Source organism: Kitasatospora sp. NPDC028961 (assembly GCF_055564815.1).
This window is the reverse complement of record NZ_JBVHVO010000034.1, coordinates 1-57,671: the sequence shown is the minus strand read 5'-3', so window position 1 is coordinate 57,671 and position 57,671 is coordinate 1. Positions and strand designations below refer to the sequence as shown.

At 75.6% G+C, this 57,671-nt stretch carries 45 protein-coding genes, 2 pseudogenes and 1 riboswitch (1 of these 48 running past the window's edge); of the genes and pseudogenes, 30 read left to right on the top strand and 17 right to left on the bottom strand.

Going from position 1 to position 57,671, the window contains the following annotated elements; genetic code table 11:
- On the top strand, positions 1 to 497 hold the 3' portion of the coding sequence (locus ACZ4UX_RS33610) for a C39 family peptidase (protein ID WP_465709402.1). The gene continues 229 nt to the left of window position 1, outside the view; 497 of the gene's 726 nt are visible here — the last part of the coding sequence; its start codon lies off the left edge, out of view; the stop codon is at positions 495 to 497.
- A gap of 114 nt (positions 498 to 611) precedes the next feature.
- On the opposite strand, the gene ACZ4UX_RS33605 is transcribed toward ACZ4UX_RS33610, so the two are convergent.
- Complete coding sequence (locus ACZ4UX_RS33605; RefSeq protein ID WP_465709401.1) at positions 612 to 1,469, bottom strand: SCO6745 family protein; 858 nt, start codon at positions 1,467 to 1,469, stop codon at positions 612 to 614.
- 335 nt (positions 1,470 to 1,804) lie between these two features.
- Between ACZ4UX_RS33605 and rpe the strand changes: the two genes are divergently transcribed.
- The 11 genes from rpe (at position 1,805) to ACZ4UX_RS33550 (ending at position 20,870) form a co-directional block, all read left to right on the top strand.
- Entirely contained in the window at positions 1,805 to 2,488 is a 684-nt protein-coding gene (gene rpe, locus ACZ4UX_RS33600) for a ribulose-phosphate 3-epimerase (RefSeq protein WP_329486720.1), read from the top strand.
- 121 nt (positions 2,489 to 2,609) lie between these two features.
- Complete coding sequence (locus ACZ4UX_RS33595; RefSeq protein WP_465709400.1) at positions 2,610 to 3,740, top strand: alpha/beta hydrolase; 1,131 nt, start codon at positions 2,610 to 2,612, stop codon at positions 3,738 to 3,740.
- Positions 3,741 to 3,897: 157 nt separating this feature from the next.
- Positions 3,898 to 4,857, top strand: a complete 960-nt coding sequence (locus ACZ4UX_RS33590) for a pirin family protein (protein WP_465709399.1) — start codon at positions 3,898 to 3,900, stop codon at positions 4,855 to 4,857.
- A gap of 432 nt (positions 4,858 to 5,289) precedes the next feature.
- The gene (locus ACZ4UX_RS33585) at positions 5,290 to 6,390 is read left to right on the top strand and encodes a PP2C family protein-serine/threonine phosphatase (protein ID WP_465709398.1); all 1,101 of its coding nucleotides are present in this window, start codon (positions 5,290 to 5,292) and stop codon (positions 6,388 to 6,390) included.
- Between the two features lie 395 nt (positions 6,391 to 6,785).
- The gene (locus ACZ4UX_RS33580; RefSeq protein ID WP_465709397.1) at positions 6,786 to 8,153 is read left to right on the top strand and encodes an MFS transporter; all 1,368 of its coding nucleotides are present in this window, start codon (positions 6,786 to 6,788) and stop codon (positions 8,151 to 8,153) included.
- A gap of 51 nt (positions 8,154 to 8,204) precedes the next feature.
- Positions 8,205 to 9,491 carry a non-ribosomal peptide synthetase gene (locus ACZ4UX_RS33575; protein WP_465709396.1) on the top strand — a complete coding sequence of 429 codons (1,287 nt, stop codon included), beginning with the start codon at positions 8,205 to 8,207 and terminating at the stop codon, positions 9,489 to 9,491.
- A 529-nt stretch (positions 9,492 to 10,020) separates the two neighbouring features.
- Positions 10,021 to 13,137 (top strand): non-ribosomal peptide synthetase, encoded by a 3,117-nt coding sequence (locus ACZ4UX_RS33570; protein ID WP_465709395.1) that lies wholly within the window; start codon positions 10,021 to 10,023, stop codon positions 13,135 to 13,137.
- A 14-nt stretch (positions 13,138 to 13,151) separates the two neighbouring features.
- Positions 13,152 to 14,327, top strand: a complete 1,176-nt coding sequence (locus ACZ4UX_RS33565; protein ID WP_465709394.1) for an acyl-CoA dehydrogenase family protein — start codon at positions 13,152 to 13,154, stop codon at positions 14,325 to 14,327.
- A gap of 24 nt (positions 14,328 to 14,351) precedes the next feature.
- Positions 14,352 to 16,166 carry an amino acid adenylation domain-containing protein gene (locus ACZ4UX_RS33560; protein ID WP_465709393.1) on the top strand — a complete coding sequence of 605 codons (1,815 nt, stop codon included), beginning with the start codon at positions 14,352 to 14,354 and terminating at the stop codon, positions 16,164 to 16,166.
- 64 nt (positions 16,167 to 16,230) lie between these two features.
- Entirely contained in the window at positions 16,231 to 18,051 is a 1,821-nt protein-coding gene (locus ACZ4UX_RS33555) for an amino acid adenylation domain-containing protein (RefSeq protein WP_465709392.1), read from the top strand.
- Positions 18,048 to 20,870: a condensation domain-containing protein gene (locus tag ACZ4UX_RS33550; protein ID WP_465709391.1), complete on the top strand. Its 2,823-nt coding sequence runs from the start codon at positions 18,048 to 18,050 to the stop codon at positions 20,868 to 20,870. Before ACZ4UX_RS33555 ends, ACZ4UX_RS33550 begins: the two co-directional genes overlap by 4 nt.
- 134 nt (positions 20,871 to 21,004) lie before the next feature.
- Here the strand turns inward: ACZ4UX_RS33550 and ACZ4UX_RS33545 are convergent, their stop codons facing one another.
- Positions 21,005 to 21,565 carry an RNA polymerase sigma factor gene (locus ACZ4UX_RS33545; RefSeq protein ID WP_465709390.1) on the bottom strand — a complete coding sequence of 187 codons (561 nt, stop codon included), beginning with the start codon at positions 21,563 to 21,565 and terminating at the stop codon, positions 21,005 to 21,007.
- 328 nt (positions 21,566 to 21,893) lie between these two features.
- Here ACZ4UX_RS33545 and ACZ4UX_RS33540 point away from each other — a divergent pair, with 328 nt between their 5' ends.
- The 6 genes and pseudogenes from ACZ4UX_RS33540 (at position 21,894) to ACZ4UX_RS33515 (ending at position 27,535) form a co-directional block, all read left to right on the top strand.
- Positions 21,894 to 23,072, top strand: coding sequence for a GDSL-type esterase/lipase family protein (locus ACZ4UX_RS33540; protein ID WP_465709389.1), 1,179 nt, complete (start codon positions 21,894 to 21,896; stop codon positions 23,070 to 23,072).
- Between the two features lie 180 nt (positions 23,073 to 23,252).
- Positions 23,253 to 24,011 (top strand): phytanoyl-CoA dioxygenase family protein, encoded by a 759-nt coding sequence (locus tag ACZ4UX_RS33535; protein ID WP_465709388.1) that lies wholly within the window; start codon positions 23,253 to 23,255, stop codon positions 24,009 to 24,011.
- Complete coding sequence (locus tag ACZ4UX_RS33530; protein WP_465709387.1) at positions 24,008 to 24,913, top strand: helix-turn-helix domain-containing protein; 906 nt, start codon at positions 24,008 to 24,010, stop codon at positions 24,911 to 24,913. Before ACZ4UX_RS33535 ends, ACZ4UX_RS33530 begins: the two co-directional genes overlap by 4 nt.
- Positions 24,914 to 25,169: 256 nt before the next feature.
- Positions 25,170 to 25,403, top strand: a pseudogene (locus ACZ4UX_RS33525) (DUF4097 family beta strand repeat-containing protein); the annotation flags it as partial.
- A gap of 179 nt (positions 25,404 to 25,582) precedes the next feature.
- Entirely contained in the window at positions 25,583 to 26,059 is a 477-nt protein-coding gene (locus tag ACZ4UX_RS33520) for a hypothetical protein (protein WP_465709386.1), read from the top strand.
- Positions 26,060 to 26,509: 450 nt separating this feature from the next.
- Positions 26,510 to 27,535, top strand: coding sequence for a chitinase (locus ACZ4UX_RS33515; protein WP_465709385.1), 1,026 nt, complete (start codon positions 26,510 to 26,512; stop codon positions 27,533 to 27,535).
- Between the two features lie 22 nt (positions 27,536 to 27,557).
- Here the strand turns inward: ACZ4UX_RS33515 and ACZ4UX_RS33510 are convergent.
- A pseudogene (locus ACZ4UX_RS33510) lies at positions 27,558 to 28,135 on the bottom strand (flavoprotein).
- 187 nt (positions 28,136 to 28,322) lie between these two features.
- Between ACZ4UX_RS33510 and ACZ4UX_RS33505 the strand changes: the two are divergent.
- From ACZ4UX_RS33505 to ACZ4UX_RS33490, 4 genes are all read left to right on the top strand, one after another.
- Complete coding sequence (locus tag ACZ4UX_RS33505) at positions 28,323 to 28,712, top strand: BlaI/MecI/CopY family transcriptional regulator (RefSeq protein ID WP_329486609.1); 390 nt, start codon at positions 28,323 to 28,325, stop codon at positions 28,710 to 28,712.
- On the top strand, positions 28,709 to 29,653 hold the full coding sequence (locus ACZ4UX_RS33500; protein ID WP_465709384.1) for a M56 family metallopeptidase: 945 nt from the start codon (positions 28,709 to 28,711) through the stop codon (positions 29,651 to 29,653). The genes ACZ4UX_RS33505 and ACZ4UX_RS33500 overlap by 4 nt, the downstream gene beginning before the upstream one ends.
- Before the next feature lie 259 nt (positions 29,654 to 29,912).
- Entirely contained in the window at positions 29,913 to 30,530 is a 618-nt protein-coding gene (locus ACZ4UX_RS33495; protein WP_465709383.1) for a hypothetical protein, read from the top strand.
- A gap of 116 nt (positions 30,531 to 30,646) precedes the next feature.
- The gene (locus tag ACZ4UX_RS33490; protein WP_465709421.1) at positions 30,647 to 30,982 is read left to right on the top strand and encodes a CopD family protein; all 336 of its coding nucleotides are present in this window, start codon (positions 30,647 to 30,649) and stop codon (positions 30,980 to 30,982) included.
- Here the strand turns inward: ACZ4UX_RS33490 and cobF are convergent.
- Both cobF and ACZ4UX_RS33480 read right to left on the bottom strand, forming a co-directional pair.
- Positions 30,945 to 31,703, bottom strand: a complete 759-nt coding sequence (gene cobF / locus ACZ4UX_RS33485; protein ID WP_465709382.1) for a precorrin-6A synthase (deacetylating) — start codon at positions 31,701 to 31,703, stop codon at positions 30,945 to 30,947. The genes ACZ4UX_RS33490 and cobF overlap by 38 nt on opposite strands.
- Before the next feature lie 101 nt (positions 31,704 to 31,804).
- Entirely contained in the window at positions 31,805 to 31,975 is a 171-nt protein-coding gene (locus ACZ4UX_RS33480) for a hypothetical protein (protein WP_465709381.1), read from the bottom strand.
- 88 nt (positions 31,976 to 32,063) lie between these two features.
- A riboswitch (cobalamin riboswitch) is annotated at positions 32,064 to 32,287 on the top strand.
- Between the two features lie 138 nt (positions 32,288 to 32,425).
- Here ACZ4UX_RS33480 and metE point away from each other — a divergent pair.
- Positions 32,426 to 34,735, top strand: coding sequence for a 5-methyltetrahydropteroyltriglutamate--homocysteine S-methyltransferase (gene metE / locus ACZ4UX_RS33475; protein WP_465709380.1), 2,310 nt, complete (start codon positions 32,426 to 32,428; stop codon positions 34,733 to 34,735).
- A gap of 457 nt (positions 34,736 to 35,192) precedes the next feature.
- Here the strand turns inward: metE and ACZ4UX_RS33470 are convergent, their stop codons facing one another.
- From ACZ4UX_RS33470 to ACZ4UX_RS33440, 7 genes are all read right to left on the bottom strand, one after another.
- Positions 35,193 to 35,750, bottom strand: coding sequence for a GNAT family N-acetyltransferase (locus tag ACZ4UX_RS33470; protein ID WP_465709379.1), 558 nt, complete (start codon positions 35,748 to 35,750; stop codon positions 35,193 to 35,195).
- Positions 35,751 to 35,930: 180 nt separating this feature from the next.
- Positions 35,931 to 37,631 carry a peptide-N4-asparagine amidase gene (locus ACZ4UX_RS33465; protein WP_465709378.1) on the bottom strand — a complete coding sequence of 567 codons (1,701 nt, stop codon included), beginning with the start codon at positions 37,629 to 37,631 and terminating at the stop codon, positions 35,931 to 35,933.
- Between the two features lie 164 nt (positions 37,632 to 37,795).
- Positions 37,796 to 41,671, bottom strand: coding sequence for an amino acid adenylation domain-containing protein (locus tag ACZ4UX_RS33460; protein ID WP_465709377.1), 3,876 nt, complete (start codon positions 41,669 to 41,671; stop codon positions 37,796 to 37,798).
- A gap of 199 nt (positions 41,672 to 41,870) precedes the next feature.
- A complete protein-coding gene (locus tag ACZ4UX_RS33455; protein WP_465709376.1) occupies positions 41,871 to 42,629 on the bottom strand; it encodes an SOS response-associated peptidase in 759 nt (252 codons plus the stop codon).
- A 156-nt stretch (positions 42,630 to 42,785) separates the two neighbouring features.
- Positions 42,786 to 43,400 carry a GNAT family N-acetyltransferase gene (locus ACZ4UX_RS33450; protein WP_359810928.1) on the bottom strand — a complete coding sequence of 205 codons (615 nt, stop codon included), beginning with the start codon at positions 43,398 to 43,400 and terminating at the stop codon, positions 42,786 to 42,788.
- A 141-nt stretch (positions 43,401 to 43,541) separates the two neighbouring features.
- On the bottom strand, positions 43,542 to 46,283 hold the full coding sequence (locus ACZ4UX_RS33445) for an FtsX-like permease family protein (protein ID WP_465709375.1): 2,742 nt from the start codon (positions 46,281 to 46,283) through the stop codon (positions 43,542 to 43,544).
- Positions 46,280 to 47,056: an ABC transporter ATP-binding protein gene (locus ACZ4UX_RS33440; RefSeq protein WP_465709374.1), complete on the bottom strand. Its 777-nt coding sequence runs from the start codon at positions 47,054 to 47,056 to the stop codon at positions 46,280 to 46,282. Before ACZ4UX_RS33440 ends, ACZ4UX_RS33445 begins: the two co-directional genes overlap by 4 nt.
- 440 nt (positions 47,057 to 47,496) lie before the next feature.
- Here ACZ4UX_RS33440 and ACZ4UX_RS33435 point away from each other — a divergent pair, with 440 nt between their 5' ends.
- Together ACZ4UX_RS33435 and lysA are read left to right on the top strand one after the other, a co-directional pair.
- The gene (locus ACZ4UX_RS33435; protein WP_465709373.1) at positions 47,497 to 47,733 is read left to right on the top strand and encodes a hypothetical protein; all 237 of its coding nucleotides are present in this window, start codon (positions 47,497 to 47,499) and stop codon (positions 47,731 to 47,733) included.
- Positions 47,734 to 47,803: 70 nt separating this feature from the next.
- Positions 47,804 to 49,219 carry a diaminopimelate decarboxylase gene (gene lysA / locus ACZ4UX_RS33430; RefSeq protein ID WP_465709372.1) on the top strand — a complete coding sequence of 472 codons (1,416 nt, stop codon included), beginning with the start codon at positions 47,804 to 47,806 and terminating at the stop codon, positions 49,217 to 49,219.
- 32 nt (positions 49,220 to 49,251) lie between these two features.
- On the opposite strand, the gene ACZ4UX_RS33425 is transcribed toward lysA, so the two are convergent.
- The 3 genes from ACZ4UX_RS33425 to ACZ4UX_RS33415 form a co-directional block, all read right to left on the bottom strand.
- Positions 49,252 to 50,895, bottom strand: a complete 1,644-nt coding sequence (locus tag ACZ4UX_RS33425) for an amidohydrolase (RefSeq protein WP_396489816.1) — start codon at positions 50,893 to 50,895, stop codon at positions 49,252 to 49,254.
- On the bottom strand, positions 50,892 to 52,418 hold the full coding sequence (locus ACZ4UX_RS33420; protein ID WP_465709371.1) for an APC family permease: 1,527 nt from the start codon (positions 52,416 to 52,418) through the stop codon (positions 50,892 to 50,894). Before ACZ4UX_RS33420 ends, ACZ4UX_RS33425 begins: the two co-directional genes overlap by 4 nt.
- 130 nt (positions 52,419 to 52,548) lie before the next feature.
- The gene (locus ACZ4UX_RS33415; protein WP_465709370.1) at positions 52,549 to 53,478 is read right to left on the bottom strand and encodes an Lrp/AsnC family transcriptional regulator; all 930 of its coding nucleotides are present in this window, start codon (positions 53,476 to 53,478) and stop codon (positions 52,549 to 52,551) included.
- Positions 53,479 to 53,611: 133 nt separating this feature from the next.
- On the opposite strand from ACZ4UX_RS33415, the gene ACZ4UX_RS33410 reads away from it, so the two are divergent.
- Both ACZ4UX_RS33410 and ACZ4UX_RS33405 read left to right on the top strand, forming a co-directional pair.
- Positions 53,612 to 53,824: a hypothetical protein gene (locus ACZ4UX_RS33410; RefSeq protein ID WP_465709369.1), complete on the top strand. Its 213-nt coding sequence runs from the start codon at positions 53,612 to 53,614 to the stop codon at positions 53,822 to 53,824.
- On the top strand, positions 53,821 to 54,288 hold the full coding sequence (locus ACZ4UX_RS33405; RefSeq protein WP_352290854.1) for an SsgA family sporulation/cell division regulator: 468 nt from the start codon (positions 53,821 to 53,823) through the stop codon (positions 54,286 to 54,288). Before ACZ4UX_RS33410 ends, ACZ4UX_RS33405 begins: the two co-directional genes overlap by 4 nt.
- Positions 54,289 to 54,460: 172 nt before the next feature.
- On the opposite strand, the gene ACZ4UX_RS33400 is transcribed toward ACZ4UX_RS33405, so the two are convergent.
- Positions 54,461 to 54,874 carry a DUF5997 family protein gene (locus tag ACZ4UX_RS33400; RefSeq protein ID WP_359810952.1) on the bottom strand — a complete coding sequence of 138 codons (414 nt, stop codon included), beginning with the start codon at positions 54,872 to 54,874 and terminating at the stop codon, positions 54,461 to 54,463.
- A gap of 57 nt (positions 54,875 to 54,931) precedes the next feature.
- On the opposite strand from ACZ4UX_RS33400, the gene ACZ4UX_RS33395 reads away from it, so the two are divergent.
- On the top strand, positions 54,932 to 55,738 hold the full coding sequence (locus tag ACZ4UX_RS33395) for a LysR substrate-binding domain-containing protein (RefSeq protein ID WP_465709368.1): 807 nt from the start codon (positions 54,932 to 54,934) through the stop codon (positions 55,736 to 55,738).
- 116 nt (positions 55,739 to 55,854) lie between these two features.
- Here the strand turns inward: ACZ4UX_RS33395 and ACZ4UX_RS33390 are convergent, their stop codons facing one another.
- Complete coding sequence (locus ACZ4UX_RS33390) at positions 55,855 to 56,208, bottom strand: VOC family protein (protein ID WP_352290856.1); 354 nt, start codon at positions 56,206 to 56,208, stop codon at positions 55,855 to 55,857.
- A 179-nt stretch (positions 56,209 to 56,387) separates the two neighbouring features.
- Between ACZ4UX_RS33390 and ACZ4UX_RS33385 the strand changes: the two genes are divergently transcribed.
- Both ACZ4UX_RS33385 and ACZ4UX_RS33380 read left to right on the top strand, forming a co-directional pair.
- Positions 56,388 to 56,663 (top strand): heavy-metal-associated domain-containing protein, encoded by a 276-nt coding sequence (locus tag ACZ4UX_RS33385; RefSeq protein ID WP_465709367.1) that lies wholly within the window; start codon positions 56,388 to 56,390, stop codon positions 56,661 to 56,663.
- Between the two features lie 117 nt (positions 56,664 to 56,780).
- Positions 56,781 to 57,671: cation transporter (locus ACZ4UX_RS33380; RefSeq protein ID WP_465709366.1), on the top strand; the 891-nt coding region annotated here is incomplete at its 3' end.

The window sequence follows — 57,671 nt, the reverse complement described above, 5'->3', positions numbered from 1 at the left end:
CGCCGCCACAGGTCCCGCTGGCCGCGGAATGCCTGGCGGCCGGTGCGTACGAGCGGGACGGCGAGCGGCTGCACGGGCTGATCCACACGCCGTTCGCCGCGTATGTCCGGGAGCGGTGGGGACTGGCCGCGCAGGCGCGGGAGCTGACGGCCGACGAGGTCGCGGCGGAGGTGACCGCCGGGCGCCTGGTGATGCTGTCCGTGCACCCCGCGATCCGCGAACCCGAGGGGCCCGAGCCGCACCGGCGCGGCGGGCACCTGGTGCTGGCGGTGGGCGTCACCGGCACGGCGCTGGTGATCCACAACCCGTCCGGGTTCGCGGGGGAGTCGCAGGCCTACGCGCACGTGCCCTGGCGGCTGTTCGACCGGTTCTACGCGGGGCGCGGGATCGTGCTCGGCCCGCCCGCGCACGGCCGGTCGGCCGAGGCGGGAGAGCCGGAGGCGGCGGAGAGGGCGGACGCGGCGGAGGCGGCGGACGCGGCGGACGCGGGGAGTTGAGCGGCGGCCGGATCGGGAGGCCGGGGCGAACCGGTCATCGGCCCGGCCGTCCGGCACCGGCCGTCGAAGCGGCCGGTGCCGGGCGTCCGGTGTCGATGGATCAGGTCCTCGGTGTCAGGCCGTGGTGGCCGGCAGGCCGATCGGGTTGATCGGGGGCAGCGCACTGCGACAGAGCGCCGAGATCGGCGTGAGCGCGGCGGCGAGCCGGTCGAGTTCGGTGCGCGGATGGCTCTCCCACACCCGGGCGGCGGCCAGGTCGGTGGCGGCCTCCAGGGACTGGTGACGGATCCGGCCGCACTCGGTGATCGTGCCGCGCTCCGTCAGCCAACCGCGTTCCACCAGCCGGGCGGTGGCGGCCGCCCACTCCTCGTCGGTCCAGCCGCGCATCGGCTGCAGCACCTCGCGGCGGACGTCCAGCGCGCAGCGCACCACCAGCGCCTCGCAACCGTCCAGCCCGGCGGAGACCAGCGCCGCGACATGGCCGTCGCCGCGGTGCTCGCGCATCACGGTGGCGGCCTGCCAGAGCCGTCCGTACAGGCTGGCCGGGCGGGGGACGGCGGCGTTGGCGGCGGCCAGCACCCGGCCCGCGCAGTCCAGCCGGTCGACGGCCCGCTCCAGCAGGTCGGCCACCCGTTCGACCTGTTCCGGCTCCACGTGCTCCAGCAGCCGGGCGAGCGCCGCCGAGGCGCCCGCGACCCGGGCCGCCAGGGCGCTCTCCGGGTCCGCCCGCTTCCAGACGTCCGGCAGGGCGCGTTCCACCATCGAGGGCGCGAAGTTGAAGAACGCGGCGACCACCGGCGGCGCGTCGACCGCGCCCAGCGGCGCCGCCCGCCCGGCGAAGTAGCCGCGCCAGCCGCCGCGCAGTCCGGCCTCCTCGAACGCCGCGCGGCCCTCGGGGGAGAAGTAGGTGACGGCGTGCACGGGCTCGAAGAGCCACCACAGGGCCCGGGCGGGATGGACCAGATCGGCCAACGGAGGACCTTCCTCGGAGTGAGCACGAAGAGTGCGTGAGGGGGTGGGAGGGGGTGCTTCCGCGGAGCGGGCCGGGCCCCGCAGGGGGAGTTCCGGTGCGGGCTCCGCGGAGGGTGTGTGGTGGAAAAGGGGCGGGAACGAGGGCGGCCGGAGGTGCGAACGACGGGTTTCACAGGGCTGATGACCACGGCGGCGCTCGCGTTAACCCCCGAGCGGGTGTGATGCGGGTCACGGGGCGGGTTCGCCGTTCAGTTCCCGCCCGCTCCCCGCGAGATGATGGGGCGAGGTGGCCGTTTCGGGCGCCGGGAACCCTCGTAGGAAGCGAAGCATCGGAAATGGCGCAGATCAACCCCAGCATCCTGTCCGCGGACTTCGCCAGGCTCGCCGACGAGGCCGAGGCGGTCAGGGGTTCGGACTGGCTGCACGTCGACGTGATGGACAACCACTTCGTGCCCAACCTGACCCTGGGCGTCCCGGTGGTCGAGGCCCTCGCCCGGGCCACCGGCACGCCGCTCGACTGCCACCTGATGATCGAGGAGCCGGACCGCTGGGCCCCGCAGTACGTCGAGGCCGGCGCCGGCTCCGTCACCTTCCACGTCGAGGCCGCGGCCGCGCCCGTCCGGCTCGCCCGGGAGATCCGGGCCAAGGGCGCCCGCGCGTCCATGGCGCTGAGGCCCGCCACGCCGATCGAGCCGTACGAGGACCTGCTGCCCGAGCTGGACATGCTGCTGATCATGACGGTCGAGCCGGGCTTCGGCGGCCAGGCGTTCCTGGACATCATGCTGCCGAAGATCCGCCGCACCCGGCAGCTGATCGACAAGCACGGCCTGGAGCTGTGGCTGCAGGTGGACGGCGGGGTCTCCGCGAGCACCATCGAGCGCTGCGCCGAGGCCGGCGCGGACGTCTTCGTGGCCGGCTCGGCGGTGTACGGCGCGGAGGACCCGGCCGAGGCCGTCGCCAAGCTGCGCGCGCTCGCGGACGCGGCGACCGCGGACTCCTGGTGGGCCTGCAAGCACTGAGCCGTCGGGGACACCGCCCCCGGGCCGCGGTGACGAGTTGTTGATCAGCTGTGACGGACACGGTGCGGCCCGCGGGCCGGGCCCGACGTACAGTGCCGGCTGACTGTCGGAGGGGAGAACCGTGGACCTGGACCAGCAGGGGAGTGGACACGCCGGAGCGGTGGGTGTCGGGGTGGCGGGCGGCGTTCCGGTGCCGCCGCCCCCCGTCGCCCCGCCGCCGCCCGTGATGGCGCCGCCGCCCGCCGTGCCGCCCGTGATCGGCGTGACCGGCCGGGCCCGCACGGGCTTGTTCGGTCCGGGGGCGTTCGGCCCCGGCACGCTCGGGCGGCGCCGGCTGCTCAGGGCGGGCCTCGGCCTCGGCGGCCTCGCCGTCGTCGGCACCGGTACCGCGGTGGCCCTGTCCGGCGGTTCGGACGGCTCGGGCAGCGGGTCCGGCGGCTCCGGTGGCCCGGGCGTGCCCTCCGCCGCCGGTACGACCCCCGCCACGGCGCCCACCGGTACGGCGGCACCGTCCGCCGCCACGGCCGTCGTCCCCTCGCTCCGCAGCGAGGAGCAGCACTCGGCGGCCCGGAACGGCGCCGCGGTGAAGATGATCACGATCGTCCCGGAGGGCATCGCCCGCCCGGCCGACCTGCCGGTCTGCGTCGCCCTGCACGGGCGCGGCGCCACCGCCCAGGCGTGGACCGACCTCGGACTCCCGCAGATCCTGGTCGCCGCCATCGCGGCCGGCGTCCCCCCGTTCGCGGTGGTCGCCGTCGACGGCGGTGACGCCACCTACTGGCGGCGCACGCCGTCCGGCGACGACCCGCAGAAGATGCTGCTGGAGGAGCTGCCGGGCTGGCTCGCCAAGCAGGGGCTGCGCGCGCCCGACGCGGCGATGGGCATATCCATGGGCGGCTTCGGCTCGCTCCGCTACGCCCGAAACCGGGGCGCCGGTTTCGGCCCGGTCGCGGTGCTCAGTCCGGCGCTGTTCCGCAGCTGGGGCGACGCCAAGGCGGTGGGCGTCTTCAAGGACGAGGCCGACTGGCGCGAGAACGAGCCGCTGCTCCACCAGGACCAGCCGCACGGCCGCCCGATCGGCGTCTGGTGCGGCACCGAGGACCCGTTCTGCGACGCGGCCCGCAAACTGGCCGGCGACACCGTCCAGGCCCGCTTCACCCCCGGGGTCCACGACGCGGCGTACTGGCGCAAGGTCCTGCCGGACGCGGTCGCCTTCCTCGGCCGCGCGCTGGCGGGCCGCGGCGCCGGCTGACGGGGCGGGTGACCGGCTGATCGGCTCACCGGGTGGCCGGCCGTCCGGAGTGGGTGGAGCGCCGTCCCCGCATGGTGGATGATCATTGTCGACGCCCCTCCGGCCCGGACCGCACGGCCCCGGCCGGCCCCGACCCGTACGGTGGTGGATCCGCGACATGAGCAACCTCGACCAGAAGCCCGCTCCGACCCCCTGCGGCGGCGAGTCCGGCGCCGGACCGGTCCGCGAACTGCTGACCGGACGCCAGGTCCCGCTGGGCGAGAGCACCGTCGTGCGCCGCCTGCTGCCCAACCTCGGCCGCCGGATGGTCGGCGCCTGGTGCTTCGTCGACCACTACGGCCCGGACGACATCGCCGACGAGCCCGGCATGCAGGTCCCGCCGCACCCGCACATGGGCCTGCAGACGGTCAGCTGGCTCCACCAGGGCGAGGTCCTGCACCGCGACAGCCTCGGCAGCCTGCAGACCGTCCGCCCCTACGAGCTGGGCCTGATGACCTCCGGCCGTGCGATCTCCCACTCCGAGGAGTCCCCGCGCGCGCACGCCCGCTTCCTGGAGGGCGCCCAGCTCTGGGTCGCCCTCCCGGACGCCCACCGGCACACCGCCCCCGCCTTCGAGCACCACGCCGACCTGCCCGTCGTCACCGCCCCCGGCCTGCGCGGCACCGTCATCCTGGGCAGCCTCGACACCGCGACCTCCCCCGGCACCGCCTACACCCCGCTGGTCGGCGCCGACCTCGCCCTGACCGAGGGCGCCGACCTCAAGCTCCCCCTGGAGCCCGGCTTCGAGTACGCCGTGCTCGCCATGTCCGGCAGCGTCGACGTCGACGGCGTCCGCGTCGAACCGGGCTCCATGCTCTACCTCGGCACCGACCGCCGCGAACTCCCCCTCCTGGCCCGCACCGACGCCGCCGTCCTCCTCCTCGGCGGCGAGCCGTTCGAGGAGAAGCTGGTCATGTGGTGGAACTTCATCGGCCGCTCCGGTGAGGAGATCAACCAGGCCCGCGAGGACTGGATGACCACCGCCCGCTTCGGCGAGGTCCACGGCTACGACGGCGCCCGGCTCCGCGCCCCGGAACTCCCCGCGCTGCCCCTCAAGCCACGCGGACGGGTGCGCTGACCCGCTGCCACGGGTATCGCCGGAAGCATCGGTTCGCCGCTCGGACGACCCCACCACCGGGTCAGTGCCTGCGGTCGGGCAGGGCGGCGCGCACGCGGAAGCCGCCGCCGGTGGTGGGGCCGCTGGTCAGGGTGCCGCCGAGGCTCTCGGCGCGTCTTGCAGGCCGATGAGTCCGTGGTGGGAGCTGGGCAGTTGGAGGCCAGGTCGGGTGGGTGAGGACCGGCGGCAGGTAGGAGAGCAGGGAGGGCGGGGTGACGCCGGCCGGCGGGGTGCGCCGCCCGCCGGCCGGGTGGGGCGTCGGCGCTTCACGAGGCGTCCGTCCTTCGGCGCTCACCGCCCGGCGACGTCACCCGTCGTGCGAGTTCCGACGGCACGTGGCTACGATCGGAGGGAGCCCTTCCGGATGGTGGTGAGACGGAAGCCAGGTCGCCGATGCCCCCGAAGTCCGTGCAGTGGCCGCCGTATGTGCGGGTCGCGCCGTGGTTGCTGATCGTCGGCGGGCTGGTGTGGAATTCGCTGGATCCGGCCGACTACTGGGGTGACCCGTTGCTGGCCGCCGCCGCCGTGTTGTCCGGGGCGCTGCTGACCCTGCGGGACACCTGCGCGGTCGGACTGGCCAATGTGACCGGGATCCTGGTGCTGTCCACCCAGGACGGGTCGATCGGGACCGCCGACGGGTTCCTGGAGCTGGCCAACACGGCCTTCGCCGCCCTGCTCGGGGTCGGGGTGAACCGTGTGGTGGCCCGGCACGGGCGGCGGCTGGCGCGGGTGCGGTCGGTGGCGGAGGCGGCGCAGCAGGCGGTGCTGCCGGAGCCGCCGGGGCGGGTGGGGGAGCTGTCGGTCGCGGCCTCCTACCACGCGGCCCAGGACGAGGCGCTGATCGGCGGGGACGCCTACGCGCTGCAGACCACCCGCTTCGGCGTCCGGGTGCTGATCGCGGACGTGCGGGGCAAGGGGCTGCAGGCGGTGGGGGCGGTCTCGGTGCTGCTGGGGGCCTTCCGGGAGGCCTCGCACCGGGTGGCGGACCTGGCGGCGCTCGCGGACGCGCTGGAGGACTCGCTGCTCCGGGAGGCCGACCAGATGAGCGAGGAGCTGCGGATGGAGGGCTTCATCACGGCGCTGCTGGTGGAGCTCCCGCTGGGGGAGGGGGTGGTGCGCACGCTCGACTGCGGGCACCCCGGTCCGTACCTGCTGAGCGCCGACGCCCGTCTCGCGCCGCCCGTGCTGCGGTTGGACGCGGCCGACCCGGGGCTGCCGCTGGGGATGGGCGGTCTGGGGGTCGCGCGGCCCGCGCCGGAGAGCCGGCCGTTCCCGCCCGGGTGCACGCTGCTGCTGGTGACCGATGGGGTGACCGAGGCCCGGGACGCGGCGGGGGAGTTCTACGACCCGGTGCTCGGGCTGGCCGGGCTGGGGCCGGTCGCCGGGCCGGGCGAGGTGCTGGACGCGCTGGTGGCCGATGTCGAGCGGTGGACCGGCGGTCCGCGGGACGACGACATGGCGGTGCTGGCGATCACCCGTCGGTCGGCGGGCTGAGGGCTGAGGGCGCGGCAGGTCGGGTGGAGGACGGGGCGCGCCAGTCGGGCGGAAGGCGGCCACCGTCGGTCACGCCCATATCACGGTGGGGTGACGTCCTCGCGGTACTCCACGGAATCCGGCCAAGTTGAGTGGTGGCGTCCGATGGCCGGAAAGTAGGGGTCCGAATATCGGACGGAGAAATGGACGGCCGACCGCCGACGGGCCCCGAGTGCTCCTCGGCCGGTGCCGCCTAGGCAGACCGGCCGCGGGGGCCCCGGGCCCGGGCCATAAGGGCGCGTAAGAGGCCTGCAAGGGGTGGTCGGGGGAGTGGCGGGATCCGGCCGACCGGCGGTTCGTCCGGAAACGGACCCGGTGGTTGCCCGGTGTCGAAGGGGTGACGGAAAGTCGAACCAATGAACGAGAAGCCTCCACCCCGTCGGGCCCGTCTGTTCGGCCACCGCGACTTCCGGCTCCTGCTGACCGGCGCCGCGGCGGCCCAGACGGGCAGTCAGGTCACACTGGTCGCGCTGCCGTTGGTGGCGGTGGTGGTGCTGGACGCCACCCCGTTCGAGGTCGGCCTGCTGACCGCCGCCGAGACCGCCGCCTTCCTGCTGGTCGGACTGCCGGCCGGAGCCTGGCTGGACCGGATGCGCAAGCTTCCGGTGCTGATCCGCGCCGACCTCGTGCGCTGCCTGGCGGTCGGGACCATCCCGCCGGCGGCGGCGCTCGGGGTGCTGACCATGCCGCAGCTCTACCTGGTGGCGCTGGTCACGGGGGTGGCGACGGTGTTCTTCGACGTCGCCCACCAGTCCTTCCTGCCCGCCGTCCTGCCGCGCGAGCAACTGGTCGACGGGAACGGGGCGTTGGAGACGGTCCGGTCGTCGGCGCAGATCGCCGGACCGGGCCTCGGCGGCGGACTGGTCCAACTGCTCGGCGCGCCGCTCGCCATCGTGGCCGACGCCTTCGGCTACCTGCTCTCCGCACTGCTGCTCGCCCGGATCCGGGTCGAGGAGCCGCTCGCGGAGCCGGAGCCCGGGCGCTCGCTGCGCGCCGAGGTGGGGGAGGGCGTCCGGTTCGTGCTCGGGCACCCGCTGCTGCGGGCGATCGCGGCCGCCACCGCGGTGTCCAACCTGTTCGCGGCCGTGCTGATGGCCGTGCAGACCGTCTTCTGGGTGCGGGTGCTCGACCTGGCACCGGGGGCCATCGGCGTGCTGCTGTCGGTCTCCGCCGTCGGCGGGCTGGCGGGCGCGCTGTGCGCCGGCCGGCTGGCGCGGTGGGTCGGACAAGCCCGGCTGATCTGGCTGTCCACACTGGTGACGGCGCCGTTCGCGGTGCTGTGGCCGCTGTCCGACGGCGGCCTGGGCGTGGTGCTGTTCGGCCTCGCCTCCGGGGTGGTGCTGTTCGGGGCGGTCGCCTACAACGTCGCCCAGGTCAGCTTCCGGCAGAGCATCTGCCCGCCGGTGCTGCTCGGCCGGATGAACGCCACCATGCGCTTCCTGGTGTGGGGCACGCTGCCGATCGGCGCGCTGGGCGGCGGCATCGTCGCCGACTCGGCCGGGCCGCGGGCCGCGCTCTGGCTCTGCGCGGCCGGGTTCCTGCTCGTGCCGGTGCCGCTGCTGCTGTCGCCGCTGCGGCGGATGCGCGAGCTGCCGGGCGGCCCGGACGGTATCGGGTCGACCGCCGCCGGCGGGGACGCCACCGCGACCACGACCGACAGTGCCGTCGGGGGCAGCCCCGATCGCGCCGCCGAGGAGCCCGCCGTGAGCCCCAGCACCCACTGACCGACCCCAGACCTCCTGCCGAGCCGCGACCGGAAACCGGAGACCGTTCCCGTGCACGCCAGCATCACCTCCGCCTACCTCGCCCGGTACCGCAGCGCTGCCGCGGACTCCCCGGCCGACCTGCTCCCGCTGACCGGAGCCCAGCGACGGTTCCTGATCACCCGTCGACTCGCGCCGCACGACCGCTCCGACGTCGTCCCGCTGTTCTTCGCCTACCCGCGGGGCACCCTCGACGTGGCGCGGCTGGCCCGCGCCGCGGCCGCGGTCGCCGCCCACCACCCGGCCCTGTCCGGCGGCTTCGCGACCGTGCGCGGCACACCCGTCCTGCGGGTCGGCGGCCCCTCGGCCGAGGCCGCCCGGATCACCGTCGCCCCCGGCGACACGGCCCGCGCGGCGCTGCGCCGGGCCCTGCTGGACCGCCCCGCCGGCGGCCCCGCGCTGCGCCTGCTGGTGGCCCGGGACCCGGACGGCGAGGAGGAGCTGCTCGCCCTCGCGCTCGACCACGCGGCCTGCGACGAGCAGTCGCTCGGGGTGCTCACCGCCGAGCTGAGCGAGGCCTACGAGGGCGGTGACGCTCCGGCGGCGGGCCCCGGCCCGCAGGCGCTGGCCGACTACCGCCAGGCCGTCGAACTCCAACTGGCCGCCGAGGACGCCGCCGGTGGGGCCGCCGCCCAGGCCCACTGGGGCCGTCGGCTCGGCGCCCTGACCGGGGCCGGCGGCGGCGCGGCCACGTCCACCGGGATGCTCACCGAGCGGCTGCCCGCCGCCGAGGGCGCCGCCCGCGGCGCGGTCTTCCCGGCCCTGCTGGACGCCGTCGGGGCCGCCGCGCACCGGCTGCACCCCGTGGAGGGGCCGCTCGCGCTCGGCTACCCGTGGGGCGGCCGCCCGCTCGGTGCGCCCGCCGCGCTCGGCTGCTTCCTCAACACCCTGGTGCACCCGGCCGGTCCGACCCCCACCGACGACCTGGACGCCCTCGCCGACGCCTGGTGGGACGACCTCGACCACGCCGGCACCCCGTTCGACGAGGTGGTGCGCGCCGCGCGGACCGCGGGGGCGGCCTGGTCGGGCGCGCTGGACGCCATGCTCACCCTGGAGGACCTGCACCGCCGCCCGCCGCTGGTGCTCGGCGGCACGCCCGGCCGGGAGACCCACCTGGCCGGACGACCGCTCGCCGCCCCGCTCGCCGTCTCCGCCTCGCACGGCGACGACCTGCTGGTCCGGCTCGCCTGGGACAGCGACCGCTTCGCCGAGACCGACGCCCACGCCGCCTTCGCCGACCTGCTCGCCGTCCTGCGGCAGCACCTCTACGCCCGGCCCCGCCCGGGCGCGCTCGCCTGATCCGCTCCCGGGGTAGGGCGTCTGACGTTCCGTCGGACACCGGCGCCTGACCTGCCGCCGGTATCCGGCGGCCGACCTGGCGCGGGACTCCCACAGCCGGGCCGCCTGGCCCGAACGCGCCCGCCCCGGCCCGGGCTCGCGCCCCACAACTCCCGCGCCCCACAGCTCCCGCGCCCCACAGCTCCCGCGCCCCACAGCTCCCGTGCCGCACCGCTCCCGCGCCCCACCGCGAGGGCCCGACCTCCCACGGCCCGACCTCGCACGGCCCGACAGCCCGTTGCCGGCCCCCACGGCCCGACCTCCCGCGCCCTCCCGCGCGGGCCTGAGCTCCCCCACCGGATCCGCCTCGCCGGATCCACCGCGCCTGGACGCGCGGGCCCTGACGGGCCCGACCGTGCAGATGCCCCGACCCGGGACCGCACCGTCACCTCGGTGCGCCCCGGTCGCCAGCCGGAACGGGACCACCCCACGCCCGCCGCCGGCGCCACCACCGACGTGCCGACAAGCCCACCACACAAGGGAACCGCCCATGTTCGCACTCTCTCCGTCGCAAGAGATCGTCTGGCTGCACGAACAGATGCTGCCGGGCAGCCGCGCCTACAACTTCACCGCCGTCCTCGACCTGTACGGCACCCTCGACCGGGACGCGCTGCACGCGGGTCTGGCTGCCGTCCTGGACCACCACCCGGGCCTGCGCCTGGAGTTGGTGCCCCGGCCCGAGGGCCTGCCCGGCCAGCGGGTCGCCGAGGGGTGTCGACCGGAGCTGCGCCACAGCGACTTCACCGCCGAGGACGACCCGGACGCCGCCTTCCGGCGACTGCTCGCCGCCGAGGCCGAGGAGCCGGTGGACACCGAGCGGGCACCGGTGCTGCGCTGGCACCTGGTCCGGATCGCCGAGGAGCACCACCGGCTGATCCACGTCGAGCACCACCTCGTCCACGACGGCCACTCCTTCGCGATCCTGTTGCGCGACCTGTTCACCGTCTACCGCGCCCAGGTCCTCGGCGAGCCCTACGAGCTGCCCGCCGCCCCCTCGTACGAGGAGCACGCGCGGACCGCCGCCGACGTGTCCCGCGAGCGCGCTCTCGACTTCTGGACCAAGGAGCTGGCCGACGCGCCGCGCGAGGTCACGCTGCCCGGGCTGGCCCGGCCGGGCGCCGAGCGCCGCCACCGGGGCGGCCAGCTGCGCCAGTCGATCGGCGCCGACCTGGCCGAGCGGCTGCGCGAGCGCAGCAAGGCGGACGGCCACACCCCGTTCAGCACCATGCTCGCCCTGCTCGCCGAGCTGCTGCGCCGGCACAGCGGGCACCGCGAGCTCGTGGTCGGCACCGCCGTCGGCAACCGCCCGGAGGGCTTCGAGGGCACCGTCGGCATGTTCGTGAACACCGTGCCGCTGCGCCTGCGGCTCGATCCCGCCGCGCCCGGCACCGAGGCGGTGGACGAGGTGACCGACGTCCTGATGCGCGCGCTGCCGTACCAGGACCTGCCGGTGCAGGAGCTGACCCGGCGCCTGGGCCTGCACACCAGCGGCGCCGACAACCCGCTGTGGAACGTGATGTTCAGCGCGCACGACGCGGCGCTGCCGGACGTCCAGGCGCCCGGGCTGGAGGTCTCGCTGTACGAGGGCTTCAACACCGGCACCACCCGCTTCGACCTCGACCTGGTGCTGCTGCCCGACGACCGCCGGGTGGTCGGCGAGAAGCACGGCGTCGCCGGCATGACCCTGGTCTGGGACTACGACGCGGACCTGTTCCGCGAGTCCGAGGCCGTGCTGCTGTCCGAGCGGCTGCTGGAGCTGCTGCGCTGCTACCTCGACCGCCCGCTGGCGCCGATCGCCGAGCTGGCCCCGGCGCCCGCGGCAGAGCCGCCCGCCGCCGTGCCCGCGGACGCCCCGGCCGTGCCCGCCGACGCCTCGGCGCTGCTCGACCCGGCCGCCGCTCACGATCCGAGCGCGCTCGCCCTGCTGGCCGGCAGCGAGCGGATCAGCTACGGCGAACTCGACCGCCGCGTCGCCGCGCTGGTCGAGCGGCTGCGCGCCGCCGGGGTCGCCCCCGGTCAGCCGGTGGCCACCGTCCTGCCGCGCGGCGCGGACAGCGTGGTCGCCCTGCTCGCCTGCCTGCGCCACGGAGCCGTCTACGCCCCGCTGTCCACCGAGGACCCGGCCGCCCGGCTCGGCCTGCTGCTGGAGCGGCTGAGCCCGGCCCTCGTCCTGGCCACCCGGCAGAGCGCCCTCGCGCTGCCCGCCGAGGGCGTCACCCCGGCGCTCCTGGACGGCCCGGCGTTCCCGAAGGCCGAGCCCGCCGCGGTGCTGGACGGCGCCGCCTACCTGATCCACACCTCCGGCTCCACCGGTGTGCCCAAGCCCGTCCGGGTCGGCCGTGAGGCGCTCGCCGGCTACGTCACCGCGATCGCCGCACGCTACGCACTCACCTCCGCCGACCGGGTGCTGCTGTTCGCCCGGCCGTCCTTCGACGTGGCGCTGGAGGAGGTGCTGCCCGCGCTCGCCGTCGGCGCCGCCCTGGTCGTGCCGCAGCGCGAGGTGCCCACCGGGCCCGAGCTGGTGGCCGTCCTCGCCGCCCGCGGCGTCACCGTCGCCAATCTGCCGACCAGCTACCTGCTCGCCGTCCGCGAGGACCTGTGCGAAGCGCTGCGCGACGACCGCTGGTCGCCCCGGCTGCTCGTGCTCGGCGGCGAGCGGCTGCCCGCCCGGGCGCTCGCCGACCTGATCGAGCACACCACCGTGCTGAACGGCTACGGCGTCACCGAGGCCACCGTCACCTCCACCGTGTACCAGGTGACCGCCGCCGATGTCGCCGCGGACGCCGAGGTCCCGCTCGGCACCGAGCTGGACGGCGTCCGGATGTACGTCCTGGACGACACCCTGCGCCCGCTGCCGGCCGGCTGCGTCGGCGAACTCGTCGTCGCTGGGCCGATGCTGGCCGACGGCTACCTCGGCCTGCCGGAGCCGACCGCCGCCCGCTTCGTCAGCGTCCCCGCGCTCGACGGCGCCCGCGTCTACCGCACCGGCGACCGCGGCTACCGCGACCTGGACGGCCGGCTGTGCTTCCTCGGCCGCGCCGACAACCAGGTCAAGCTCCGCGGCCACCGCATCGAGCTGGAGGAGATCGAGGCCGCCGCCTCCGCCGAACTCGGCGGCCGCTCCTGCGCGGTGGTGCTGCACACCGACCCGCAGACCGGTCCCCGGCTGCTCGGATTCCTGGAGGGCACCGACCGCCCCGACCAGGCCGGCCTGCACGAGGCGCTCGCCCGCAGGCTGCCCGGCGGACTCGTCCCGGCGAGCTGGACCGCCGTCGCGGCGATGCCGACCCTGCCCGGCGGCAAGCCCGACCGCGCCGCCCTCGCCCGGCTGGCGGACGAGGCCGAGGAGGCCGCCGACGCGGAGACCGCGCCGAGCGCCTTCGCCGACCCCGCCCAGGAGTTGATCGCCGCCGCCTGGCGCGAGGTGCTCGGCCACGACCGCTTCTCCGCGGACTCGCACTTCTTCGAGGTCGGCGGCCACTCGCTGCTCGCCGCGCAGCTCGCCGCCCACCTGGAGCCGCACCTCGGCAGCCGCCCGCCGCTGCGCACCCTGTTCCGCCACGCCGTGCTGGCCGACCAGGCCCGCGCCCTCATCGGCCAGAAGTGAAAGGCGGCACCGAAATGACCGCGCCCTCCGCCGTCCTGGAAGACGGCCACCGCGAACTCGTCGAGGCCTTCGAGAGCTTCGTCCGCCGCGAACTCGTCCCGCTGGCAGCCGAGTTGCCCGAGACCGCCGACCAGGTGCCGGGCGACCTGCGCAGCTACGTCCGCAAGCGCTCCGCCGCGCTCGGCTTCTACGCCGGCGACTACCCCGAGGAGCTCGGCGGCTCCGGCATGCCGTTCACCGCCGTCGTCCTGCTGCACCACGCCGCCGGGCGCAGCGGCTGCGTCCTGGCCCCGTACGCGCTGGCCGGCTCCGACGGTCCCAGCCCGCTGCTGCGCCACGGCACCCCCGAGCAGATCGAGCGCCACCTGATCCCGCTGGTGCGTGGCGAGCGGACCCGCTGCCTCGCGCTCACCGAGCCGCACGCCGGTTCCGACGCCTTCCGGCTCACCACCACCGCGCGGCGCGACGGCGACCGGTGGGTGCTGAACGGGCGCAAGACCTTCGTCAGCAACGCCGAGCACGCCGGGATCGCGCTGGTCGTGGCCGCCACCGACCTCGGCGACGGCGCCGGTCCCACGACCGGGTCCACCGCCTTCGTGCTGCCGATGGACCAGCCCGGGCTGCGGATCGGCCAGCGCTACGAGGGCATGTCCGGCGAGCCGCTGTTCGAGCTGCTCCTCGACGGGGTCACCGTCGGCCCGGAGGCCGTGATCGGCGGCGAGGAGGGCGTCGGCGCGGCCACCGCCCTCGCCATGGACAGCCTCTCGCGCGGCCGCCTGGTGGTCGCCGCGATGTGCAACGGCATCGCGGAGTACGCGCTGCGCATCGGCGTCGAGTACGCCAGGGACCGGCGCGCCTTCGGCCGGGTGATCGGCGAGTACCAGCACGTCCAGGAGCACCTGGTGTCGACCCGGGCCGAGGTCGAGTCCTCCAAGCTGCTCACCCTCGCCTGCGCCCGGCTGGTCGACGAGGGCACCGAGTCGCCCGAGAACGCCGCGCTCGCCAAGCTCACCGCCTCCGAGACCGCGGTGCGGGCGGTCGACCGCTCGCTCCAGGTGCACGGCGCCACCGGCTGGGTGCGGGGCCACCCGCTGGAGTTCCTGTACCGCTACGTGCGGATGACCACGATCATCGAGGGCACCTCCGAGGTGCAGAAGGTCATCATCGCCCGCTCCATGGGCCTGAACTGACGGTTCGTCAAGACTGAGGAGACCATGATGGAATCCCTGAGCGTCGCATCCGGCCGTCCGTACCGGGACGGCGCGATCCTCGACCTGTTCACCAGCTGGGCGCAGCGCACCCCGGACGCCCCCGCGCTGATCGACGGCGAGCGGACCTACAGCTACGCCGAGCTCGACCGCCTCGCCGACAGAACCGCCGAATCCCTGCGCGGCAAGGTCGGCCCGGGCGACCTGCTCGGCGTCTGCCTCGGCCACTCGGTGTCGCTGGTGGCCGTCACCCTGGCCGCCGCCAAGCTCGGCGCCGTCCACCTGCCGCTCGGTCCGCGCCCCGGCGAGCGCCGGCTGCGGGCCGTCGCCGAGCAGCTGCGACCGGCCTGCCTGGTCGGCGAGCCGGACCTGTTGCCGCCGGGCGGCGAACGCCTCGCGCTGGACCTGCCCACCGAGGGCGTGGTGGCCGCCCTGGCGTCCGGCACGCAGGTGCCCGTCCCGGCCGGCACCCACTACGCGGTGCTCACCTCCGGGTCCACCGGCACCCCGAAGGCCGTCGCCGTCACCGGGCCCGCGCTCGGCGCGATGCTGCGGTGGTACCGCGAGCTGACCGGCCTCGGCCCCGGCGAGCGGCACAGCCTGCTGATCGGCGTCGCCTTCGACCCGCACGTGATGGAGCTGTGGGCCGGCCTCACCTCCGGCGCCGCCCTGGTGGTGGCCCCCGAGGCGGTCCGCTGGGACTCCGGCGCGCTCACCGACTGGTGGGGCGAGGCCGGCATCACCGTGGCCGTCCTGCCCACCCCGCTGGCGGAGCCCGTCCTGGGCCGCCCCTGGCCCGCCGGGCTGGCGCTGCGCCACCTCACCGTCGGCGGCGACCGGCTGCGCCGCGCCCCCGGGCCGGACGTCACCGCCACCGTCCACAACGCCTACGGCCCCGCCGAGGCCACCGTCACCACCACCGTGCACACGATGGCCCCCGGCGGCGACCACGGCGACGGCGCACCGCCGATCGGGCTGCCGATCGCGGGCGCGGTCGTGCTGGTCACCGACGAGGACGGCCGGCCGGTGCCGCGCGGCGTCTCCGGTGAGCTGCGGATCGGCGGGCGCGGCCTGGCCGCCGGGTACCTCGACCCCGAGCTGACCGCCCTCCGCTTCCTCGACGCCCCCGAGGGCGTGGACGGCACCGACCGGGTCTACCGCACCGGTGACCGGGTCGTCATGCGTGCGGACGGGGTGCTGGAGTTCCAGGGCCGCCTGGACGACCAGGTCAAGGTCAGCGGTGTGCGGATCGAACCCGCCGAGGTCGAGGCCGCGTTCGAGCGCGACCCGCGGGTGCGCCGGGCGGTCGTGGCCGCCGAGCAGGCGGCCGCCGCCGGCGTCCGGCTGCTCGCCTTCGTCCAGGTGGACGACGGCGGGGAGGCCGACGGGGCCGCCTCCGAGGGCGGCATCGACCCGGCGCGGCTGCTGGACGCCGTCCGGCCCTGGCTCCCCGAGCAGGCGGTGCCCTCCGCCGTCCGGTTGGTGGACCGCTTCCCGCTGGACGCCAACGGCAAGGTGGACCGCCGGGCGCTGCTGGCCGCGGTGCCACCGGAGCCCGCGGCGGCGGAGGAGGGCGACACCCCCGCCGAGCGCACCGTACTGAAGCTCTGCCGTGAGCTGATCGGCCGTGCCGATCTCGGCCTCGCCGACAACTTCCTCGCCTCCGGCGGCAATTCGCTCGCCGCCGCCCGACTGCTGGAGGCGCTCGAAAGCGCGTACGGGATCCGGCTGCGCGCACCCCTGGTGCTGCGCCAGCCGGACCTGCGGGCCGTCGCCCGACTGGTCGAGGAGCGGGCGGCCGCCCCGGCCGCGACCGCCTGACCCTCCCGCACCGCCTCACTGGGGCGCCCCGGCCGTACCGCCGGGGCGCCCGGAAGGGAACACCATGACCATCGCGACCTTGCCCGCGCTGATCGCCCAACAGGCCGAACGGCAGCCCGACGCGCTCGCCGTGACCGACGGCTCCACCATCCTCACCTACCGCGAACTCGTGGACGCCGCGGCCAGGTTGGCCGCCGTCCTGACCGCCCGGGGAATCGGCCCCGGCAGCGCCGTCGGCCTGCTCTGCGCCCGCTCCACCCGCCTGGTCGTCGCCCAGCTCGCGATCTGGCGCACCGGCGGCCACGTCCTCCCGCTCGACCCGGCCTACCCGCGCCCGCGCATCGCCGAGATGACCGCCGACGCCGGAGTCCGGCTCGTCCTCGGCGACAAGGCGCTGCTCGCCGAGGCCGGCCTCACCGAGGACCGGACCCTCGTGCTGACCGAGCACGGCACCGACGCGACCGGGGCGGTGGCGCCCGACGCCGCCGACCCGGCCGCGCCCGCCCTGGTCTTCTACACCTCCGGCTCCACCGGGCGGCCCAAGGGCGTGCTCGTCCCGCACGCCGCCGTCACCGACCTGGTCACCGCCCCGGACGCCATCGCGGTCGGCCCGCGCGACCGGGTGCTCTTCCACTCCGCCGTCACCTTCGACGCCTCCACCTTCGAGCTGTGGGCCCCGCTGGCCCGCGGCGCCGCCGTCGCCGTCTCGCCGGCCGACCGGCCGACCGCGGAGGAACTGGGCCGCGACGTCGAGCGGTTCGGCGTCACCACCCTGCTGCTCACCAGTGCGCTCTTCCACCACCTCGCCGCCCGGCAGTCGCGGATCTTCGGGGTGCTGCGCACCCTGGCGGTCGGCGGTGAGGTGCTGTCGCCCGAGCACGCGGGCTCGGTGCTGCGCGCCTTCCCGTGGCTCGAACTGGTCAACGTCTACGGACCGACCGAGGCCACCACCTTCACCACCCTGCACCGGGTCACCCAGGCCGACTGCGCCGGCGCCGTTCCGATCGGCCGGCCCTTCGGCGGTGCCCGCGTCCTCGTCCTGGACGAGCGGCTCGCGCCGGTCCCGCCGGGCACCGTCGGCGAGCTGTGGATCGCCGGTGAACGCCTCGCCCAGGGCTATGTCAACCGGCCCGAGCTGACCGCCGAGCGCTTCCGCGAGCTGCCGGACGTCGGGCGTGCCTACCGCAGCGGCGACCTGGTGCGCGAACTGCCCGACGGCACGCTGGAGTTCCACGGCCGTACGGACGAGCAGGTCAAGGTGCGCGGCTTCCGGATCGAACCGGGCGAGGTCGAGCACGCGCTGCTGCAGCTCCCCGAGGTCGCCGAGGCGGCCGTCGTGGTCCGCAGGGCCGGGCAGGACGACGCCGCCCTCACCGCCTGCGTCGTCCTCGCCGAGGGCGCCGGCCAGGCCGTCGGGACGCTGCGCGCCCGGCTCGCCGAGCGACTGCCCGCCCATCTGCTGCCCACCGCCTGGACGGTGCTCGCCGCGCTGCCGCTGACCGGGGCCGGAAAGGTGAACCGGCGGGCACTGGCCGCCGCCGACGAGGTCGGGCAGCGCCCCGCCGAGCGCGTCGCGCTCACCCCGATCCAGCAGGTCGTCGCCGAGGCCTGGAGCCGGGCCCTGGAGCGTCCGATCACCGACCCGGCCGCCGACTTCCTCACCGAGGGCGGCCACTCGCTGCTCGCCATGTGGGTCGTCGACGACCTTCGGGAGGACCTCGGCGTCGAGCTGTCGCTCGGCGACTTCCTCGACCACCCGACCGTCGCCGGGCAGGCGGAGCTGCTCGAACGGGGCCTGCGGGCCGCCGACGGCGCGGGCGGTGCGGGAGCTCCCGCCGCAACGGTCCCCGCCGCTTCGGACGAGGCACCGGGAGCGGGCCGGTGACCGCCGTCGACCAGGCCGACCTGCTGCGCCGCGCCCGTGGCCGGCGCAGCGCCGCCGCCCCGCCGCGCCGCCCGACCGTGTCCGACGGCCCGGCCCCGCTCTCGCACGCCCAGCAGCGGATGTGGTTGATGGACCACCTCGGCCAGGGCGGCGCCCTGTACAACGTCCCGATCGCCGCCCGGCTGCGCGGTCCGCTCGACCGGGCGGCCCTCGCCGCCGCGCTCACCGGGCTGACCGAACGGCACGCCGTCCTGCGCACCCGCTACCCGAGCCGCGCCGGACAGCCGTACCAGCAGACCGACCCGGTCGCCCCGGTGCCGCTGCCGGTCGTGGACGCCACGACGGACGAGGCGGCCGCGGTGCAGCTCGCCGCCGAGGCCGCCCGCCCGTTCGACCTCGCCACTGGACCGGTGCTGCGCGCCCTCCTGCTGCGGTACGGGCCGCAGGACCACACCCTGGTCCTGACCATCCATCACATCGCCGTGGACGGCGGCTCGCTGCCGGTCCTGTCCGCCGACCTGGCCGCGCTGTACGAGGCCGCTCGCGACGGGACGCCGCCCCGACTCCCGGCGCCCGGACCGTCGTACGCCGAGTACGCCCGCCAGGAGCGCGCCCGGGACGCCGAACTCACGGCCGCCGCCGACGCGCTCGCCGCCCGGCTGGCCGGCGCCCGCCCGCCGGCGCTGCTGCGGCCCGTCCCGCCCGGCGCCCGCGAACGTCGGGCCGCGTTGCACGCCGCTCCGCTGGACCCCGCCGTCTTGGACCGCCTGCGCGGCCTCGGTGCCCGGCACGGCGCCACCCTGTTCACCGTCGTCCTGGCCGCCGCGTTCGCCACCCTGCGGACCGCCTCCGGGCAGGACGACCTCGTCCTCGGCTGCGCCAGCGGCCACCGCGCCCGGCCCGACCTGCGGCACACCGTCGGCCTCGCGGTCAACACCCTCGCCGTCCGGGTCGACCCGGCCGGAGACCCGTCGTTCGCGGAACTGCTGACCGCTGTACGGGGCGAACTGCTCGACGCCCAGCGGCACCACGACGTGCCGTTCGACCTCGTGGTCGAGCGGCTCGGCGCGGCCGCCCGCGGCACCGACGGCACCCCGCTGCTGTCGGTCACCTGCGACCTGATCCAGCCCGCCGCACCGCTGACGCTGCCGGGCCTGACCTCCGAGAACGTCGAACTCGACCTGGGGCTGGCCAAGTTCGGTCTGGCCCTGCTCGTCGAGGAGGGCCCCGCGCCGCGCTGCCTGGTGCAGCACGACCGGGACGTGCTGGACGAGGCCACCGCCGTCCACCTGCTCGACGCCTTCGCCGCCGTGCTCACGGCGGTGGCGGGGGAGGCGGACCCGCACCTGTCCGAACTGCCGGGACGCCTCCTGGCCGCCGCCGAACACCCGGTGGTGGAAGGCCTGCTGGCCGACCCCGGCGTGGTCGAGGCGGCCGTGATCGAGCGCGCCGACGGCCCGCCGCTCGCCTACGCGGTGGTCCGCGGACCGGTCGCCCCGACCGGCACCGAGCTGCGCGCCGCCCTGCGCGGACGCCTCCCGGCCGCCGAACTCCCGCACGCCGTCACCCTGGTGGACCGACTGCCGCGCCACCCCGACGGCGCCCCCGACCCCGCCCGGCTGCCGGGCGCCGCCACACCTCCCGGTGACGGACTGCCTCCGGACGGCCCGGTGGACACCGTCCGGGAGGCGTTCGGCGAACTGCTGGGCACCACCCCGCCCGCCGACGGCGACTTCTTCGCCCTCGGCGGCCACTCCCTGGTCGCCGTCCAGCTCGCCGAACGCCTGCGGATCCGCACCGGGCTGCCGCTCACCGGCCTCGACATCCTGGAGCAGCGCACCCCGCGCGCCCTCGCCGCGCTGCTCGCCACCCGCGAGGACGAGCGCCGCGCGGCCCTCGCCCGGAGCTCCGGCGCCCGCCCGCGCACCCGCTCCCGCACCGGCACCGTGCTGCTCACCGGCGCGACCGGCGGGGTCGGCGCGGCGGTCCTCCAGGAGCTGATGGCCCAGGGCAGGCCGGTCCGCGTGCTGGTCCGGCCCGAGTCCGCGCACCTGCCCGCCCTGAACGGCGCCGAGGTGGCGGAGGGCGACCTCGCCGACCCGGACAGCCTGCGGCGCGCCGTCGAGGGGGCGGACGCCGTGATCCACTCCGCCTGTACCTTCACCGACCACGCCACCGACCTCGCCGCGATGCGCGCCCTGGTCGACGGCTGGCGGGGCGGCGGCCCGTTCGTCTTCGTCAGCAGCATCGACGCGTACGGCCGCCCGACGGGCACCCACGTCCCCGAGGGCAGCCCCAGCGGCGCAGCGGTCACCCCGTACGGGCAGGCCAAGCTGGACTGCGAACGGATCCTGTTCGAAGCCGCCGCCGCCCGGAGCGGCCAGGCCACCGCCGTGCGCGCCCCGATCGTCTGGGGCCCGCACCACCGCCTGCGCGACCAGCTCCGCTGGGGCTCCACTGGCGCCCTCTACCAGGCCGCCCTGGCCGGCCGCCCGATCGCCCTCCCGGTGGCCGACCACTGGTACGGCGCCTCCTGGGTGCACGCCGCCGCCCTGGCCCGCGCCCTCGCCGCCTGCACCACGCCGGGTCACCCGGCGGCCGGCCGGGTCGTCAACGCGGTGAGCGGTCACGTCTCCTGGGCGGAGTTCACCGCCGAACTGGTCCGCCTCCTCGGCACCGACAGCCCGATCACCACCGCCCCCGACACCGACGAGGAAATCCGCCGCCCCTGGCACTACCTGACCGAGACCCTGACCGCCCCCCTCACCCCCGAACCGGGCGAGGACTGGCGCACCGTCCTGGCGACAATGGTCGGCTGAGCCGGCCCACAGCATGCAAGGAGCCCCGCCAGAATTCCTTCTGGCGGGGCTCCTTGGGTCTGTTCCCTACATCCGCGACACCGACGACACCCTCTGGGCGCCGACCGGGTCGCCCACCGGGACGAACTCGACGGTCAGTGCCCCGGCCTCGTCGGTGGCGCGTCCAGCAGGGTGAGCTCCGCGAGCCGCAGCCGACGGTTGACGTCGCGCAGCTCCGCCAGGCAGTGCCGACACTCCGCGCACGCGTCGAGGTGCTGGGCGAGCGCCTTGGGGACCCTGCGCGGAGGCCGTCGCACCAGCGCGCCGAGGCGGTCGGCGCAGGCCCGGCACTCCGGTGGCCGGGGCCGGGCCGTATGGGCCGAGAGGTAGGCCTCGCGCAGGCCTTCGCGTGCGCGGACGGCCAGCGACGAGACCCCGCTGGGCGTCAGACCCAGCAGCGGGGCCACCTCGTCGGTCGGCCGCTGCTCGACCACCGAGTACCAGAGCACCGAACGCCGGCGCTCCGGCAGGCTGTGGAACGCGGTGGCGACCAGATCGCGTTCGACGGAGTCCACGAGCAGCTGCTCGGGCGACGACGTACGGTCGGCCTCGTCCGCCCGGTGTCCCAGCCGAACGGTGCGCCGGGTGCGCTGGTCGGCGGCCGCCCAGGCGTTCGCCGTGTTGCGGACGACGGCGAGCTCGAAGCCCGGTCGCACAGGAGGAGGCGCCGAACGCCCCGGGCATCCCGCCCCGTTGCGCAACCGTTACCCCCGGCGTTCTCCCCCAGGCAGTGCGGAGCCCAGGTCGGGCGTCGAACGGAAATCAATACTGGACAAAGTTATTTATTTACGAGTAGGTTGCCGCCGTGTTTCCGGGTCACCACAAGACCGGCGGAGGGCCGTCGAGGGTCGGCCCCTCCGCCACGCCGTCGCCGCGCCCGCTCTCGCACGCCGCGCGCGGCGACGGCCCCCTCACCCGTGGCCCCCTCACCCTCATCCCCTTCGCGCTGTGTCGGACAGCGCGGGCAGAGCACAGGAGTCCACCGTGGCTGAGCAGACCGGCAGAGTCGCCTCCCGCCGCACGACCGGGCGGTTCGCCGCCCTCGCCCTCACCCTTCCGCTGGCCGCCACCGGCCTGTTGGCCGGTACCGTCGCCTCGGCGCACGCCGCGCCGGGCGGGGGCCCCGCCATCACCGTCTCCCTGGGGGACAGCTTCATATCCGGCGAAGCGGGCCGCTGGAAGGGCAACAGCGACACGTTCACCGGCAGCCGTAGCGGGACGGACCGTGCCTGGACCGGCCACGGCTATGACGCGAGCCGGGTCTACGGGTCCACGTCACAGGGCTGCGACCGGTCCGACTCCGCCGAGGCGCTCAGCGCCTTCGGCACCCACGGCGCGGTGAACATCGCCTGCTCCGGTGCCACCACCGCGAACATCTTCCGCAAGAGCGGCGGCGGCCGGTCCCGCGACGGCGAGGCCCCGCAGGCCGACCAGCTCGCCACCATCGCCGCGCGGCACCGGGTCGGCCTGGTGGTGCTCTCCATCGGCGGCAACGACCTCGGCTTCACCGGCGCGATCACCCAGTGCGTGTCGGACTACGAGCGCGGGGCCGGCGCCTGCCGGAACTCCCAGCAGGGGGCGATCGACGCGAAGGTCGACGCCGCGATGGCGGGCGTCGGAAAGGCCGTCGACGAGATCCGCGCGGTGATGTCCGCCGACGGCTACGCCGGCACCGACTACCGCATCGTGCTCCAGTCCTACCCCTCCCCGGTCCCGCGCAGCTCGGAGAACCGCTACCCGGCGAGCGGTTGGAGCCGGACGAGCGAGGGCGGCTGTCCGTTCGCCGACGCCGACCTGGACTGGGCGAGGGACGACCTGGTCCCGCAGATCGCCGACCGGCTCGGGCAGGTCGCCGCCGACCGGGGCGTCCAGTTCCTCGACCTCCGGGACCTGTTCGAGGGCCACGAGGTCTGCTCGACGTCGGTCGGCCTGGCCACCGGCTCGCACGGTCCGTCGGAGGGCGGCAGCGAGTGGGCCCGGTTCGCCACCACCGGCCTCACCCAGGGGACCAGACAGGAGTCCTTCCACCCGAACCACTACGGGCAGTTGGCCCTCGGACGCTGCCTGAGCCTGATCTCCGCCGAGCCCGCCGACCGGAACTTCAGCTGCGGCAGCAGCGGGGGCGAGGGCATCGACGGGGTGTACCTGGAACCGGTCTCCTGATCCTGGGCCCCGACACCGCGTCGGACACGCCTGCCAGGGCCGGCCCGGGCCCCGGCAGGCGTGTCCGTCCCGCGAACAGGGCCGTCCGCCCCGTGTCTGTCACGGCCGTGGGCGAGTGCCTACCGTCGATCCCGAACCGGACGGGAGGCTCCCGCCCGGGCGGGACGAAGGAGTGAGAGCGTGACGGTGACCGACCTCGCGGCCCTGGCCGAGCAGTACGCGGAGAACGGCTACGTACTGGTCAAGGGGCTGCTCGACCGCGCGGAGGCGGCGGAGCTGCGCCGCGGCGCCCACCGGCTGCTGGCCGCACTGGACACCGGCGAGGACCCGACCTGGGGTGCGGCGGCCGACCTCGCGGGCGGCCGGCCGACCCGGATCCAGCACCTGCACGACGCGCAGTTCCACTCCGCGGCCTTCTCCCGGCTGCTGGTGGACGAACGCTTCACCTCCGTCGCGGCGGCCGTGCTGGGCGGTCCGAACGTGCAACTGCACCACACCAAGCTGTTCGTGAAGCCCCCGGAGAACGGCTCGCCCTTCCCGCCGCACCAGGACCACCCGTTCTTCCCGCACACCCACCACCGGGTGGCCGCCGCGATCTTCCACCTGGACGACGCCCCGGAGGAGAGGGGCTGCGTGCGGATCGTCCCGGGCAGCCACCGGCTCGGCCCGCTGGAGCACGTGGCGGAGGGCAGTCACCACCTCCCGCAGGTGCCGTTGGCCTCGGCGCTGCCCCTGCCCGCCGAGGCCGGGGACGTGCTCTTCTTCTCCTACCTGACGATCCACGCCTCCGGGGTCAACACCAGTGAGGAGGCGCGGACCACCTGGCTGGTGCAGTTCCGCGACCCGGCGGATCCGCCGGCGGTCCGCACGCACGACCAGTCGCTGGGCCAGGGCATGATGCTGGCCGGGGTCGACCCCACGGGCAGGAGGAACGCTTGACGCTGGAACAACTGGCACACGCCGGGGCGTTCGGCGAACTCACCGGCGTCCTGCGGAGCTGCCCGGTCGACGACTTCCGAGCCGACTTCGTCCACCTGGGGTTCTACCCGACCTCGCCGTGGCGCAACTACTGGCACCGGCACTCCTTCTACGAGGTCTGCCTCGCCTACGGCGGCGCCGGCCGGTTCAGCACCGGCCAGGAGCACCACGAGATCGGAGCGGGGGACGTCTTCGTCGCCCGCCCCGGCGTGGTGCACGAGATCGAGTCGAGCCGCGCCGAGCCGCTCGGCATCGTCTACTGGGGGTTCACCCTCCGGGAGGGGCGGCCCGGGCCGCTGCCGGGCGAGCGCGGCTGGTGGTCCGGACTCACCGACCTGGCCGGGCCGGCGGTGTCGCGGAGCATCGGGTCGCTGGCCTCCCTGGTGGCCGCCCTCGCCGAACAGGCGGTCCCGCTGCGCTCCGGCTACCAGGCGGGGCTGACCGGTCTCGGCACCGCCCTGGTGGTGGAGACGGCCCGGGCCTTCGCCCCCGAGGAGGACCTGCGGGTGACGGCGAGCCCCGGTACCCGCCTCTCCCCACCGGTGGTGCTGATGCGGCGCTACCTGGCCGACAACCTGGCCCGACCCGTCACCGTCCGCGACGTGGCGGCCGCCGCGCACCTCTCCGCACGCCATGCCGAACGCCTCTTCCTGGCCGAGACCGGTTCCTCCCTGATGGCCTCGCTGCGCCGGATGCGGCTCGACCTGGCGGCGATGCTGCTCCTGGACTCCGCCACCGGCATCGCCGACATCGCCCGGTCCTGCGGCTACCTCGACACCCGCGCCTTCACCACCGCGTTCCGCCGCCACCACGGCCACCCGCCCGCGGCCCACCGCACGCTCCGGGGCACCCTGCACCTCTGAGCCACCCGGCGGACCGGCGCCCCGGCGGGCCGGCCGGTGACCCGGCGGGGCGTTCACTCTCAATCCATTGCAACGAATGGATAGCGGCTCGTTGCATTAGGCGCGAAACCATTGCAATGAAATCACCGCAAAAACCTGCGGAGATGGGGTTCTGACGCAACGAGTGTGTTGCCAGTATCGTGAATGCAACGTAGCTTTTCCCTCATCGGAAACGACGGGCCGGCCGAGCGCCCGCCGCCGCAGAAGGAGAAGAACGATGCAGAAGTTCGCCACCACCACCCCGATCGCCGCCGTCCTCGACATCCCCGCCGGCAGCGTCCGGCTGATCGCCGCCGACCGCAGCGACACCACCGTCGAGGTCCTCCCCGCCAACGCCGCCAAGGGCGCCGACGTGAAGGCCGCCGAGCGGATCACGGTCGAGTACACCGACGGCGTCCTGCGGATCGCCGCCGCCCCGGCCGCCCACCGCCTCCTCGGCCAGTCCGGCGCCGCCTCCGAACCGCCCCCAGCCTCCGAACCGCTCACAGCCCCCGGCCATTAGGTCGGTGGTCGTGACGTCCCATCAGGTGAACTTCGCCGCGGCCGACCCCCGCCGACTCTTCGCACGGGAACGAATCGACGCAATCGAGGCCGGTACCGCCCGCCTCACGCTGTCGAGGGAGCACCCCCGTGTCGCGTTTCCCGCACGCCAAGAAGTCCGCCGCCCTGCTGTGCAGCTCGCTGATGCTGGCCGGCGGGTACTTCGCCACCCCGTCGTCGGCCTCCTCGGTGGTCAACCGGTGCGGCGGCGAGTCCAGGGACTACGTCGGGCTGGAGCGGCTGGACGGGGCCTTCACGGGCTCCGTGACCGTCGGCGGGGTGGCGAACGATTTGAGCATCACCCCGATGGGCACCGACGGCCGGGTGAAGGTCGAGCTCGACAACGGCAAGGACAACCCCCGGTACGCCATCAGCCACCTGGTCATTCGGGCCGACAGCACCGGCCGGGGCGTGATCAGTTTCAGCACCTACGCCGGGGACGGCTGGAGCACCGGGGTCGTGTGCGGCAACGGGACCAGCCGGGTCGTGCAGATCAACGGGATCGTCGAGATCTTCAACGGGGTGGGGGACAAGCTCGGGGTGGAGTTCTCGGCCACCCGGGACTGACGCCCGTCGGCCCCGGCGCCCTGCGGCCGCCCGGGTGGGACCGTTCGCGGTCCCACCCCCGGGCGGCCGGCCTGCGAGGACCGGGCGCCCGCCACCGCCGCCACCCGCACGACACCCGCTCCGGCGTCCGGCCCTGAGTCGGGCGGCCTCCTCGGCAGCCTCGGGGACCACCGATCCAGGATCAGAAGAGAGAGCAGTACCTTGCCCAGCCCCTTCCGTCCGAGTTCGTTCCTCCCCCCGCTGGCCCTGGGCGCGGCTCTGCTGCTCGTCGCACCGGCCCACGCGACCGCCATGCCGGGCCTCGCCGTCGGCTCCCTGCCTCTCGGTGCCCCGGCGGTCGGCGGTCACCCTGTCGCTACCCCCGCCGTCGGAGCTGCGCCGCTCGGTTCCACGCCGCCGGGTGCCACGGCTGCCGGCCCCCCGCCCCCGGCTCCCGTGCCGCTCGGTGTCGTGCCCGCGAGCGCCGTCTCCCGCGGCTCCACGGGCCTGGTGCGGCCGCCGATCCACCACCGCCCCGGGTTCCCGGCCCACTTCACCGCCCCCTACCTGGAGACCTGGAACTCGCCCGACACGCTCGCCGAGGTCCGCAGGAACACCGGCCTCAGCTACTTCACCCTCGCCTTCGTCGTCAGCGACGGCGGGTGCAACGGCGCCTTCGACGGCACCATCCCCGTCGACGACCCGGAGTGGCTGTCGGCCCTGCGGGGTCTGCGGACGGCGGGCGGTGACGTGATCGTCTCCTTCGGCGGCGCCGGCGGGCGTGAACTCGCCCAGGCCTGCGACACGGTGAGCGGTCTGAAAGCCGCCTACCGGCGCGTGGTGAACACCCTGGGCGTCACCAGGATCGACCTCGACATCGAGGGCGCGGCGCTGGACGACCAGCAGTCCGGCGACCGCCGCAACCGGGCGCTCGCCGAACTGCAGCAGGAGTACCGCCTGCTCGGCCGCCCGCTCGACGTGGACTACACCCTGCCGGTCAACCCCTGGGGCCTGTCCGACAACGGGGTGTGGCTGCTGACCAACGCGCGGCAGCACGGACTGGACGTGGACGTGGTCAACGTCATGACGATGGACTACGGGCCCGACCTCGACATGGGCGCCGCCGCGATCGGGGCCGCGACCGGACTGCACGAGCAACTCGGGCGGCTCTGGCCGGAGAAGAGCCCCGAGCAGCTGTGGGCGATGCAGGGCAACACCCCGATGATCGGGGTCAACGACGCCGTCAACGAGGTCTTCTCCACCGAGGACGCCGCCCGCCTGGCGAGGTTCGCGGCCGAGAAGGGCATCCGGCTGCTCGCCTTCTGGTCGGTCGGGCGGGACCGGCCCTGCGCGGTGGCGGGCTCCCTCTCGGAGCGGTGCAGCGGCACCGCCCAGGATCCCGCCCACTTCTCCCGCATCCTCGACCCGTTCCCGCGCACGCACTCCCGGCCGTGGACCGCCCGCACCCCGGACGCCTTCCGGAAGACCCCCCGGTGACGGTGACGGTGGCGGCGGGCCGTTACTCCCGGCCCGCCGCAGCGATCACCGGGCGGAGCAGGTCGAGCACCCGGGTCCAGTCGTACGCGGCGCCGGCCCCCTCGGCCTTGGGCTGGTGGGGGCGGCGTCACTGATGAGGACGCCCATCGACCGGAGCCGGGTCAGGCTCTCCGCGTAGGCGGGGTGGGCGGCCTGGGCGGCGTTGAGGTAGGGCTGGACGGCCACCGGGATGCCCAGGCCGTACGCCTCGCAGAGGATGCCGAGGGCGAGGGTGTCGGAGATGCCGGCGGCCCACTTGTTGATGGTGTTGAACGTGGCGGGCGCCACCGCGATGGCGTCCGCCGGGGGCAGCGGCCGGGGGTCGCCCGGCGTGCGCCAGGCGGAGCGGATCGGGTAGCCGGTCCGGGCTTCGACGGCCTTCCGGTCGATGAACCCGAGTCCGTTCGGGGTGGCGATCACGCCGACTCCCCAGCCCTCGGCCCGGGCGGCGGTGATCAGCTCGTCCACCCCGCCGGCGATGCCCGACGCGCAGACGACGATGTAGAGGAACGGCTCGCGATGCGCGGTCACACCTGAACTCCCGACTCTCCCGGCCACCATGGTGAAGCCCAGGGCGGCGCCCCTGCGGCCAGTCTGCCCTGCCGGTGGGGCCAGTACAGTTGGGTGAGGCATACCTTACGAACATCCGACCGGATCGTCTACGACCATGTAGTCGGCCGTGGCGAGGGCGCAGGCGTCGCCGGGTTCGCTGTACGTCTGCCCGGCGGCGCGGCCGTGGACGGGAGACATGGTGGACGACAGCCGGGACACGAGGCGGCCGCACGGCGAGCTGGTCGCGGACGTACTGGCCGTGCTGTGGGCGGCCGAGCGGCCGCTGACGGCGCAGGAGGTCAACGAGGCGCTCGACCGGGGGCTGGCCCGGACGACGGTGGCGACGGTGCTGGGCCGGCTGCACGAGAACGGGACGCTGGAGCGCAGCCGCCCGGGGCGGGGCTTCGCGTACGCGCCGGTCGCCGACGCCGCCGGTCTGGTGGCCGGGCGGATGCGCCGTGAACTGGAGAGCGACCCGCACCGTGAGCTGGTGCTGAAGCGGTTCGTGTCGTCGCTGTCCGAGGGGGACGAGGAGGTGCTGCGGCGCCTCCTGCTGGAGGCCCCGGACGGAGAGGGCCGCGCATGACCCTGGCCCTCGCCCTGGTCGCGCTGACGCTGCTGGCTCCGTGGGGCGCGGCGCCCGCCGCCCGCCGGCTGGCCGCGCTCCTGCCGCCGCGCGAGGCGTGCGCGGCGCTGACGGGTGCGGCCGTGCTGCTGGCGGGCGGCACCGCGGCGGCGCTGGTCGCGCTGTTCCACGTGCCGTTCCTCGCCTCGATGGAGCGGGTGCCGCCGGCGCGCGTGCTGGAGCGGTGGCCGGCCGTCGTGCCGGTCTCCGGTGCGGCCGGGGTGGTGCTGGCGGTCCAGGCCGTGCTGCTGGCGCGCCGCTGGCTCGCCCATCGCGCGCTGCTCGCGAAGGCCTGGGAGTCCACCGGTGACGGGGTGGCCGACGGCGACGTGCTGGTGGTGCCGGGCGGCGACGCGGAGGCCTTCGCCCTGCCCGGCTTCCGCGGGCGCCCCGGGCGGGTCGTGGTGACCTCGGGCATGGTGCGCGAACTCGGTCCGGCGGAGCGCGAGGTGCTGCTCGCGCACGAGCGGGCCCACCTGGCGGGGCGCCACCACGTGCTGTCCGTCGTCACGGACCTCGCGGCGGCGGTGCACCCGGCGCTGCGGGGCCTGCGGGAGGCGCTGGGCTTCCACCTGGAACGGTGGGCCGACGAGACCGCGGCCGGGTCGGTGGGGGACCGCCGGCTGGCGGCGACGGCGATCGCGCGGGCGGCGCTGGCCGGGTCCGCCGCCACCCGGGCGGGCGGGAGCCGGAACCCGCTGCTGTCGGTGGGCGCCGGTCCGGTGCCGCGGCGGGTCGAGGCGCTGCTGGGGTCGGTGCCGGTCCTACCGCGCGGTCGCGCGAGGCGGGTGGGCGTGGCCTGGCTGGTGGCGGTGGTGGCGGTGTCGGTGCTGATCCCGGGGCTGGCGTACGGGCTGCACGAGTACGTGGAGTACGCCGCGCGGGCCGTGCCGGGCCGGTGACGGGTGCCGTTGTCGGCGCCGGCCGCCGGCGGCGGGGGAGCGGGTGTCGCGGACGACATCGATGTAGACCGATCGGCGCGGCGCGGCTATCGTTGGCCTCGGTGCGCCGTGCGGCGCGATGCGGCGCCGTGCCCGGCGCGGCGCGCGAGCGGGTTTCGCGGCCCTCCGGTGATCGGCGTTCGGCAGCGTGGCATGGCGTCGGTGGTCCCGTGACCCCCGCCGGAGGTGGTGCAGCCCTCCACCAGCGATTGGATGCGACGTGTACGACAGGGGGAAGGGATCGTCGAGTCCCTTCGAGCAGACCGTCCACCTCCTGTCGGCGGCCGGCCGGGCGGCGGACGCCCTGCTCGCGGCGCGCCTGGAGTTCCGGGGGATGAGCCCGGCGCACCTGTCCGTCCTCTCCACGCTGGCCCGGCTGGGCCCGCACGCCCGGCCCGATCTGGTCGCCGGGATCGACGGGGGTGCGGTCGACACCGCGCAGACCCTCGACGATCTCGTCGCGGCGGGCCTGGTGCAGTCCCTGTTCGTCCAGGTCGGCGGTCGGCACGAGGTGCTGACGCTCACCTCCTCGGGGCAGCTCGCGCTGGAGATCCTGCACAGCGACGCGTCGGCCGTGCAGGACGACCTGCTGGTGTCCCTGACACGCGGTGAGCGCACCCAGCTGAACTCCCTGCTGCGGCGGGTGTGCGCCGCCGCCGCCCGTAGCGGCTCGGCGGGCTCGGCTCCGCGCAAGGCCGCCGACTGGGTCCTGACCCGCGAACGCCGTACGGAGTGGGCCGTCGAGCGCGAGGGCGCCGGCGGGGCGGCCGGGGTGGCCGGCGAGCGGTCCGAGGGCGTGGCCGACCGGGACGACGGCGGGGCCCCGGCCGGTTCGTAGCCGTCCGGTGATGCCGGCGGGTAGGCGTCCTCCCCGGTCCGTCGCGGCGGCCGGCGCTTCCCGTGGCACCGGCTGCCGGTAACCGCCCCGCCAGGTGAAACGGGTGCCGCGCGCTACTGATCGGTCACCCCGGCCGCCTCGGCGACGGGGCCGGCCTGCTCCGGGCCGAGACGTGGCGCCGCTTCAGTCCGGTCGCGATGATCTGCGTCGGCGCGGTCACCGTCTCCGGCCTCTGGCTCGGCTGGAAGCACGTCGGCGCGGTCTCCCCGCTCTGGACCACCGGCTACGGCACCGCCCTGCTGGTCGAGATCCGGCTGGTCGTCGGCCTGGTCACCGCGGGCGCCTTCAACCAGTTCCCGCTGAGGCCCCGGATCGCCCGGGCCCCGGGCCGGTCGGCCCGGGGGCGGGTCTGGGTCAGCTCCCGGAGCGGCGGAGGAGGTAGGTGTCCATGATCCACCCCTTGCGTTCGCGGGCCTCGTCGCGGAGCGCGCGGATCCGGGGGGCGGTTTCGGCGAGGGGGCCGGCGACGAGGATCTCGTCCGGGGTGCCCAGGTAGGCGCCGTAGAAGATCTCCAGCCCCTCGGGGTCGATCCCGGTGAACGCGGCCCGCCCGTCCAGCATCACCACCACGTCGTCCACCTGCTCGGGGTAGCCCTCGGCGAGGCGGCGGCCGGTGGTGATCTGCAGCGGGCGGCCGACCCGGGTCAGGGTGGTGCGGTGCCGGGCGGCGAGCGCCGAGACGCTGCTGATGCCCGGGACCACCTCGTACCCGAAGGTGGCGCCGCCGCGGGCCAGGACCTCGTCGATCACGGCGATGACGCTGTCGTAGAGGCTCGGGTCGCCCCAGACCAGGAACGCGCCGGTCTCCTCCGGGCCGAGGTGGTCGGCGACCAGCCGCTCGACCAGATCGGCCCGGCGGGTGCGCCAGTCGTCCACGGCCGCGGTGTACGCCGGGGTGGCGCGGTCCCGCTCGGCGTCCGCGACCTCGATGACGCGGTGGCCCGGGCGGCCGTGCTCGGTCAGCAGCTGCCGGCGCAGCCGGATGAGGTCCTGCCGTTCCTCGTTCTTGTCGAGGATGAAGAAGACGTCGGTGCGGGCGAGGGCCTTGACCGCCTGCAGGGTGAGGTGGTCGGGATCGCCCGCCCCGATGCCGATGAGGAAGATGTGCCGCATGACAGTGATTGTGCCGCGCGGCTGCCCGTCCGCCGGGCGCGGCCGGTCCCGGGCGAACCGCCGGGTGGGCCGCGGACGACCGGTCCGGGGGCGCTGTGACGTCATGCACGCGCCCTTGACCCGGCCTTTCGGCCGTCGCCATGACGGTCCGTCATGTTCGGGCTCCGCCGGGGGGTAGCCGGCACGGCGTGCGCGGCGGCGAGCACCTCGGCCAGGGTGACCAGCACGTCCTTGTTGACGCGCTCGTCCTCGACCACCGCCTCGACCACCACCTGAACTGCCCGGGCGGCCGGGGGCCGCCGGGGCCGTTCCGGCCATCCGCGATCCGGACAATCACTGACGCGCCGCCGGTGATGGGCCTAGGGTGGGCGGTGCAGTCGGTTCGCCGTGTCCTCCAGCCACGGCGTCGCAAGAGGGAACCCGGTGGGAATCCGGGACTGCCCCGCAGCGGTGAGTGGGAACGACCGCCGTCACATGCACTGGGCCCAGCCGGGCCCGGGAAGCGACGGCCAGTAGGTGTCCGGCCTGGAAGCCAGGCGGACGTGCCCGCGAGTCCGAAGACCTGCCACTGCCCGCGTGCACCCCGCACGCGGTGATCTCGGTGACCTCGAGGGCGGGTCGGCGGAGCGGGCGGGCCCACCCCGGTGCCGTGCCCCCACTGCCGTACCTCCACGCCGTCGTGCTCTCCCGGGATCGCAGCGCGACTCGCGAAGGAGAGTTCCGTGTCACCGAGTTCCACCACCCCGCAGGCCACCGTGTACGGCTACCCGAGGCAGGGTGCCGACCGGGAGCTGAAGAAGGCCGTCGAGGGGTACTGGGCGGGCCGCGTCGACGCCGCCGCCCTGCACGCCACCGCCGCCGTCCTGCGCCGCGCCAACTGGCGGCAGCTGGCGGACGCGGGCATCACCGAAGTCCCCACCGGCGACTTCTCGCTCTACGACCACGTCCTGGACACCACGGTCGCGGTCGGCGCGATCCCGGCCCGCCACCGCGCCGCCGTCGACACCGACCCGCTGGACGGCTACTTCGCCATGGCGCGCGGCACCCAGGACGTCGCACCGCTGGAGATGACCAAGTGGTTCGACACCAACTACCACTATCTCGTACCGGAGTTGGGTCCGGACACGGTCTTCGCCGCGAACTCCGCCAAGCCGGTATCCGAGCTCCGTGAGGCGCTCGGCCTCGGCCACCGCCCCCGGCCCGTGCTGGTCGGACCGCTGACCTACCTGCTGCTCGCCAAGCCCGCCCCCGGCGTGGCCGCCGACTTCCGGCCGGTCACCCTGCTGGACCGGCTGCTGCCCGTCTACGCCGAACTCCTCGCCGACCTGCGGGCGGCCGGCGCCGACTGGGTCCAGCTGGACGAGCCCGCGCTCGTCCAGGACCGCACCCCGGCCGAACTGAACGCCGCCACCCGCGTCTACCGCGAACTCGGTGCGCTCACCGACCGCCCGCAACTGCTGGTCACCAGCTACTTCGACCGGCTCGGGGAGGCCCTGCCCGTCCTGGCCAAGGCCCCGATCGAGGGCATCGGCCTGGACTTCACCGGCCCCGGCGCCGCCAACCTCGACGACCTCGCCGCCGTCGGCGGAGTGCCCGGCAAGCGCCTGGTCGCGGGCGTGGTGGACGGCCGCAACATCTGGATCAACAACCTGGAGAAGTCCCTCGCCACCCTCGGCACGCTGCTCGGCCTGGCGGACCGGGTCGACGTCGCACCGTCCTGCTCGCTGCTGCACGTCCCGCTCGACGCCGACCTGGAGCGCGACCTCGACCCGCAGGTCGCCCGCTGGCTCGCCTTCGCCCGTCAGAAGACCACCGAGGTCGCCATCCTGGCCCGCGGCCTGGCCCACGGCACCGACACCATCGCGGCCCAACTGGCCGCCAACCGGGCCGACCTGGCCTCCCGTGCCGGCTCCGCGCTGACCCGCGACCCGGCCGTCCGGGCCCGGGTCGCCGCCACCGCCCCCGAGGACGCCCGCCGCGCCCCGGCCTACCCCGAGCGCGCCGAGGCGCAGCGGGCCCGGCTCGGTCTGCCGCTGCTGCCGACCACCACCATCGGCTCCTTCCCGCAGACCACCGAACTGCGCACCGCCCGCGCCGACCTGCGCGCCGGCCGCATCGACGACGGCACCTACCGGGACCGGATGCGGGCCGAGGTCCGCGAGGTGATCGCCTACCAGGAGAAGGCCGGCCTCGACGTGCTCGTCCACGGCGAGCCCGAGCGCAACGACATGGTGCAGTACTTCGCCGAGCAGCTGACCGGCTACCTGGCCACCCGGCACGGCTGGGTGCAGTCCTACGGCACCCGCTACGTCCGGCCGCCGGTGCTGGCCGGGGACATCTCCCGCCCGCACCCGATGACCGTCGACTGGTACCGCTACGCGGCCGAACTGACGGACCGTCCGGTCAAGGGCATGCTCACCGGACCGGTGACCATGCTCGCCTGGTCCTTCGTCCGGGACGACCAGCCGGCCGGCGACACCGCCCGGCAGGTCGCGCTCGCCCTGCGCGACGAGGTCACCGACCTGGAGGCCGCCGGCGCCGCCGTCATCCAGGTCGACGAGCCGGCGCTGCGCGAGTCCCTGCCGCTGCGGTCCGCCGACCGGGCCGCCTACCTGGAGTGGGCCACCGAGTCCTTCCGGCTCTCCACCTCCGGGGTCCGCGCCGACACCCAGATCCACACCCACATGTGCTACGCCGAGTTCGGCGCGATCATGACGGCCATCGACGAGCTCGACGCCGACGTGATCTCCCTGGAGGCGGCCCGCTCGCACATGGAGGTCGCCCACGAGCTGGCCGGGGCGGGCTACCCGCGCGAGGTCGGCCCCGGTGTCTACGACATCCACTCGCCCCGGGTGCCGAGTACCGAGGAGGCGGCCTCGCTGCTCCGCGCCGGGCTGGCCGCGATCCCGGCCGAGCGGCTCTGGGTCAACCCCGACTGCGGCCTGAAGACCCGCGGTTGGACGGAGACCCGGGCCTCGCTGGAGCACCTGGTCGAGGCGGCCAGGCTGGTCCGCGCCGAACTGGGCGGCTGACACCGCGCCGGGGCGGGCGGCGGGCCGGCCCCCGGCCCGCCGCCCACCCCGGTCCGGCCTCGGGGCCCGCCGCCCGGGCTGCTGATCCTGCCGCGCCGGGCGGGCCCGGTGCGGCACGATCAGCGACCCCTCGGCGACCGCCCGCTCCGGGCCGTCCGCGGCGGTGAGGTCCACCTGGAGCGGTGGGACGTCGGTCGTGCGGCCGAGCGCGGCGAGGTCCTCGGTCACGGTCCGGGAGGCGGCCGGCACGCTGACGCCCTCGGCGGCGAGGGCCCGGGTGACGGCGAGGCCGATGCCCTTGCCCGCCCCGGTCACCACGGCGGCCGTGCCCGACAGGTGCCGGTCCATCGTCGACTCCTCCAGCGCGCTGCCCGGCCGCCGTCCGCCCGGCCGGGCGCGGCCCACGCCGGAACCGTCGCAGCTCTGCCCCCGTCCGCATCCGGGCCTCGGGGGCGGGTCAGACCCGGTCGGAGGCCACGTCGGCCGGGGCGGTCCACTCCTCGGCGAGCAGGCCGAGCACGACCTCGTCGCGGTGGGCGCCGTAGGCCCAGGCGGAGCGGCGCAGGGTGCCTTCGAGGGTGAAGCCGGCGCGGGTCGCGGCGGCGATCATCGGCAGGTTCTCGGCGAGGGTGTCGATCTGGAGGCGGTGCAGGCCGCGGACGGTGAAGCCGTAGTGGCACAGCAGTGCGACGACCTCGCGGGCCAGGCCCCGGCCGCGGAGGGCGGGGCGCAGGGCGAGGCCGAGATGGGCGGTGCGGTTGTGGGTGTCGATGCCCCAGAGGAGGGCCTCGCCGGCGAGGTCGCCCGAGGGGAGGGTGGTGACGGAGAAGCAGGCGGCCTCGTCCGAGGGGGCGGCGACCGCGTACGGGGACCCGGCGGCACCCGGTGGAACGGGCTGCCAGGGCCGGGAGTCGGCCCGGGAGCGGGTGGCGACGTCGTCGTACAGCTCGGCCTGCAGCACGGGGACGTCGGCCTCGTGTCTGGCCCGGAGGGCGACTTTGGAGTTGTGTAGCATGTCACATTGCTATCAGGGTCGGTGCCGTCCGCACCAGCGAATTCCCGCGCACCGGGCGGGTGGTGGCGTTCCCGCCGGGGCCCGCCGGAGCCTGCAAGCGGCCCGCCGGAGCCTGCGAGGCGCCCGCCGGGTCGAACCGTCCGCCCGGTGCGGCCGGAGCGGTGCGACCCGGCGCCGGGTTCACCCCCGGTTGGTCGGCCAGCCGTCCAGGGTGGTGAGGGAGCGGTGGTACGGGCCGTCGGGCCCGGTGCTGCGGTAGTCCTCGACGGATCCGCCGGTGCGGACGGTGCTGTCGCCGTCGTGCCGGTGGGCGGTCGGGCGCAGGGTGTGGTCGACGGAGGAACGCTCGGTGGTCCGGCCGCCGACCGTGCCGGTGGTGTCCCGGTGGTAGCCGAGGTTCATGGTGGTGACCTGGTCGCTCGCGCCGGCCGCGTCGTGGGTGACGCGGTAGTCGACGTCCAGCGGCTCGCCCTCGTGCACGGTGGTGGTGCGCCGCGGCCCGTCGCCCCAGGTGCTGGTGGTGCGGGTCAGGTCGGTGCGGTTGCGCAGCGTCAGGTCGTTGCCGCTGTCCCGGAACCGCTGGGTGGAGCCGAAGACGAGGGTGTCGCGGACCTCGGTGGTGATCCGGCCGTGCGAGGTCTGCACCCAGCCGCGGGCCCGGTCGTGCCGGCCCGCGGTGACGGACCAGTCGCCGCTGCCGCCGCCGTGGTCGGTCAGCGCGGTGGAGACGGCGGCCTCCGGGGCGACCGAGTGGTCGGTCAGCGCCCCGGTGGTGCGGGCGGCGCCGTGGTCGACCTCGGCGAACAGGTTGACCTGGCCCGTCCAGACGTCGTTGCCCTGGGCCTCGGCCGCGTTGACGGTGATGCCGACGGCGTGCGGGCGGCCGTCCAGCAGCAGGCCGACGTACGGGGTGAGGTCGAGCCGGTAGGCGGGCAGGTCGAAGGCGAAGATGCCGGGGGTGGGCCGCCAGAGCAGCGGGTCCCAGCCGCCGGTGTAGATCACGGGGTACGGCCAGACCGCGCCGGCCACCCGGCCGTCCACGGTCAGCCGCAGCTCGCGGAACGGGCCCTTGCCGCAGGCGCCCAGCCCGGGGTTCGCGCCGACGAACGCGTCGGGCGCGGAGGCGTACGCGAACTCCTCGCAGGCGCCGCCGCCCCGGGCGTAGACCTCGGCGGTCAGGCGTTCCAGGTTCGGTGGGAAGGCGAGGTCGCGGGTGGCGGCCGGGGCGGCCTGGGTGAGCCCGAACGGCCCGGTGGTGAGCAGCCGGTCGGCGGTGCGGGCGGCGGGCCACCGGGCGGAGGTGGTGTAGAAGGTGAGCTCGGCGGTGATCCGGAAGACGCCGGTGTAGGTGGCGTCGGTGACGTTGGCGAGGTCGAAGGCGAACGGTTGCGGGCCGCCGGCGAACAGCGGCGCGTACCGGGTGACGTCCCGTTCGACCGTCCATCCGATGCCGTCGGCGGAGGGCTCGGGGGTGGAGGAGAGCAGGACCTCCACGCCGCCGATCCGGACGGTGAACAGCCGGTCGAACTGCCGCCCGGCGACCTGCCCGTGCAGGGTCAGCACGACCGCCGACCAGGGTCCGGCGCAGGCGGCGGGCGGGGTGACGGTGGCGGTGTACGGGGTGTCGGGCGGGTTGCCGTAGCCGTCCCGGAACGGCTGGTCGTGCATCGCCTCGACGGTGCAGGCGCGGGTGTCCGGCCGGGTGAGCGGCTTCGCGGCGGTGAGCGGGTCGTGGTAGTCGGTGCCGAAGTCGGCGTGCGCGGGGCCGGCGGCGGTCAGCGCGCCGGTGAGGGCGAGGACGACGGCGCCGAGCAGGCGGGCGGCCCGGCGGGCCGGGCCGCCGGGCCTCGGCCCGCGGCGGATCAGCGGGGGTACGGCCAAGGGTCTTCCTCTCCTCGGCCCGGACGGGCGGTCCGGGCGGCGCCCCCGACAATGGCATGTCATCGTCAATCGGTGAAGAGGGGGCGGCCGACGGGACGGTCCGGCACGGCGGCGCCGGTCGGCCGGCGGCCCTCCCGCTCCGCCGGAACGGGAGGGCCGACCGCTCAGCCGGCCGGCCGGGCCCGGATCGCGGCGACCAGGTCGCCGACGCCCCGCTCCCTGAGCACGCCGTAGTGGTCGCCGCTCAGTTCGACGACGACCGGCGGCGCGGCCGAGTACCCCGAACTCCCCTCGATGAAGGAGTAGTCGTCACCGGCGGCCTTGACGATGGTCACCGGCGCGTCCAGCCGCCGCTGCGCGAGTTCGCCGAAGGTGTAGTCGAACTCGTAGGTCTCCCCGACGATCCGGGCGATCCGGCGGATCAACTCCTCGCCCAGCTCCGGCAGCAGGCGGTGCACGAAGGCCGTGAAGCCGTCCTCGTCGTGCGCCTCGGCCAGGCAGGCCTCCAGGTCGGGCCCGCCGACCGAGCCGGCGAACACCGAGTAGAGGATCGCCACGTAGGCCGGGTCGCGGTACGAGGCCTCGCGTCCGTGCCGCTCGCCGCCGCCGCGCCGCAGCTCCGGGTTGCCGGGGCAGATCAGCAGCAGGTCCGCGACCCGCTCGCCGGCCTGCTCCAGCTGCCAGGCCGTCTCGAAGGCGACCCGGGCGCCGAAGGAGTAGCCCCACAGGGTGTAGGGGCCCTCCGGCCGCACCCGGCGGATCTCGGCGAGGTCGGCCGCGGCCATCTCCCGGATCGTCGGGTACGGCGTCTCACCGGCGTTGATGCCGTGCGCCTGGATGCCGTAGAACGGCCGGCCCACGGTGCTCCCGAGCAGCCGCAGGTTCATCGGGTAGCCGCCGAGCCCCGGCCAGCAGAACACCGGGTCGCCGGTGCCAGCGCGGTGCAGCGGCACCAGCCGCGAGCCGGGCTCACCGGTGTCCTCGTCGATCCGGGCGGCCAGGTCGGCCAGCCTCGGGCTCTCGAAGAGGACCTGCAGCGGCAGCCGGGTGCCGAACTCCCGGTTCAGCCGGTTGATCAGCGCCACGGCGATCAGCGAGTTGCCGCCGGCGGCGAAGAAGTCGTCCCGCACCGAGACCTCCTGGTACCTCAGCGCCCCGCCCCAGGCCGCCGCGAGCCGGTGCTCGGTCGGCGTCGACGGCGCGACCTTCGGCCCGCCCGCGTCCGCAGTCCGGACCGCCGCACCGGCGGCCAGCGCCTTCGCGTCGACCTTGCCGTTGGCGGTCAGCGGCAGCTCGTCCAGGACGAGCACCCGGTTGGGGAGCATGTAGTCGGGCAGGACGGCGGCCAGTTCGTCCCGGACGATCTCGGCCGGACCCTTCATGTGGACGGCGTCCTCGATCATGCCCTCGCTGCGGATCTGCTCCTCGCTCACCTTCCCGCCGAGGAAGAAGTACGACGGGCCCGGCGCGATCCCGCAGGAGGCCAGCACCGCGTCGATCCGCCGGGCGGAGGGCAGCGGGTGCCCGGTCTTCGAGCTGTAGCCGGAGGACATGAACCCGAGGCCGAGGGCGAGGCCGCCCCGCTGGAGCCGGTGCAGGGCCGTGCCGAGACCGAGGTACTCCAGCCACGGCTCCTCGGCCCGGCCGACGGCGGTGATGCCGAAGCCGGCCCGCTCGTACACCTGCTGGTTGATCGCGATCACGTGCCGCGACCGCACCAGCTCGTCCGAGATCCGCGCCAACCCGCCGTCCGTCCAGCGGTACTGGCCGGCGGCCAGGCCCTCGACGCCACCGGGGTGGGCCTGGACGTAGTACTCGGTGCGGTCCGCCGCCGGCCGGCCGTCGGCGGGCACGATCGCGAAGGTGCCGAGGTAGTGGTCCTCCTCGGCCACGTCCAGCCCGGCCCGGACGGACGGCAGCAGGCCGACCGGCCGGACGGCCAGCCCGTGGGCGGGCAGCACCTCCTCGAACACGCCCAGCATGTGACCCGCCTCGAACTCCAGCACCTCCAGGATGTTGTTCCGGTAGACGGGCGCGATCGCGCGCCGCTTGCCGAGGAAGTGGACGGTGAGGCCCGGGCCCCCGGTACCCTCGCCGACCCGGACCAGGGTGTGCTCGACCGGGTGGTAGTAGTACACGCCGGCGTCGAGGCCGCCGGTCCCGCCGGTCTCCAGGTACAGCTGGGTGGCGTACAGCGCGCCCGGGGAGGCGTACGCGTACTTCGGCAGCAGCCGCTCCGCGCTGTGGAACTGGCCGAACCACCGCAGGATCACGCCCAGTTCGGCGAGGTCCGGCTCGCCGGTGCGCGGCGCGACGGGGCCCGCCGGGGCGGCCGGCGGTGCGAGCAGGGCCAGCAGGTCGTCGCGGGTGACCCGGCCGCCCTCGTAGAAGCGGTAGGTCTTGCGGGCGAAGGTCTCGCGCCGCTGCCGCTCGCTCTCCCGCCCGCCGGGCAGCGCCACCACCGGCCGGCCGGCCAGTTCGGCGGCGTCCCGCACCCCGGGGTCGGACAGCTGCGCCCGGACCTGGAGCCGGCTCGCCTTGGACTGGTGGTGCCCGCCGTGGTTGCCCTGGTCCATCAGGGCCGCCTCCTTGGGGTTCAGTTCGACGCAGGCCACCAGGTTCCGGTGGCCCGTCCGGGGGTCGTCGGTGACGATCGCCGCCGCCCGGCGGACCCAGGTGTGCTCCTCGATGGCGAGCGCGATCTCGTCCAGCTCGACCCGGTAGCCCCGCAGCTTGACCTGGTTGTCCACCCGGCCGGCGCACTGGAGCGTGCCGTCCGGGTTCCAGTGGGCGAGGTCCCCGGTGCGGTACAGCCGCTCGCCCGGGAGGTGGGGCGAGGCGACGAAGCGCTCCGCCGTCAGGTCGGGCCGGTTCAGGTAGCCGCGGGCGAGCTGGACACCGCTCAGGTAGAGCTCGCCGGTGGCGCCGGGCTCCACCGGCGCCAGGTCCCCGTCGAGCACGAAGCAGTGGGTGCGGTCGACCGGCACGCCGATCGGCACCGACCCGGCGTCCTCACCCACGGCGGCGGGGTCGACGAGGTGGGCGGTCGCGTTGATGGTGCACTCGGTCGGCCCGTAGAGGTTGACCAGCGCGGCCTGCGGCAGCTCGGTGGTGAGCGCCCGGGCGAGCCGGCGCGAGAGCGCCTCGCCGCCCGAGTACAGCCGCCGCAGCGTGCCGCAGTCGCCCAGCCGCTCGGTGTCCAGCAGCGCCTGGAGCAGGGTGGGCACGCACTGCAGCGTGGTCACCCCGTACTCCCGGACGGTGTCGATCAGGGCTTCCGGGTCCCGGTAGACGCCGGGGGCGCCGAGCACGACCCGCGCGCCGCCGGCCGGTGCCAGGATCTCCCACTGCGCCGCGTCGAAGCTCATCGGCGTCTTCTGCAGCACGGCGGCGTCCGGCCCGAGGTGGCCGCCGGCGACCAGCCAGCGCAGCTGGGACACGATGCTCCGGTGCTCGATCATCACGCCCTTGGGGCGGCCGGTGCTGCCGGAGGTGTAGATGACGTAGGCGAGCGACTCCGGCCGGGGGCTCGCCGGGCCCCGGCTCTGGTGCGGGAACGGGGGCGCGCCATCGGCTCCGGCCGCGCCGGGGGTCCCGGGCGCCCGGTCCGGGTCGGCGGGGACGAGGACCCGGGTGCCCGGCGGGACGAGTCCGGCCAGCCGGGTGCGCAGGTGCTCCTGGGTGACGATCACCCCGGTCCGGCTGTCCTCGATCATGTAGCGGATCCGGTCCTCGGGGTACTCCGGGGACAGCGGCAGATAGGCGGCCCCGGCGTAGAGGATGCCCCAGGCGCCCACCATCAGCTCCGGCGAGGGGTCGACGTAGAGGCCGACGCAGTCGTCGGCCGCGACGCCGAGCTGGTGCAGGTGGGTGCCCAGGCCGGCGGCGGCGGCGCGGAGGTCCCGGAAGCTGAGGTGGGCGCCGCGGCCGGTCACGGCGACGGCGTCCGGCCGCTCGGCCACCTGCCGGTCGAGCAGGTCGGGCAGGCAGCGGGCGCGGCGGGTGTCGTGGAGGGTGAGCTGCGCGGACTGTGCGGACATGTGGGTTCCCCATCGGGTGGCGAGGACGGATGACGTCGCCCGTCGAGGCGGGCGTGTCATCCAAGCTCCGCCACCCGGTGTCCCGGTCGCCTGGGGCACCGGCCGTCTCTTCCGCCCGGCCGCCGTCCGGCCGCGCCCGGGTCATGTCCCGGGCGTCGCGCCCCGGCCCGGGACCGGCGGCCCTCCGGTGGGTGCTCGGTCAGCCCGGTACGTCGCCGTGGCCCACCGGGTCCGGTACCGCGTCCAGCAGGGCGGCGCCGTTGTTGCGGACGCTGTTGACGGTGGTGGAGACCGCCCGGACCGCGAGTTCGTCCCCGGCCGGGGTGTGCAGGAGCCGCCGGAGCTCCACCGGGTCGTCGTGCTCCGGGTCGAGCCAGGCGTCCAGGTCGGCCGGGCCGATGGTGAGCGGCATCCGGTCGTGGACGCGGCCGGCCGCGTCGGTGGCGTCGGTGGTGATGATCGTGGCGGTGGTGAGCCAGGCCGCCGGGTCGTCCTCGGGCAGCGAGCGGTCCCGCCAGAACTCGTACAGCCCGGCCATCACCAGCGGGCCGCCGGCGCGGGGGTGGAGGTAGTAGGGCTGCTTGTAGGCCTTGCGGCCCTCGGCGGCGGGCACCCGCACCCACTCGTAGTAGCCGTCGGCGGGCAGGACGCAGCGGCGCTTGGCGAAGGCGGAGCGGAAGGCGGGCTTCTCGTGCACCGTCTCGGCCCGGGCGTTGATCAGCCTGGCGCCCGTGGCCGGGTCCTTGGACCAGGAGGGGACCAGGCCCCACCGCACCGGGCGGAGCCGGCGGGCGAGTTCGCCGCTCTCGCGGTCGACCCGTTCCAGCACCGTCCACACCGGGTCCGTGGGGGCGACGTTCCAGCTCGGCGCGAGGGTCTCGGCCGGGTTCCAGCCGGTCACCCCGAGCAGGCCGAGCAGGTCCTGGGGCGTGGTGGTGGAGACGAATCGGCCGCACATGGGCGCCACTCTGCCACCACCGGGCCGCCGGGGCCACAGGCGCGGGCCCGGCCGGAGGCGGTGTCAACCCGGGGCCCGCGCCCGGGCGCCGGGCCGTCCGGGCGCCGGCGGGCCCGGTCCCGGCGCGGCGCCCACCCGCCCGCGCCGGGCGGCGGCTCAGTGGCGGGCCGGGCGCCACATGGTGGAGACGGTGTGGCCGGACGGGACGGTGATCCGGTCGAGTTCGGTGAAGCCCGCCCGGGCGTAGCGCTCGTTGTTGGCGGGGTTGCAGGACTCCAGGTAGGCGGCCGCGCCGAGGGCGTCGATCCGGGCCAGGTTCTCGGCGAGCAGGCCCATGCCGAGGCCGTGGCCGCGGTGGTCGCCGTGGGTGGCCAGCAGGCTCAGGAAGAAGTGCGGTTCGCTTCTCGGGTGGGCCGCTTCGAGGTCCGCGAGGATCGCGAGCAGGCCGTCGGCGGTGGCCCGGTCGGTGATGCCGACCAGGAAGTCCTCCAGGCCCTCCTCCTCGTCGGGGCTGAGGTCGTTGCCGCCGGGCGGGATCCACAGCGCGGCGGACTCCACGTTCGGCGTCACCAGGGTCCAGGGGTAGCGCAGGGCGGAGGTGGCGAACAGGCGCCACATCGCGGAGGCCTGGGCCGCCCGTCGCTCGCGGTCGGGGAACGCCGGGCCCCAGAGCGGGTCGTCGAAGAACGCGGAGGTCAGGGTGGCGACGATCGCGTCGATGTCGGCGGAGGTCGCGGTGCGGGCGGTCACGGGTGCGGTCGGTCGGTTCAAGACGCCACCTTCGGGAGGCCGGGAGAGGGTGATCGTCAGCGTACGACGGTGCCGGGGGCGCCGGGCGGGACGGGACGCACGGACGGGCGCCGTCCCCCCGCGCGGTGCGGGGGGGACGGCGCCCGGGGGGCCGGTGCGGGCTCAGCCGAGCCGGCGGGTGAGCGGCGCGTCGGCGCGGGTGAACAGGACGGCCAGCAGTCCGGCGAACAGCGGGACGGCGACGGTGGTGAGCCCGATGTTCGCCCAGGGCACCACGATCGTGCTGCTGCCCGCCTGGTTGGCGACGTCACGGGCCATCAGCAGGGCGACCGCCGGGACGAAGCCGTTGATCGTGCCGAGGGCCGCGCCCAGGACGGCGATCAGCGCGCACTGGATGCCGGAGAGGGTCCGGCGGATCCCCGGCGGCGCGCCGACCGCGGCGAGGGTCGCCTGGTCGCGCCGGGAGTCGGCGGCGGCGAGGCCGGTGGCGATGCACGCGGCGCCGAGCACGACCAGGGCGGCGAAGCCGGTGAGGGCGATGGTCGGTACGTCGCTCTTCGGCTCGAACCCGCGCTCCACGTCGAGCAGGGCGCTCGGCAGGATGCGGTCGGCGGTGGCCGCGGCCCGCTGCGTCGCCTTGCGGTCCGGCGCGGTGGACGGCAGCCAGACCGAGCCGCTGGGCTTCGTCGTGAGACCCAGTCCGGTGACCGTCCGGGTGCCGATGACGCCTGCCCCGTACCGGGCGGCGGTCGGGTTCTCGACCACGACGGCGTCGACGGGGATCTCCCGGATCTCCTGCGCCGGGGCGGCACCCGGCTGCGGCGGGGCGGTGAAGCCACCCGTCAGCTGGAGCACGAGCTTGTCGCCGCTGAGCAGGGAGCGGTCGAAGACCACGGCCTTGCCGGCGGCCAGCGCCTGCTCGGCGGCCGGGTCCCGGACGGCGAAGGCGTTGTGCAGGACGGTCGCGTCGCCGACGACGAGGGCCCGGGAGCCGAAGCCGATCCCGCCCTTGACGGTGACGTTGCTGGAGCACTCCGCGCACCACGAGTAGACCGCGGTGCCGAGATCGGCGCGTTCCCCGAGCTCGGGCAGGTCCTGCTCGATGGCCGCGCGCACCTGGGGGAGCAGCGGGCTGTCGGTGAGCACGCCGAGCGAGACGGAGTTGACCGGGCTGTGCGGCCGGTAGGAGGCGGCGTCCATGACGTCGCTGCTCGCGGTGTAGAGGCCGATCGCCACCGAGCCGGCGACGGCGGCCATCACGGCCGCGATGGCCGGGGCGGTGCGGCCGCGGTGGCGGGCCGAGTCGCGCAGGGCGAGCCGGCCGCCGAGCGGCAGGAACCGGGCGAGCCGGCCGCAGAGGGCGATCAGTACCGGGGTGAGGGCGAGCAGGCCGAGTTCGGCGGCGGCCGAACCCGCGAGCACCATCAGGGTCATCTTGTCCAGGCCGGCGAAGACCGGGATGCCCCGGCCGGTGCCGTCGTTGGTCCCGACGGCGAGCAGCGCGACGGCCGCGCCGGAGACGAAGAGCACGATGCCGGCGGCGGTGGTCCAGCGGCTCGGCGGCCTGACGGTGTCACGGCCGGTGAGGCCGGCGGTGACGCTCTGCCGGGCGGCCTGGAGGGCGGGCAGCGCGGCCGCGAGCAGCGCGGTGACCACGCCGACGACCGCGATGGCGAGCAGGTCGGGCGCCTGGACGCCGAAGTGGCCGAACCGGCTGCCACCGGTCTCCTCGATCCACGACCGGGTCAGGGCCACCAGGCCGGTCCCGAGCACCACACCGGTGACCGCGCCGACCGCGCCGAGCACCAGGCCCGAGCCGAGGACGACGGAGGCGATGTGGCCGCGGTCGCCGCCGCTCGCGCCGATCAGGGCGAGCTGCCGGCGCGACCTCCGGGCGCCGACGGCGAAGGCCGGCCCGGCGAGCAGGGCGACCTCCAGCAGGGCCATGCCCGCGACGGTGCCGACCACCACGGCCTTGTCGGAGCGCAGCGGGCTGCTGGAGCCGAACTCCAGCCGCTGGTAGGTGATCTGGGACTCGGACGGCGGGTCGAGCGCCACCGCGCGGGAGGTCGCGGTGAAGCCGTACCGGTTGAGCTTCTTGACGCCCTCCCAGTCGAGGGTCGTCCCGGCGGGCAGTTTCAGCAGCCAGGCCGGCTTGCCCGGGGTCGAGCGGTCGCCCGCCCCGGTCGGGGGCTTGGCGGCGGCCGGCGCGGCCGCGGCCAGCGGGGCGAGGACCTCGCCGGGGCGGCCGACGAACTCGACCTTGGCGAGGTCGTCGGGGTGCTCCACGACGCCGGTCAGGGTGAACGGCGTCTTCTCCAGCCCCTTGAGGGTGGTGGTCTGGCCGAGGCGCAGGCCGGACTCGGTGAGGAACTCCCGGGTGACGGCCGCCTCGTGCGCGGCGTTCGGGGCGCGGCCCTCGACCAGGTCGAGCCGGCCCTTCCAGACCGGATCGGTGAGGTCGGCCTCGGCGGTCTCGGTCCGGACCAGGCCGTTGGGCGAGCCGGCGCTGGCGTTGAGACCGGCGGCGGCCGGCAGCAGGGTCGAGCCGGGCAGCAGCTCCTTCAGCAGCGCGGCCGGGTCGGCGCCGGCGCTGCGGGTCTGCTCCGGGGTCGGTCCCTGGTTGGCCCGGACGCCGATCGCGAGCGCGCCGTCCTCGGCGAACGGCCGCTGCTGGACGGTGCTGCCGAGCTCGTAGGCGGTGACGAGCGCGTCGGCCCCGCCGGCCAGCCGTTCGACCCGCTCCACCGGGGCGAGCTGGCCGCTGCGGTAGACGATGTCGGCGCCGGCCACGCCGAGCACGGGCAGCGAGATCATGGCGATGACGAGGGCGCTGCGGCCCTTGGCGCGCAGGGCGTCGCGGCGGGCGATCCGCAGCGCGACCTTCAGTGGTCCGAGCTTCATCCGGTGGCCTCGATCCGGTTCCCGTGCCGGGCGGCCATGGTCTGCAGGCTCTCGACGCTGCGGCCGAAGCCCTCGTCGACGATCAGCCCGTCGCGGAGGAAGACGACGCGGTCGGCCCAGCTGGCGTGCCGGGGTTCGTGGGTGACCATCATCGCGGCGGCGCCGGCGTCGCAGCGGGCCCGCAGGACGCCCAGGACGGCTTCGCCGTTGGCGGAGTCGAGGGCGCCGGTGGGCTCGTCGGCGAGGACGAGGCGGCGCTCGCCGACCAGGGCGCGGGCGATGGCCACGCGCTGCTGCTGGCCGCCGGACATGTCGTCGGGGTAGCGGCCGGCCAGCTCGGGGATGCCGAGTTCCTCCAGTGCGGCCAGTGCCTCACGGCGCGTCACCCGGCCGGAGACGCCGTCGAGTTCGCGCGGCAGCGCGATGTTCTCGGCGGCGGTGAGGGCCGGGATCAGGTTGTAGTCCTGGAACACGTAGCCGATCGAGCGCCGCCGGGCCGCGGCGAGCTTCTTGCGGCTCAGGCCGCCGAGTGCGACGCCCTCGACCAGGACCTGGCCGGTGGTGGGGGTGTCCAGGCCGCCGGCGAGGGTGAGCAGGGTCGACTTGCCGGAGCCGGACGGGCCCATCACGGCGACGAACTCGCCGGCCTGCACCTTGAGGTCCACGCCGCGCAGCGCGTGCACCTCGGCCGCGCCGCGGCCGTGCACCCGGGTGACGTTGTCCAGGTGCAGCACCGGGGCGGCGCCGTTCCTGGACGGACTGGTTTCGAACATGGGTCCCCCTTTGAGACAGGGCATCAGGAAGCCTTCGGCGGGTGGGGCGGGGCGCCTCCGGCCGGACCGGCTTTGCATACCCCGTATGTATATCGCACCTGCCGAGCAAAAGTATATGCAGGTTGCCGACATATCTTGTCCGCTGGACGGTCACGATTCTGTCCGGGCCCGGTCCGACCGCCGGCGGGGCGTCCGCGACCGCCCCGCCGGACCGGGCGGGACGGCTCGCGCCGACGGGGGAGCGAGGCGGCAGGAGGCGGCAGGAGGAGCGGGAGGGGCAGGCACCGTTCGGGCCGGCGGTCGTCAAGGTGCCGTCAAGGAAGGCCCGTTGTGCGTACGTCCCGCGTCAAGGCCGGCCCCGGCCGGGGCGGACGGGGCTCCACTGGAGCTGCGGGCCCGCACCCCGGCGGCCCGCCGGTACTTCGGAAGGAACGCCCACCATGAGCGACACCCAGGTCCTCTTCGGCGACCCCGGCGCCACCGCGGGCACCGCCGTGCGGCGCCCGCTCGCCGTCGTCGAACGCGACGCCGTGCCGCCGCGCCGCCGCAGCCCCGCCCCGGTGCCCGACGTCCTGGCCGGGGCGGACGAGGAGGGCGACGAGCCGTCCGGGGCGGCCGTCCGGCAGTGGCGCGGCCGGGCGGCGCACTGCCGGATCGCCCTGCAGTACCTCGACTGACGCCGCCCGCGCCGGGCGGGACACCGCCGGCGCCCCGCCCGCCCCGCCCCCGCCCGCAGGAGCCGCCGCCATGACCGTCCTTCCCGCCCCCGCCCCCGCCCCTGTCCCTGTCCCCGCTCCCGCCCCCGCTCCCGCTGCCGTCCCCGTGCCGGAGGCGGCGTCGCCCCTACCGGCGGGGGCCGCCGAGCCGCTCGGCGGCCCGTGGCCGGCCTCGGCGCACGCCGCCCCCGATGGGGACCTGCTGGTCGGCGGGGTCGGCCTGGCCGAGGCCGCCGACCGGTTCGGCACCCCGCTGTACGTCCTGGACGAGGACGAGGTGCGGGCCCGCGCCCGCGCCTACCGGCAGGCCCTGCCGCACGCCGACGTGCTCTACGCGGCCAAGGCCTTCCTGTGCGGCGCGATGGCCGACTGGGTCGGCGAGGAGGGCCTCGGCCTGGACGTCTGCTCCTCCGGGGAGCTCTCGCTGGCCGCCGCGGCCGGGTTCCCGGCGCAGCGGATCCTGCTGCACGGCAACGCCAAGACGCCGGAGGAGCTCCGGCTCGCCCGGCGGCTGAGGGTCGGCCGGATCGTCATCGACGGACCGGGGGAGATCGCCCGGCTGGCGGCCCTGGTGGCCGCGGACACCCCGCAGCGGGTGCTGGTCCGGGTGGTTCCGGGCATCGCCGCCGGCCATCACGAGGCGGTGCGCACGGGCGTCGGCGGCCAGAAGTTCGGCCTCCCGATCGAGGGCGGGGACGCCGCCGACGCGATCGCCCGGGTGCTGGCCCAGCCCGGCCTCGACCTGGTCGGCCTGCACTGCCACCTGGGCTCCCAGATCACCGGGGTCGAGCCCTACCTCGCCGCCGTGGACACGGTGGTGGCCTTCCTGGCGGAGCTGCGCGAGCGGCACGGCGTCGAGCTGCCCGAACTGGACCTCGGCGGCGGCCACGGCATCCGCTACCTGCCGGGGGACGACGCCTTCGACCTCGCCGACTTCGCCGCCCGGGTGCCGCGCCGGCTCGCCGAGCGCTGCGCCGGGGCCGGGCTCGCGGTGCCGCGCCTGGTGATCGAGCCCGGCCGGGCCGTCGCCGGGCCGGCCGGGGTGGCGCTCTACCGGGTGCTGTCGGTCAAGCACGGCACGGACGGCCGGGTCTTCGCCGCCGTCGACGGCGGCATGAGCGACAACCCGCGGCCCGCGCTCTACGGCTCCCCGTACACCGCGCGGCTGGTCGGCCGGCGCTCCGACGCCCCGGCGGCCCGCGTGGACGTGGTCGGGCGGCACTGCGAGGCCGGCGACGTGCTGGTGCGGGGCGCCGACCTGCCGGCCGACCTGCGGGCGGGGGACCTGCTGGCCGTCCCGGCGGCCGGCGCCTACCAGTTCTCGATGGCCTCCGGCTACAACCTGGTCGGGCGCCCGGCCGTCGCCGCCGTCCGGGACGGCCGGGCCCGCCTGCTGATCCGCCGTGAGACGGTCGAGGACTTCCGGGCCCGCGAGGTCGGCCGCTGACCGCCGCCGCCCGGGGCGGGCCCGAACACCCCCTAGGCCCGGTGCACGACCTCCCCGCCGACGACGCTCAGCTCGACGCGCGCCTCCGGGATCGCCTTCGGGTCGACGGCGAACAGGTCCTCGGAGAGCAGGACGAGGTCGGCGAGCTTGCCGGGGGTGAGCGAGCCGAGGCGGTCGTCCAGGAAGTTGGCGTAGGCACTGCCGAGGGTGTAGCCGCGCAGCGCGGTGGCCAGCGAGACGGTCTCGCCCTCCATCCACGGCTCCCCGCCGGCCAGGCCCCGGCGGGTGACGGCGGTGTAGAGGCCGACCAGCGGGTCCATCTCGGCGACGTTCCAGTCGCTGGAGAAGGCGAGCGTCGCCCCGGCCTCCTGGAGGCTGCGCATCGGCCAGGCCTTGGACCAGCGGCCCTCGCCCACCGCCTCGGCCCAGTCCTTGCCGGGGCCGGCGATGTCGGGGGAGCAGTGCCGGGGCTGCATGCAGGCGACCACGCCCAGCTCGGCGAAGCGGGAGACGTCGGCCGGGTCGAGGCACTCGACGTGGACCACCTGGTGGCGGGCGTCGCGCGGCCCGTTGACCCGGCGGGCGTGCTCGACGGCGTCCAGCACGGTGCGGATGCCGCGGTCCCCGGTCGCGTGCACGAAGGCCTGGAAGCCGGCCGCGTCGAGCGAGGTCAGGAGCTCGGCGAACTCCTCGGCGGGGTAGAAGGTCTCGCCCCGGTGGCTGTGGTGGCCCGCGTAGGGCTCCAGCAGCGCGGCGGTGTGCGGCTCCACCACGTCGTCGATGTACAGCTTCAGCGGGCCGACCCGGAAGCGGTCGCCGGTGTGGCGGCGGGCGGCCGCCGCGAACTCGGCGAGTTCCGCCGCGGTGGTGCCGCGCGGGTGGAACAGCGCGGCGACCAGGCGCGAGCGCAGCCGGCCCTCGGCGATGGCCCGCTCGAAGAGGGCGAGGTCGTCGAGCGAGTTCTGCGGTTCGACGACGGTGGTGATGCCGTAGCGGGCGGCCAGGTCGAGGCTGGCGGCGAGCCGCCCGTACTGCCGCTCGGGGTCGGCCCACGGCACCCCGGCGGCGCGCAGCGCGCGGTGCCCGTCGCGGGAGAGGCCGCGCACCGCGAAGTCGGTGAGGAACCCGGTGGGCTCGCCGGTCGCCGGGTCCTTCCGGACGGTGCCGAAGGCGAGTTCCCGGGTCTCGGCGGTGATGCCCAGGCGGCGCAGCGCGGCGGTGTTCAGCCAGGCGGTGTGCACGTCGTAGCTGAGGACCAGGGCCGGGTGGTCGCCGGTGTAGGGGTCGAGGTCGGCCGCGGTGGGCATCCGGCCGCCGGGGACGGCGGTGTAGTCGAAGGCCTCGGCCTCGATCCAGTCGGCGCCGGGGTTCCGCTCCAGCCACCGGCCGATCCGGCGGCCGATCTCGGGCAGGTCGGTGGCGCCGGCGAGTTGGACGCAGGCGGCGTCGGAGCCGAGCCGGACGTGGTTGTGGCTGTCGACGAAGCCGGGCACCAGCAGGCGCCCCCGGCCGTCGACGACCTCGGTGCCGGGCCCGGCCAGGGCCCGCCAGTCGTCGCCGTCGCCGACGTGGACGATCCGGCCGTCGCGGACGGCGACCGCCTCGGCGCGCGGCCGGCGGTCGTCCACGGTGTGGACGTGGGCGTTGTGGACGATCAGGTCGGCGGGGCGGTTCACGAGAACTCCGGAGCGGTGGCGGGAGCGGTGGCGGGAGCGGAAGCGGGGGTGCGGTCGGTGGCCGAGAGGCCGGCGGCGGCGCCGCGCGGGGCCTCGGCCTGGTCGGCCGGGAGGCTGAGCACCCAGTGGGTCGCGCTGCGCGGGCGCAGGTAGAGGAACCAGTAGAGGACCCCGACGAGCAGCACGGCGAGGGTGATCAGCAGGTCCCGGCCGGCCTGTTGGGTGAGCGCGTAGCCGAGCACCACGGTGGTGAGCACGGGCGCCACGGGCCAGAGCGGCATCCGCCAGGCGGGCGCGCCCCGGTGCCGGCCGCGCCGGGCGAGCAGCGCGGCGACGCCGAGCAGCAGGTAGATGACGGCGACCACGACCCCGGTGAAGCCGAGCAGCGCGTCGATCGGGACGGTCAGGGCGAGCACGGCGCCGGGCGCGCCGATCGCGAGGGTGGCGACCCACGGCGAGCCCCAGCGCGGGTGCAGGGTGCCGAGTGCCCGGTTGACCGGGTCGGGCCAGGTGCGGTCGCGGGCGGAGGCGTACAGCACCCGGCCGTTCTGGATCACCATGACGATGACGGCGTTGAGGATCGCGGCGGCGATGCAGAGGCTGACGAAGGTGCCCACCGTGCCGCCGGCCCAGGAGTCGACGATGGCGACCAGGTCACCGGCGGCCAACTGGTCGGGCGACGCGACCCCGAGGCAGATCGCCACCACCGGGACGGTAATCACCACGACCCCGGCCAGCAGCGACCAGAGCACCGTGCGGGCGACCGTGCGGCGCGGGTCGCGCAGGTCCTCCGAGAGGTAGACGGCGGTGCCGAAGCCGTTGTACGTGAACATCGCCACGGCCAGCCCGGAGACCAGCAGTCCGAGGGTGAACGGTCCGGTGCCGCCCTGCCCGTCCGGGACGACGGCGTGCACCAGCGAGGAGACCGGCTGGTGGACGTGGGTGAAGCCGAGCACCGCGACGATGCCGGCGGCGAGCACTTCGAGTCCGAGGAAGATGCCGGTGATCAGCGCGTTGGACTTGATGTCCAGCACGCCGACCGCGACGGCCAGCGCCATCACGGCGGCGCCGGCGACCGCCGGGTCCAGCGAGAGCACCGAGCCGAGGTAGTCGGCGGTGCCGAGCGCGATGATCGGCGGGATGACCAGCAGCGAGACGATCGAGATCATGAAGACCAGCCAGCCGGCCAGTCGCCCGAGCACCTGGCCGACGATCGAGTACTCGCCGCCGGCGCTGGGCACCAGGGTGCCGAGTTCGGCGTAGCAGAGGCCGACGCCCAGCGAGAGCACGGCGGCGATCAGCAGGCTGATCACGGCGCCGCTGCCCTGCGACATCAGCAGCGGGGGCACCACGATGAAGAGCGACGAGGCCGGGGTGACGCAGGACAGGGTGAGCAGTACCCCGCCGAAGACGCCCAGGGAGCGGGGGAGCGCCTCGACCGCGGGCCGGGGGGAGCCGGCGGGCTGCGGGGGACCGGCGGGCCGGGGGCCGTCGGCGGTCTGTGGGGGAGGGGAAGAGGCCATCGGGGGACCGGACTCTCTCACGGGGAAGGTGTCCGACCATTGAAAGGGTGGTGAAAAGAAAGCGTCAAGGGCTCACGGCTGTCATTTCGCCCAGAGAATCAGCCCCATTCTGCGAATCATTTGCCGATCATCATTCAGGGCTGTCGAATGCCGGTCCGATGGGCAGATCGTAGGTGTAGGACTCCTTGACGATGTCGAGGTGCACCCAGGACTCCGAGCGCGTCACGCCGGGCAGTCCGCGGAGCGCCTCCAGGCCGTGCAGCAGAGCCGGGCGGTCCGGGGCGTCCAGCCCGCAGACGAGGTCGAAGCGGCCGTAGCCCGAGGCCACGTAGTTGACGCCGGGCAGCGCGGCGGCGGCCTCCGCGACCTCGCGTGCCGGTCCGAACACCCCGAGCCCCACCCCGGCGGCCTCCCGGACCCCGAGCGCCCGCGACTCCACCAGGCCGGTGACGTGCACCGCGCCGACCTCCAGCAGGCGCAGCACCCGGGCCCGGGTGGCCGGCTGGGAGAGGCCGATCCGGTCCGCCAGCGCCGCGAAGCTGGCCCGCCCGTCGGCCTGGAGGAGTCCGAGCAGCCGCCGGTCGGTCCCGTCCAGGGCGGGCGGCGCGCCGGTCCGGAGGTCCGGGCCGGACGGCGCGTACGCGTCCCGGACCAGCTCGGTGCAGCGGAACACCTCGACGCCGCGTACCCCGGGCACCGCCCGCAGTGCGGCGAACTCGCGCTCCAGCGCCGCGTCGTCGGCCACCCGGAGCTCGGTGATCACGCTCCGCCGCCCGGCGGTGCAGGAGACGAAGCTGGCCGCCCGCCGGCCGGCGGCCGCCACGGCCACCGGCCGGGCCGGGCCGGCCACGTCCAGGGAGGCGTGGGCGACGGTGGTGATCCCGGCGACGGCGGGCGGCACGATGCCGACGATCCGCACCTCGCCCCGGGTCAGCAGCCGCTGCACCCGGGCCCGCGCGGCCTCCCGGGAGATCTCCAGCAGTTCGGCGAGCCGCTGGTAGCTGACGCGGCCGTCGCGCTGGAGCTCCCGTACGAGGGCGGCGTCCGTGGTGTCGAGCACGTGGGGCTCCCGGGGCGGCGGGGTGGCTGGTCCCGGCAATCTATCCGGCCGCGGCGGGGCCGGGCCGGACGGGTCCGCGCGACCGCGCCGGGGGCGGAGGGTTACCGCAGGTGGGGCCCGTCGTTGTCCAGGCATGAGAAACGACCTCCAGGCCTTCGCCCTCGCAGGCGAAGAAACGATTCCTCATGAGCAGGCACCGATCTTCACGCACCTCGTCGCCCTCTGGATCGGCTCCGGGCGGACGGTGCCCGGCCACGTCGACCAGGAGTGGCACCGGCTGGTCCAGCCACCCCGGTTCGCCGCGCCGGCCCTCGGTGCCACCGGTCCCGCCGGAGAACCGGAATGACCGGCCGGGAGACGCCGCACGTCCCCCCGCAGCGCTCCGGCGCGGAGGCGACGGCCCTGGACCTCGACCTGCGGGCGGTCGTCTGTCCGGGCCTCACCGTCTGCGTGAAGGCCCGCCTGCGCTACGACGTGGCCGAGCCGTACGCGGTCTACCTGGACAGTCACGTCGACCGGGCGGAGCCGATCACCTGGATGTTCGCGCGCGAGCTGCTGGCGGCGGGGACCACGCGGGAGGCGGGCATCGGCGACGTGTCGGTCCGCCCGGGCACCGGCGAGGACGCCGGCACCGTGCTGGTCGCGCTCGGCGGGGACGAGGGCAGTGTCGTGCTCCGGGCCCGGGCCGCCGAGGTCAGGGTCTTCCTCGGGCGCACCGACCGCCTGGTCCCGCCCGGTCGGGAGCACGAGTACCTCGACCTGGACGGGCTGGTGCGCCGGCTGCTCGACCACGGCAGGCCGGGGCCGTGACCGGGGGCGGCGGAAGGTGCCCGGCTGCCCGCGCGGGCGGGGCGGTGGACCGGAGGGGCGGCCGGGAGCGGTCGGCCGCGGCGGGCCGTCGGCGCGGAGCCGTCGGCGCGCGGGCGGTGCGCAGGGAGCGACCGGGCGGCGGAAGGCGAGGAGGCCGCCGCCCCGGGCGGGATCAGCGGGTCTTGGCGGGCGGCGTCGCGGCGGCCTGCTGCTCGTTCTTCTCCTTGATCCGCACGGCCTCCTTGCGGACGTCGGCCTGGACGGTGCGCTCGCGCTCCAGCCAGGTGGGGTTCTCGGTCTTCAGGGCCTCGATCTGCTCGGTGGTGAGCGCCTCGGTGACGCCGCCGCGGGCCAGGCCCGAGACGGAGACGCCGAGCTTGGCCGCGACGACCGGGCGGGGGTGCGGGCCGTTGCGCCGCAGCTCCTGAAGCCACGCGGGCGGGTCGGCCTGCAGGGTGTTGAGCTCCTCGCGGGAGACCACGCCCTCCTGGAACTCGGCGGGGGCGGCGTTGAGGTAGATGCCCAGCTTCTTGGCGGCCGTGGCCGGCTTCATGGTCTGGGTCGTCTTCGACTTGAGCGATGTCATGGTCACTAGGGTAAGCGAGTGAGTGGCGGCCCCGATCACGGTCGGTAGCCTTGCAGCGTGACAGAGATGCAGGCGAACCCCTCGTTCCGACTGGTGTACGTTCCGGGCGTGACGCCCGGTAAGTGGGTGCGCGTCTGGGAGGAGCGGCTGCCCGACGTCCCGCTCACCCTGGTCGCGGTACCGGTGGAGGAGGGCGCGGCGATGCTGCTGGCCGACGCCGCCGACGCGGGGCTGGTCCGGCTCCCGGTGGACCGGGACCGCCTCAGCGCGATCCCGCTCTACACCGAGGCCACGGTCGTCGTGTTCCCGAAGGACCACTGGCTGGCGGCGGCCGACGAGGTGCCCCTCGCGGACCTCGCCGAGGAAGTGGTCTTCCACCCGCTGGACGACACCCTGGGCTGGGCGGAGCTGCCCGGCCGCCCGGCGATCGAGCGCCCGGCCACCACCGCGGACGCGATCGAACTGGTGGCGGCGGGGGTCGGCGTCCTGCTCGTCCCGCAGTCGCTCGCCCGCTTCCACCACCGCCGGGACCTCACCTTCCGGACGGTGTCGGACGCCCCCCAGTCGCAGGTCGCCCTGGCCTGGCAGCTGGACCGGACCACCGACCTGATCGAGGAGTTCATCGGGATCGTCCGCGGCCGGACGGTCAACAGCTCGCGCGGCCGGGGCCAGACGCCCCCCGCGGCCGAGCAGCCGAAGAAGGCCGCCGCCGGTGGCGGCCGCCCGCGCGCCGGCACCGGCAAGCCCGCGGCCGCGGGCCGCTCCGGCGGCGGGAAGTCCGGCGGCGGCCGCCCCGCCGCGGGGAAGTCGGGCTCCGGCAAGGCCGGCGCGCCCCGCCGCGGCCGCCCCCGCCGCTCCTCCTGACCCACCCGCCGGCCCCCACCCCTCGTGGTGGGGGCCGGCGGCGGTGGGGCCGGGACGAACCCCGGCCGGGCCCGTGACGCGCCCGGCCGGCGGTCACCGCCCGCGCGGCGGTGCCGTCAGCTGGGCTGCCACAGTTCGATGCGGTTGCCCTCGGGGTCGGTGACCCAGCCGAACCGGCCGACGCCCGCCATGTCCTGGGTCTCCTCGGCCACGTCCGCGCCCTTGGCGCGGAGTTGCGCGAGCATCGCCGCCAGGTCGCGGACGCGGAAGTTGAGCATCGTCCGCTGCGCGGGGGAGCCGAAGTAGTCCGTTCCGGACTCGAAGGCCGCGAACACCGTCGGCCCGGCTTCCTGCTGCCACAGGCCGTGCTCGTCGGCGTCGAGACCGAGGCAATCTCGGTACCAGGCGCCCAGCGCCACCGGGTCGGTGGCCCGCATGAAGTACCCGCCCACTCCCAGCACACGTTCCATGCCGCCATCCTGCCAGGCCCGTCGATCCGGCGAGTGGCGCGGCGGGGCGGACCGGTGCGCTCCAAGGGTTGCGCTGGATACCCCCTGGGGGTACTAATGGAGCCATGCCCGAGCGATACCCCTGGGGGGTATCGAGCCGCGGGTATCACGAAGGCTCGTCGACCGCACCGGAGGAAACCATGTCCTGCTGCTCCACCACCGGCACCTGCTCCACCGGCGCCACGACCGTCGCCACCGTCGGCGCCGTGTCCACGGTCTACGCGGTCACCGGCCTGACCTGCGGCCACTGCGAGCAGGCCGTCGGCCGGGCGGTGACGGGCCTGCCGGGCGTCACCGCGGTCGACGTGGACGTCGAGGCCGGCCTGGTCACCGTCGTGTCCGAGGCCGAGCCGGACGACGAGGCGCTGCGTGCGGCGATCGACGGCGCGGGCTACGCGCTGACCGGCCGGATCTGATCGGACCCGGTACCCCCGAGGGGTATCAACGGGGGCGGTCCCGAGGGCCCGCCCCCGCAGCACCCGCAAGGCGGTCGCGCCGAGGGCGCCACCGACGACGCACCACGAGGAGCCCAGATGACCACTCAGGCACCCGCCTCCACGGAGGTGGACCTCCGGATCGGCGGCATGACCTGCGCGTCCTGCGCGGCCCGGATCGAGAAGAAGCTCAACCGGATGGAGGGGGTCGAGGCCACCGTCAACTACGCGACCGGGAAGGCCCGGGCGGTCGTGGCCGACGGCGTCCGGATCGCGGACCTGGTCGCCACCGTCGAGGCCACCGGCTACACCGCGGCCCTCCCGGCGCCCGACACCGCGCGGGCGCCGTCCGCGCGGCCGGCGGAGGCCGGTGCCGGACCGGACGAACTCGCCCCACTGCGGCAGCGGTTGGCCACCGCGCTCGCCCTGGCGGTGCCGGTGATCGCGATGGCCATGGTGCCGGCCCTGCAGTTCGACAACTGGCAGTGGCTCTCGCTCACCCTCGCGGCGCCGGTCGTCACCTACGCGGCCTGGCCTTTCCACCGGGCCGCCTGGACCAACCTGAAGCACGGCGCCGCGACCATGGACACCCTGGTCTCGCTCGGCACGCTGGCCGCCTTCGGCTGGTCGCTCTGGGCCCTGTTCCTCGGGCACGCGGGGATGCCGGGCATGCGGCACGCCTTCGAGTTCAGCCTCGCCCGCGGTGACGGCTCGGCCGACATCTACCTGGAGGCGGCGGCCGGCATCGTCGCGTTCGTGCTGGCCGGCCGCTACTTCGAGGCGCGCGCCAAGCGGACCGCCGGCGCCGCGCTGACGGCGCTGCTGGAGCTCGGCGCCAAGGACGTCACCGTGCTGCGCGGCGGCGTCGAGGTCCGCCTCCCGATCGCCGAACTCGCCCCCGGGATGCGGTTCGTGGTGCGTCCGGGGGAGAAGATCGCGACGGACGGCACCGTGGTCGAGGGCTCCTCCGCGGTGGACGCCTCGATGCTC

Coding starts and splice junctions, on each gene's coding strand:
- ACZ4UX_RS33470 (WP_465709379.1), bottom strand. CDS start 35,750: ATGCTACACAACTCCAAAGTCGCCCTCCGGGCCAGACACGAGGCCGAC.
- ACZ4UX_RS33560 (WP_465709393.1), top strand. CDS start 14,352: ATGATGGAATCCCTGAGCGTCGCATCCGGCCGTCCGTACCGGGACGGC.
- ACZ4UX_RS33570 (WP_465709395.1), top strand. CDS start 10,021: ATGTTCGCACTCTCTCCGTCGCAAGAGATCGTCTGGCTGCACGAACAG.
- ACZ4UX_RS33590 (WP_465709399.1), top strand. CDS start 3,898: ATGAGCAACCTCGACCAGAAGCCCGCTCCGACCCCCTGCGGCGGCGAG.
- ACZ4UX_RS33455 (WP_465709376.1), bottom strand. CDS start 42,629: ATGTGCGGCCGATTCGTCTCCACCACCACGCCCCAGGACCTGCTCGGC.
- ACZ4UX_RS33580 (WP_465709397.1), top strand. CDS start 6,786: ATGAACGAGAAGCCTCCACCCCGTCGGGCCCGTCTGTTCGGCCACCGC.
- cobF (WP_465709382.1), bottom strand. CDS start 31,703: ATGCGGCACATCTTCCTCATCGGCATCGGGGCGGGCGATCCCGACCAC.
- ACZ4UX_RS33405 (WP_352290854.1), top strand. CDS start 53,821: ATGACCGGCCGGGAGACGCCGCACGTCCCCCCGCAGCGCTCCGGCGCG.
- ACZ4UX_RS33500 (WP_465709384.1), top strand. CDS start 28,709: ATGACCCTGGCCCTCGCCCTGGTCGCGCTGACGCTGCTGGCTCCGTGG.
- ACZ4UX_RS33585 (WP_465709398.1), top strand. CDS start 5,290: ATGCCCCCGAAGTCCGTGCAGTGGCCGCCGTATGTGCGGGTCGCGCCG.
- ACZ4UX_RS33435 (WP_465709373.1), top strand. CDS start 47,497: ATGAGCGACACCCAGGTCCTCTTCGGCGACCCCGGCGCCACCGCGGGC.
- ACZ4UX_RS33410 (WP_465709369.1), top strand. CDS start 53,612: ATGAGAAACGACCTCCAGGCCTTCGCCCTCGCAGGCGAAGAAACGATT.
- ACZ4UX_RS33390 (WP_352290856.1), bottom strand. CDS start 56,208: ATGGAACGTGTGCTGGGAGTGGGCGGGTACTTCATGCGGGCCACCGAC.
- lysA (WP_465709372.1), top strand. CDS start 47,804: ATGACCGTCCTTCCCGCCCCCGCCCCCGCCCCTGTCCCTGTCCCCGCT.
- ACZ4UX_RS33420 (WP_465709371.1), bottom strand. CDS start 52,418: ATGGCCTCTTCCCCTCCCCCACAGACCGCCGACGGCCCCCGGCCCGCC.
- ACZ4UX_RS33555 (WP_465709392.1), top strand. CDS start 16,231: ATGACCATCGCGACCTTGCCCGCGCTGATCGCCCAACAGGCCGAACGG.
- ACZ4UX_RS33385 (WP_465709367.1), top strand. CDS start 56,388: ATGTCCTGCTGCTCCACCACCGGCACCTGCTCCACCGGCGCCACGACC.
- ACZ4UX_RS33400 (WP_359810952.1), bottom strand. CDS start 54,874: ATGACATCGCTCAAGTCGAAGACGACCCAGACCATGAAGCCGGCCACG.
- rpe (WP_329486720.1), top strand. CDS start 1,805: ATGGCGCAGATCAACCCCAGCATCCTGTCCGCGGACTTCGCCAGGCTC.
- ACZ4UX_RS33445 (WP_465709375.1), bottom strand. CDS start 46,283: ATGAAGCTCGGACCACTGAAGGTCGCGCTGCGGATCGCCCGCCGCGAC.
- ACZ4UX_RS33440 (WP_465709374.1), bottom strand. CDS start 47,056: ATGTTCGAAACCAGTCCGTCCAGGAACGGCGCCGCCCCGGTGCTGCAC.
- ACZ4UX_RS33565 (WP_465709394.1), top strand. CDS start 13,152: ATGACCGCGCCCTCCGCCGTCCTGGAAGACGGCCACCGCGAACTCGTC.
- ACZ4UX_RS33460 (WP_465709377.1), bottom strand. CDS start 41,671: ATGTCCGCACAGTCCGCGCAGCTCACCCTCCACGACACCCGCCGCGCC.
- ACZ4UX_RS33505 (WP_329486609.1), top strand. CDS start 28,323: ATGGTGGACGACAGCCGGGACACGAGGCGGCCGCACGGCGAGCTGGTC.